General features: G+C 60.8%; 51 protein-coding genes (2 of these 51 running past the window's edge). 15 read left to right on the forward strand and 36 right to left on the reverse strand.

The genetic code is table 11. From position 1 onward, the window contains the following. The 19 genes from K3819_RS28640 to tssA form a co-directional block, all read right to left on the reverse strand. On the reverse strand, positions 1 to 489 hold the 5' end (the start) of the coding sequence (locus K3819_RS28640) for a serine/threonine-protein kinase (RefSeq protein WP_039765160.1). The gene continues 513 nt to the left of window position 1, outside the view; only the first 489 of its 1,002 coding nucleotides appear in the window; it begins with the start codon at positions 487 to 489; its stop codon lies beyond the left edge, outside the window. Further along, positions 486 to 1,214 carry a PP2C family serine/threonine-protein phosphatase gene (locus K3819_RS28645; protein WP_039765158.1) on the reverse strand — a complete coding sequence of 243 codons (729 nt, stop codon included), beginning with the start codon at positions 1,212 to 1,214 and terminating at the stop codon, positions 486 to 488. The genes K3819_RS28640 and K3819_RS28645 overlap by 4 nt, the downstream gene beginning before the upstream one ends. After that, positions 1,214 to 4,753 (reverse strand): type VI secretion system membrane subunit TssM, encoded by a 3,540-nt coding sequence (tssM, locus tag K3819_RS28650; RefSeq protein ID WP_085647081.1) that lies wholly within the window; start codon positions 4,751 to 4,753, stop codon positions 1,214 to 1,216. The genes K3819_RS28645 and tssM overlap by 1 nt, the downstream gene beginning before the upstream one ends. Positions 4,754 to 4,766: 13 nt before the next feature. Next, positions 4,767 to 5,642 carry a type IVB secretion system protein IcmH/DotU gene (icmH, locus tag K3819_RS28655; RefSeq protein WP_064600459.1) on the reverse strand — a complete coding sequence of 292 codons (876 nt, stop codon included), beginning with the start codon at positions 5,640 to 5,642 and terminating at the stop codon, positions 4,767 to 4,769. Positions 5,643 to 5,647: 5 nt separating this feature from the next. Beyond that, positions 5,648 to 6,979 (reverse strand): type VI secretion system baseplate subunit TssK, encoded by a 1,332-nt coding sequence (tssK, locus tag K3819_RS28660; RefSeq protein ID WP_039765155.1) that lies wholly within the window; start codon positions 6,977 to 6,979, stop codon positions 5,648 to 5,650. 2 nt (positions 6,980 to 6,981) lie between these two features. Further along, positions 6,982 to 7,482 (reverse strand): type VI secretion system lipoprotein TssJ, encoded by a 501-nt coding sequence (gene tssJ / locus K3819_RS28665; protein WP_221398346.1) that lies wholly within the window; start codon positions 7,480 to 7,482, stop codon positions 6,982 to 6,984. Between the two features lie 5 nt (positions 7,483 to 7,487). Then, entirely contained in the window at positions 7,488 to 8,681 is a 1,194-nt protein-coding gene (gene tagH, locus K3819_RS28670) for a type VI secretion system-associated FHA domain protein TagH (protein WP_221398347.1), read from the reverse strand. 18 nt (positions 8,682 to 8,699) lie between these two features. Continuing rightward, positions 8,700 to 8,840: a hypothetical protein gene (locus tag K3819_RS28675; RefSeq protein WP_003229566.1), complete on the reverse strand. Its 141-nt coding sequence runs from the start codon at positions 8,838 to 8,840 to the stop codon at positions 8,700 to 8,702. Positions 8,841 to 8,933: 93 nt separating this feature from the next. Next, positions 8,934 to 10,460, reverse strand: coding sequence for a sigma-54-dependent Fis family transcriptional regulator (locus K3819_RS28680; RefSeq protein ID WP_085747929.1), 1,527 nt, complete (start codon positions 10,458 to 10,460; stop codon positions 8,934 to 8,936). Positions 10,461 to 10,470: 10 nt separating this feature from the next. Further along, the gene (tssH, locus tag K3819_RS28685) at positions 10,471 to 13,128 is read right to left on the reverse strand and encodes a type VI secretion system ATPase TssH (protein WP_221398348.1); all 2,658 of its coding nucleotides are present in this window, start codon (positions 13,126 to 13,128) and stop codon (positions 10,471 to 10,473) included. An 11-nt stretch (positions 13,129 to 13,139) separates the two neighbouring features. Then, a complete protein-coding gene (gene tssG, locus K3819_RS28690; protein ID WP_085612408.1) occupies positions 13,140 to 14,147 on the reverse strand; it encodes a type VI secretion system baseplate subunit TssG in 1,008 nt (335 codons plus the stop codon). After that, the gene (tssF, locus tag K3819_RS28695; protein ID WP_011336593.1) at positions 14,111 to 15,898 is read right to left on the reverse strand and encodes a type VI secretion system baseplate subunit TssF; all 1,788 of its coding nucleotides are present in this window, start codon (positions 15,896 to 15,898) and stop codon (positions 14,111 to 14,113) included. Before tssF ends, tssG begins: the two co-directional genes overlap by 37 nt. Before the next feature lie 62 nt (positions 15,899 to 15,960). Beyond that, on the reverse strand, positions 15,961 to 16,374 hold the full coding sequence (locus tag K3819_RS28700; RefSeq protein ID WP_221398349.1) for a hypothetical protein: 414 nt from the start codon (positions 16,372 to 16,374) through the stop codon (positions 15,961 to 15,963). Then, on the reverse strand, positions 16,374 to 17,312 hold the full coding sequence (locus tag K3819_RS28705; protein ID WP_085612410.1) for a DUF6402 family protein: 939 nt from the start codon (positions 17,310 to 17,312) through the stop codon (positions 16,374 to 16,376). Before K3819_RS28705 ends, K3819_RS28700 begins: the two co-directional genes overlap by 1 nt. A 59-nt stretch (positions 17,313 to 17,371) precedes the next feature. Beyond that, a complete protein-coding gene (locus tag K3819_RS28710; protein WP_085612411.1) occupies positions 17,372 to 17,896 on the reverse strand; it encodes a PAAR domain-containing protein in 525 nt (174 codons plus the stop codon). An 11-nt stretch (positions 17,897 to 17,907) separates the two neighbouring features. Next, positions 17,908 to 18,315, reverse strand: a complete 408-nt coding sequence (gene tssE / locus K3819_RS28715; RefSeq protein ID WP_039765135.1) for a type VI secretion system baseplate subunit TssE — start codon at positions 18,313 to 18,315, stop codon at positions 17,908 to 17,910. A 9-nt stretch (positions 18,316 to 18,324) separates the two neighbouring features. Beyond that, positions 18,325 to 19,800 carry a type VI secretion system contractile sheath large subunit gene (gene tssC / locus K3819_RS28720; protein ID WP_011336600.1) on the reverse strand — a complete coding sequence of 492 codons (1,476 nt, stop codon included), beginning with the start codon at positions 19,798 to 19,800 and terminating at the stop codon, positions 18,325 to 18,327. A 28-nt stretch (positions 19,801 to 19,828) separates the two neighbouring features. After that, on the reverse strand, positions 19,829 to 20,332 hold the full coding sequence (tssB, locus tag K3819_RS28725; protein ID WP_003229587.1) for a type VI secretion system contractile sheath small subunit: 504 nt from the start codon (positions 20,330 to 20,332) through the stop codon (positions 19,829 to 19,831). Between the two features lie 32 nt (positions 20,333 to 20,364). After that, positions 20,365 to 21,927 (reverse strand): type VI secretion system protein TssA, encoded by a 1,563-nt coding sequence (gene tssA / locus K3819_RS28730; protein ID WP_039765132.1) that lies wholly within the window; start codon positions 21,925 to 21,927, stop codon positions 20,365 to 20,367. A 715-nt stretch (positions 21,928 to 22,642) separates the two neighbouring features. On the opposite strand from tssA, the gene tssI reads away from it, so the two are divergent. The 3 genes from tssI to K3819_RS28745 all read left to right on the forward strand — a co-directional run bounded on the left by tssI (position 22,643) and on the right by K3819_RS28745 (position 27,172). After that, positions 22,643 to 25,984, forward strand: coding sequence for a type VI secretion system tip protein TssI/VgrG (gene tssI, locus K3819_RS28735; RefSeq protein ID WP_221398350.1), 3,342 nt, complete (start codon positions 22,643 to 22,645; stop codon positions 25,982 to 25,984). Between the two features lie 10 nt (positions 25,985 to 25,994). Further along, positions 25,995 to 26,666 (forward strand): DUF2931 family protein, encoded by a 672-nt coding sequence (locus K3819_RS28740; RefSeq protein ID WP_371857696.1) that lies wholly within the window; start codon positions 25,995 to 25,997, stop codon positions 26,664 to 26,666. A gap of 257 nt (positions 26,667 to 26,923) precedes the next feature. Beyond that, positions 26,924 to 27,172, forward strand: a complete 249-nt coding sequence (locus K3819_RS28745; protein ID WP_178076481.1) for a hypothetical protein — start codon at positions 26,924 to 26,926, stop codon at positions 27,170 to 27,172. Positions 27,173 to 27,271: 99 nt separating this feature from the next. Here K3819_RS28745 and K3819_RS28750 read toward each other — a convergent pair whose 3' ends face one another. The 3 genes from K3819_RS28750 to K3819_RS28760 form a co-directional block, all read right to left on the reverse strand. Next, entirely contained in the window at positions 27,272 to 27,547 is a 276-nt protein-coding gene (locus K3819_RS28750; protein ID WP_003213368.1) for an HU family DNA-binding protein, read from the reverse strand. 190 nt (positions 27,548 to 27,737) lie between these two features. Then, complete coding sequence (locus tag K3819_RS28755; RefSeq protein WP_085612416.1) at positions 27,738 to 28,886, reverse strand: NAD(P)/FAD-dependent oxidoreductase; 1,149 nt, start codon at positions 28,884 to 28,886, stop codon at positions 27,738 to 27,740. Between the two features lie 21 nt (positions 28,887 to 28,907). Then, the gene (locus K3819_RS28760) at positions 28,908 to 29,075 is read right to left on the reverse strand and encodes a rubredoxin (RefSeq protein WP_007954349.1); all 168 of its coding nucleotides are present in this window, start codon (positions 29,073 to 29,075) and stop codon (positions 28,908 to 28,910) included. A 199-nt stretch (positions 29,076 to 29,274) separates the two neighbouring features. Here K3819_RS28760 and K3819_RS28765 point away from each other — a divergent pair, with 199 nt between their 5' ends. Together K3819_RS28765 and ubiA are read left to right on the forward strand one after the other, a co-directional pair. Continuing rightward, a complete protein-coding gene (locus K3819_RS28765; protein WP_221398351.1) occupies positions 29,275 to 29,826 on the forward strand; it encodes a chorismate lyase in 552 nt (183 codons plus the stop codon). Further along, complete coding sequence (gene ubiA, locus K3819_RS28770) at positions 29,826 to 30,716, forward strand: 4-hydroxybenzoate octaprenyltransferase (RefSeq protein ID WP_221398352.1); 891 nt, start codon at positions 29,826 to 29,828, stop codon at positions 30,714 to 30,716. Before K3819_RS28765 ends, ubiA begins: the two co-directional genes overlap by 1 nt. A gap of 113 nt (positions 30,717 to 30,829) precedes the next feature. On the opposite strand, the gene K3819_RS28775 is transcribed toward ubiA, so the two are convergent. Next, a complete protein-coding gene (locus K3819_RS28775) occupies positions 30,830 to 31,213 on the reverse strand; it encodes a hypothetical protein (protein ID WP_007954346.1) in 384 nt (127 codons plus the stop codon). 151 nt (positions 31,214 to 31,364) lie between these two features. On the opposite strand from K3819_RS28775, the gene phoB reads away from it, so the two are divergent. The 3 genes from phoB to K3819_RS28790 all read left to right on the forward strand — a co-directional run bounded on the left by phoB (position 31,365) and on the right by K3819_RS28790 (position 34,867). After that, positions 31,365 to 32,054 carry a phosphate regulon transcriptional regulator PhoB gene (gene phoB, locus K3819_RS28780; RefSeq protein WP_003229608.1) on the forward strand — a complete coding sequence of 230 codons (690 nt, stop codon included), beginning with the start codon at positions 31,365 to 31,367 and terminating at the stop codon, positions 32,052 to 32,054. 74 nt (positions 32,055 to 32,128) lie between these two features. After that, positions 32,129 to 33,415, forward strand: a complete 1,287-nt coding sequence (gene phoR / locus K3819_RS28785) for a phosphate regulon sensor histidine kinase PhoR (RefSeq protein ID WP_236187695.1) — start codon at positions 32,129 to 32,131, stop codon at positions 33,413 to 33,415. A gap of 111 nt (positions 33,416 to 33,526) precedes the next feature. After that, positions 33,527 to 34,867 carry a hemolysin family protein gene (locus K3819_RS28790; protein WP_007954342.1) on the forward strand — a complete coding sequence of 447 codons (1,341 nt, stop codon included), beginning with the start codon at positions 33,527 to 33,529 and terminating at the stop codon, positions 34,865 to 34,867. A gap of 6 nt (positions 34,868 to 34,873) precedes the next feature. On the opposite strand, the gene K3819_RS28795 is transcribed toward K3819_RS28790, so the two are convergent. The 8 genes from K3819_RS28795 to K3819_RS28830 all read right to left on the reverse strand — a co-directional run bounded on the left by K3819_RS28795 (position 34,874) and on the right by K3819_RS28830 (position 45,515). Beyond that, the gene (locus K3819_RS28795) at positions 34,874 to 35,770 is read right to left on the reverse strand and encodes a M23 family metallopeptidase (RefSeq protein ID WP_064600495.1); all 897 of its coding nucleotides are present in this window, start codon (positions 35,768 to 35,770) and stop codon (positions 34,874 to 34,876) included. A gap of 184 nt (positions 35,771 to 35,954) precedes the next feature. Next, positions 35,955 to 36,911, reverse strand: coding sequence for a response regulator (locus K3819_RS28800; RefSeq protein ID WP_011336612.1), 957 nt, complete (start codon positions 36,909 to 36,911; stop codon positions 35,955 to 35,957). Positions 36,912 to 37,088: 177 nt separating this feature from the next. Further along, a complete protein-coding gene (gene phoU / locus K3819_RS28805) occupies positions 37,089 to 37,850 on the reverse strand; it encodes a phosphate signaling complex protein PhoU (RefSeq protein ID WP_007954334.1) in 762 nt (253 codons plus the stop codon). Positions 37,851 to 37,921: 71 nt separating this feature from the next. Beyond that, positions 37,922 to 38,755 (reverse strand): phosphate ABC transporter ATP-binding protein PstB, encoded by an 834-nt coding sequence (gene pstB / locus K3819_RS28810; RefSeq protein WP_007954333.1) that lies wholly within the window; start codon positions 38,753 to 38,755, stop codon positions 37,922 to 37,924. A gap of 160 nt (positions 38,756 to 38,915) precedes the next feature. Continuing rightward, positions 38,916 to 40,586: a phosphate ABC transporter permease PstA gene (pstA, locus tag K3819_RS28815; RefSeq protein ID WP_064600499.1), complete on the reverse strand. Its 1,671-nt coding sequence runs from the start codon at positions 40,584 to 40,586 to the stop codon at positions 38,916 to 38,918. 16 nt (positions 40,587 to 40,602) lie between these two features. Further along, entirely contained in the window at positions 40,603 to 42,636 is a 2,034-nt protein-coding gene (locus K3819_RS28820) for an ABC transporter permease subunit (RefSeq protein ID WP_170844920.1), read from the reverse strand. A 424-nt stretch (positions 42,637 to 43,060) separates the two neighbouring features. Next, positions 43,061 to 44,062, reverse strand: a complete 1,002-nt coding sequence (locus tag K3819_RS28825; RefSeq protein ID WP_064600501.1) for a phosphate ABC transporter substrate-binding protein PstS — start codon at positions 44,060 to 44,062, stop codon at positions 43,061 to 43,063. A gap of 154 nt (positions 44,063 to 44,216) precedes the next feature. Continuing rightward, the gene (locus tag K3819_RS28830; protein WP_085612419.1) at positions 44,217 to 45,515 is read right to left on the reverse strand and encodes an MFS transporter; all 1,299 of its coding nucleotides are present in this window, start codon (positions 45,513 to 45,515) and stop codon (positions 44,217 to 44,219) included. A 377-nt stretch (positions 45,516 to 45,892) separates the two neighbouring features. On the opposite strand from K3819_RS28830, the gene K3819_RS28835 reads away from it, so the two are divergent. Both K3819_RS28835 and K3819_RS28840 read left to right on the forward strand, forming a co-directional pair. Next, positions 45,893 to 46,297 (forward strand): acyl-CoA thioesterase, encoded by a 405-nt coding sequence (locus tag K3819_RS28835; protein WP_003229628.1) that lies wholly within the window; start codon positions 45,893 to 45,895, stop codon positions 46,295 to 46,297. Positions 46,298 to 46,354: 57 nt separating this feature from the next. Continuing rightward, on the forward strand, positions 46,355 to 47,254 hold the full coding sequence (locus K3819_RS28840) for a D-hexose-6-phosphate mutarotase (RefSeq protein ID WP_221398354.1): 900 nt from the start codon (positions 46,355 to 46,357) through the stop codon (positions 47,252 to 47,254). A gap of 125 nt (positions 47,255 to 47,379) precedes the next feature. Here K3819_RS28840 and K3819_RS28845 read toward each other — a convergent pair whose 3' ends face one another. The 4 genes from K3819_RS28845 to purE all read right to left on the reverse strand — a co-directional run bounded on the left by K3819_RS28845 (position 47,380) and on the right by purE (position 49,963). Further along, positions 47,380 to 47,916: a DUF3299 domain-containing protein gene (locus K3819_RS28845; RefSeq protein WP_064379774.1), complete on the reverse strand. Its 537-nt coding sequence runs from the start codon at positions 47,914 to 47,916 to the stop codon at positions 47,380 to 47,382. Between the two features lie 103 nt (positions 47,917 to 48,019). Continuing rightward, a complete protein-coding gene (locus tag K3819_RS28850; protein ID WP_003229635.1) occupies positions 48,020 to 48,265 on the reverse strand; it encodes a GlsB/YeaQ/YmgE family stress response membrane protein in 246 nt (81 codons plus the stop codon). Between the two features lie 113 nt (positions 48,266 to 48,378). Beyond that, complete coding sequence (locus K3819_RS28855; protein ID WP_011336621.1) at positions 48,379 to 49,461, reverse strand: 5-(carboxyamino)imidazole ribonucleotide synthase; 1,083 nt, start codon at positions 49,459 to 49,461, stop codon at positions 48,379 to 48,381. A 10-nt stretch (positions 49,462 to 49,471) separates the two neighbouring features. Further along, positions 49,472 to 49,963: a 5-(carboxyamino)imidazole ribonucleotide mutase gene (gene purE, locus K3819_RS28860; protein WP_007954291.1), complete on the reverse strand. Its 492-nt coding sequence runs from the start codon at positions 49,961 to 49,963 to the stop codon at positions 49,472 to 49,474. Between the two features lie 557 nt (positions 49,964 to 50,520). Here purE and K3819_RS28865 point away from each other — a divergent pair. Then, a complete protein-coding gene (locus tag K3819_RS28865; RefSeq protein WP_221398355.1) occupies positions 50,521 to 51,135 on the forward strand; it encodes a hypothetical protein in 615 nt (204 codons plus the stop codon). Between the two features lie 98 nt (positions 51,136 to 51,233). Here K3819_RS28865 and K3819_RS28870 read toward each other — a convergent pair whose 3' ends face one another. After that, positions 51,234 to 52,145, reverse strand: coding sequence for a LysR substrate-binding domain-containing protein (locus K3819_RS28870; RefSeq protein WP_085612422.1), 912 nt, complete (start codon positions 52,143 to 52,145; stop codon positions 51,234 to 51,236). Positions 52,146 to 52,325: 180 nt separating this feature from the next. Between K3819_RS28870 and aspA the strand changes: the two genes are divergently transcribed. The 4 genes from aspA to K3819_RS28890 form a co-directional block, all read left to right on the forward strand. Continuing rightward, on the forward strand, positions 52,326 to 53,750 hold the full coding sequence (gene aspA, locus K3819_RS28875; protein ID WP_039765095.1) for an aspartate ammonia-lyase: 1,425 nt from the start codon (positions 52,326 to 52,328) through the stop codon (positions 53,748 to 53,750). Positions 53,751 to 54,282: 532 nt separating this feature from the next. Beyond that, positions 54,283 to 55,728 (forward strand): sodium:alanine symporter family protein, encoded by a 1,446-nt coding sequence (locus K3819_RS28880; protein ID WP_163973737.1) that lies wholly within the window; start codon positions 54,283 to 54,285, stop codon positions 55,726 to 55,728. 170 nt (positions 55,729 to 55,898) lie between these two features. Continuing rightward, on the forward strand, positions 55,899 to 56,903 hold the full coding sequence (locus tag K3819_RS28885; RefSeq protein ID WP_221398356.1) for an asparaginase: 1,005 nt from the start codon (positions 55,899 to 55,901) through the stop codon (positions 56,901 to 56,903). Between the two features lie 87 nt (positions 56,904 to 56,990). Then, positions 56,991 to 57,135: the 5' portion of an AraC family transcriptional regulator gene (locus K3819_RS28890; protein WP_085612425.1), read on the forward strand. Its footprint extends 854 nt past the window's final position; the window shows 145 of its 999 coding nt (coding positions 1–145); its start codon is at positions 56,991 to 56,993; the stop codon falls past the right edge of the window.

Here is a 57,135-nt window from a genome sequence, read left to right on the forward strand (position 1 = left end):
CAGTTCTTTCCACGGCAGGCCCAGCGGCCGCTCGCAGAGCAGTTTGTCCAGGGTCAGGCCACGCATGAGTTCCATGGTGATGAAGGCCCGCTGGCAATCGGTGTCCACTTCGAACGTGTGCGGTCGCAGCACATTGTCGTGGCGCAGGCGTCGGGTCAGGGCGAACTCGCTGTAGAGCAAGGCACTGGCATCCGGCGACTCGGCAAATTCTTCGCTGAGGATTTTCAGCGCAATGTAAGGATCGGGATCGCCGAACTGCTCGTGCAGGAGATCCCGGGCCCGGTAAACCGCACCCATGCCACCGGCCCCGAGCAGACGCTCGAGGTGGTAGCGGCCTGCCAGAACATCCGGCAGTGCGCCGACGCTGGCCTTGGTTGGCGCCAGCGCGGGTTCGGCGTTGTGCTGCTTTGCAAAAGCGAAATAGGTCAGGTTGTTGGCCTGCTCTTCGCTCATCAGCAAGTCATCGACTGAGGATTCGATTTCAGTCATTGGCGGATCACCACGGCCGTCAGGTTGTCGCGGGCGGCGCCCCGCAGGGCACCGTCGAACAGACGTTCCAGCGCCACATGTGGCGCCGCCAGGCTGAGGGCGTTGCCGAGGGCATCGCTGCTCAGGCCTTGATACAAACCATCGCTGCACAGCAGGAATACATCGCCCGGATACACCTCAAGCTCCAGCACATCCAGCGTCAGTTGTTCCGCCGCGCCGACCGCCCGGGTCAGGGCCTGGGCCGCCGGGTGCGCCGCTGCCTGTTCGACGCTCATCTGTTGCTCGTCGATCAATTGCTGTTGCAGCGAGTGATCCTTCGACAGCTGATACAACCGCTGCCCGCGCCACATATAACAACGACTGTCGCCGGCCCAGATGCAGGCCGCGCGATTGCCTTCCACCAGCAGCGCCACGACGGTGCTGCCCATGATGCTGTCGTGGCGCCCGGCGGTGACGGTCAACTCTTGCCCCAGGCGCCGGTTCAGCCAGTGCAGGCACTGGCGGATGGCTTTGAGGCGTTCGTCGAAGTCTTCGTGCTGCGGCAGTTCAGCCAGGCTGGCGACGATCAACTGGCTGGCGATGTCGCCACCCTGATGACCGCCCATGCCGTCCGCGACCACCCACAGCCCATGCTGCGGGGTGTCGAGGAAGGCATCTTCGTTGCGCGACCGCACCTTGCCCGGGTCGGTTCGCGCCGCGCTGCGCCAGGGACTGGCCACCAGCATCAGAGCTGCACCGGCATACGGAAGGTACGCAGCACGCCCATGTCGAACGGGTTCGGCGTGCGCTGGCTGGTCAGCAGGTAGTTGGCGCGCAGGCCACCCACGTCGGCTTTGAGCACCAGCACGTCGCGACCGGTCAGGTACTCGGTCTGCATCAGGTCGAACAGACGGAACAGCGACCACGGGCCGGAGTTCTTCTCGATACCGATCGGGCGCCCGGCCATCTTGTCCATGACCAGGCTGGTGCGACCGTCTTCAGCATCGGTCGGCCACTTGAAGCTCATGGGCAGGATCGGACCGTGGCGGTACTCCATGGTCTTGTCGCCGAACTTGAACTCGGAACGGCTGACCGCCGGATCGAGGGTGTACGGCTCCAGCTTGAACTGCACGGTCGGCTCGGCCGGGTTGATCGAGAAGAAGCTCTGGCGAATGTTCAGGGCCGCCGCCATCTGATCGAGGAAGACCTTCGACACCGGCAGGCTGCGACCGTCGACGCTGCGCATCCGGTAGTTGCCCGGATCACCGCTGACGAACGGACGCATGTAGCTGTCGAAGAAGCGGTCGATGGTGCCTTGAGCCCGGAAAAACTCGCGGAAATCGCTGATCGCCACATCGCTGGTGCTTGAGGCGCTGAACGGGTAACGCTTGTTGATGGTCTTGCCATACACGCTGTACAGCTCGTTCTGATAACGGCCGTTCAGGTACTGGTAGGCATCGTTGAGCACCAGGCGCCACGAGTCTTCGGCCAGCACGTTGAACCACACGCTCAGCGGACGCGGCAGACGACCCGACGCATTGCGCAGGTTCGTCAGCGCATCACGCTGGCCGCTCATGCGGGTCTTGGCCAGCTCGAACGCGGCCTGCTCCGGCGTGCTGGAACGGGCGAGGCCCGCCAGTTGCAGTTGCAGGTCGTTGAGTGCGGTGAAGGCCGGGGTCAGGTCAGCGGCCGGGCCGTTGTTGTCGTCGAGCAACTTGTGCAGCGGCTCGAAGCGACGTTGCAGGGACTTCTTGGCGGTGTCCGGCAGGTTCTTCGCCACGTTCAGGGCCGAGGCCTTGTCCGCTGCCGCCGCGGCGAGTTTGCCCACCTTGCCCAATTTGCCTTTCTGTCCGGCCAGCGCATCAGCCGCGTCACCCGCCTCGTCCACCGGATCGGCAGCGGCCGGGAAACGGGTGTTCTCGCGCACTTCGGTCAGCAGCGCCAGCACCGGCGAGTTGGCCGAGGTCAGGCCCGCCAGTTGCTCGGCGCCTTCACCGGCATCGCTGATCGGCGGCAGCGCCACCTGGCCAACGGCTTCGCTCCAGTAGTTGGCGTAGTCGCGGAAGTACAGTTGCTCCAGTTCGACCATCAGGCGACGCAGATCCATGTCGCTGATGCCCGCGCCTTCGCCCAGCACCCAGTTGTCACGCAGGATGTCGGTCACCAGCGACGCGCCTTGCACCGAAAAATACTGCTGATAACCGGTCTGGGTGTAGAAGCCCGGAATCACGTATTCAGTGCCGATGAACAGCGAGCCCTGCGGCCCGAGGTGCTGGCTGAAACGGTAATCCGGCAGGTTGCGCGCCTGCTCGCGGAGCATGCGGTAAACCACGGTCGCCAGCGACTCGCTGCGCAGGATCTGACGCGCCTGGGCCACCAGTTGCTCGTTGAGCGGATAGATAAACGGCTGCTGCAACAGACGCTCGAGGTGCGTGTTCAGACCGTTCTGCACCGCGGTGTTGCCGGTGTAACGCTGCGACCAGTCCGCCGCGATCCAGTCCTTGAGCCATGCCGCGTCACGACGATCCTTCATGTTCAGCATCAGGTACGCGCGCAGGCTGTTGATCAGCTTTTCGCGGTCCTTCATGTTGGCGCGGATCTGGCCTTCAAGCATCGTTGCAACGCGCGGCAGCAGTTGCTTTTCGAGCTCGTGCTCGTAAGCCTCCTTGACCACCGGATTGACGTCCTGGCCCTGATACAGACCCATCCGTTCGTGGTACGCCGCGTCGCCTTTTTTCGGGAACACCTGGGTGGCAGCGTAGCTGGTGTCGAGGGTTTTCAGTGCGCCCATGGCGTCATCGCGCGGCGACAGTGCCGTGCGTTGCTGCGTCCAGTTCTGCGCCAGATTGCGCAGGTTTTCCAGACGCTCGTAGTTGGCCGAGAAACCACCGGCCCAGAGCATGCCGAACAGCACCAGCGCACCCAGTGCGCCGACGTACAACGCACGCTGGCCCCAGTGGATGCGGCTGCGCTCGCGCTTGTCCAGACCGGCCAGATCGGCCTCGGGGAAAATCACCCGGCTGAGCAAGTGATGGATGAAACGCGAACGACCGCTGCGCAGCGTCGGCAGCACGCCGGCGCTCATGCCCAGACTCGCGCCGATGCCGGCGGTGGTCGAATCCATTTCCTGAGTCAGGTGCGGTGCGCTGGTCAGGTAGAAACCACGCAGTTGCGTCGCACGCTGGTAGCGGTTGCCGGTGAACGCCATGTCGACCAGCAGGCACAGACGCTCGCCGATCTGGCCCATCTGGTGCGGGAAGTCGAGGATGCGGCCACGGCGCTGGGTGTCGCGCTCGGAGTGCATGCGCATGATCACCTGGCTGTTGAGGCGACGCAGCAGCTCTTCGAACTCGTTGCGCAGCACCGTCACGTCGGTGCCGACCTGATCCTTGCGGAAACTGGTACCCAGCACCTGATCGCTTTCTTCGCGAGTCAGTTGGTCGAAGAACTCGTCGAAGCCCAGCAGCTTGTCGGCCTTGCTCAGCACCAGATACACCGGCACATCGACGTGCAGCTTCTGATAGACGTCTTGCAGACGCGCACGCACCTGGCGGGCCAGGGTTTCGATGTCCTGTTCGCTGCCACCGGTCAGGGTTTCCACCGGAATGGTCACCAGCACGCCGTTCAGCGGACGACCGCGACGACGCTTGCGCAGCAACTCCAGCAAGGTGGTCCAGGCGCTGCCGTCGACTTCCGCATCCGGCTGGGTCAGGTAGCGGCCGGCGGTGTCGATCAGCACACCGTGGTCGGCGAAGTACCAGTCGCAATGACGGGTTCCGTGGGTGTCACGGGTCAACTTGCGGTCGATCTTGTTGATCGGGAATTCCAGCCCGGAGAAGTCCAGCAGGCTGGTCTTGCCGCTGGCCTGCGGGCCGATCAGCAAGTACCACGGCAAGTCATTGCGCCAGCGTTCGCTGCGGCCGCGATACAGGCTCGAAGTCTTGAGGGTTTTCAGGGCGTCCTTGAAACGCTCCTTCAACTCTTTCTGCTCTTCGTCGATCAACTCTTCGCGGCGGATACGGTCCTGGCCGTCTTCGGTTTCTTCGACGGCTTTCTTGCGGATACCGGCGCGCCAGCTGACGAAGACCATGGTCAGGCCCCAGATCAGGAACAGCACGCTGATGGTCAGCAGACGCGAAGTCGCGCTTTCCCAGAACTTGTAGTCATCCACTGCCAACAACGGGCCGACGAACCACACCAGCAGCGCCACGAACAGCACCAGCAGCAAGGTCCAGACCCAGGTCTGGCGCAGGAAGGCGCCGACTTTCTTGAAAAACTTTTTCATCACACGTCCCTGTTTACGGCTGCGACTGCGGCGAGGCCGCGGCCGGATCAAGCGGCTGATATGGTTGCAGAACGGTGTCGCGCTGCTCGCCCAAGACCCAGGCGAAGCCCGAATACATCATCACCAGACAGACGAAGGTGAACAGCACCACCATCCACGCCGGCACGATGCGCACCAGGTTGCGGCGCTGATCGTTGAGGCCTTCCCACTGCGGCGACAATTCGCGCGGCACGTCGCCACGCAACTGACGGATCTGCCGGTACAGGGCGTCGCGGATGCCTTCGAGTTCCAGCATGCCGCGCGCCTGCACGCGGTACTTGCCCTCGAAACCGAGGGATAGGCACAGGTACATCAGTTCCAGCATCGGCAGGTGCTTGACCGGGTTTTTCGACAGCCGATCGAGCAGCTGGAAGAACTTCTCGCCACCGAAGGTTTCGTTGTGGAAGCTGCTGAGCAGGCTCATCTGCGACCACTCGCTTTCGTTGCCCCACGGCGTGGTCACGACGGCTTCGTCGACCACGGTGCAGAGCACGTAACGGGCGGCCATCACCTGGCTGCTTTCGGCGCCGTTGTGCAGGGCGCGCACTTCGAACAGCTTGAGCCCGGCGGTCAGGCGCTCGTTGAGCGCGTAGAGGTCTTCGCGGGTTTCACTGTGCTTGAGGCGCACCACTTCCGACAGCAGTTCGGACGACGCCGCCACCAGCGAATTGAGGCTGATGTTGAAGGCTTCCGCCGGGCGCAGGCGCGCGGCGTAGATCATCCGTTCTTCCAGTTGTTCGAAGCGCGGTGGCGCAGCGAAGTCGGTCAGCGGACTCGCCGCCGGGCCATGGCCCTGACGGTCGAGCAGGACGGTTTTGTCGTCCTGGTTGTGTTCCATGTCCTTGATCATGTCGGTCAGTTCCTGATGGCCCAGAATTTCAGTTCAAGCTCGGCAAATTCGCCGGACACGTGGAACGCGAAGCCGCCGGAGCGCTCGAGTTGTGCCAGGTCTTCGGAACTGAGTTCGAGGATGAAATAGGTTTTGTTCGAGTGGAACGCGATCTGCCGTGGGGCAACCGGCAACGGTTTGACCTTGATCCCCGGCAGGTGCAGGTTGACCAGTTGGCGGATGCGCTCCACCGGGCCGACCTTGAGGTGCGCAGGCAAGCGGTTGCGCAATTCTTCGGAGTCGCAGTTGGCACTGGCTGCCAGCACGAACGACGCCGAGCCCAGCAGTTTGTGGTCGTGCAGCGGCGACACGATGATCCCGTACTGACGCGCTTGCAGGATCAGTTCGATGGCGTGCTGTTCCAGCACCATCGACAGCACCTGACGGATCGACTCCATCAGTTTGCGGAAGCTCGCACCCTGGTCGGCGTGGGAGTAGCGGCTGTCCAGACGCGGGCGTTTGCTGTCGCTGGAGAACGTCGCCAGATCGCCGAGCATGGTCAGCAGCGTGCGGTACAACTCTTCCGGGTGAACCTGTTCCAGGCCCAGGTAGTGGCGCAGCAGCAGTTCGGTGCGGTTGATCAGTTGCAGCATCATGAAGTCGCCGATTTCCGCGCCACCGACCTTGCCGTTCGAACGAATACGCTCGGCAATGGTGTCGCCCCGGTGACCGAGCATGCTGATCACTTCTTTCAGGCACGACAGCAGGTAGCTGGAGGCGTGGGCCTGAATGTAGGTCGGCACGAAATCCGGGTCGAGGCTGATCACGCCGTCCGGCGTGGTGTCGAGCACGTCGCAGATCTTCAGCTTCACGTAGGCCTGGTCGCTCTGCTGCTCGCCGAGCAACAGCTTGAAGTCCGGGCGACCGCAACTGACCTGGCTGGCTGAATCATCACCGGCATTGGAGTCGGCCACTTCGGCGTCATACGCGGTGTAACGCGCCAGCACGTCGGACTGCTCCGGGCGACGGGCCTCGATGTGGTTGCCGGTGACCAGTGGCAGCGCCAGGTAGATCGGCGTGTTGCCGGTGTTCGGCGGCACGTCCAGCGCCAGCGGTTCGGTGTTGCCGCCGAGTTCGAACAGGCTGCCGTCCGGCAGAATTCCCGAGGCTTCACTGATTACCAGTTTGCCCATGTTGAGGAACTGCAGGTCGATCTCAAGGTTCAGGAAACCCCAGGTGTAGCCGCCCAGCAACCGGGTGCGGGTCTTCATCTGGTGATCGTAGTAGCGGTCGTTGTGCTGGAAGTGCTGCGGACGCAGCAGCATGCCTTCCTGCCAGATGACTTTATGAGTATTCATGATCAGTCATCCGCCTTGGCGAGCACTTCGTTGGTCTTGCGGATACCGGCCTGATCCAGGGTCAGATCGGCTTCGGTGACTTCCAGCGGTGTGATCGGGAACGTGTGGCGCCATTTGGTTTCCGGCAGGTCGCGGTACGCGGCGAGGATACCGATGAAGCGGCTGCCCTCCTCCACGCTGAGTTTCAGTTCCACGGTTTCACCCGGGCGCAGTTCGAGTTCTTCGCTGGCCACCAGATCCGGGTTGAGGGATTCCTTGGCGCGCTCGTAGAGGCTGAAGAAATCGGCGTTCTCGAAGGTCACCGGGTGCTTGAGTTCGAACAGGCGCACCACGATCGGCGACGGACGACCGTTGAGGTCAGGGTTCAGTTGATCGCTGCCGGTCAGCTTCAGGTTGATCTTGGTCACTTTCGAATACGGCGACAGCGACGAACAACCGGCGAGCAGCACCAACAGGGTGAGCGCGGTCAGCGTCTTGAAAAAAACGGTCGAGCGGCGAGACATGCGCATCATCCTTGGTGGTCGGTGTGGAGGGTGGAGATCAGGCGGATCTGTTCTTCGTAGGCCTGGGCGAAGTCGCGAGCCAGCAGGCGCTCGCTCCAGTCGTCGTCCTGACGCAGCGCATGGTGGTAACGGTTGAACGCTCTCCAGCGCCCGCCAGCGGTGGCGAGCAACGGCTTGTTGTCGCGCTCGAAACGCAGGGTCAGTTGCTCCGGCGAGAAGTGCTCCAGGGTGCCGCGCACCGCCGCGCGGCTGGCGGTCAGCAGCGCCACCTGATGCGCCTGCAAGTCGCGGAACGCACGGGAGATCGCCTGCTCGGCCGGCAAGTGGCCCGGCTTGTGCGGCTGCAACAGGATGTCCAGCGCTTCGCTCGGGTCGACGGCGAATTTCAGCGGATTCTTGTTGGTGCCTTGTACGGTGGTCTGGGCCAGACGCAGTTCGTTCTTCAGCTCGGAACGGGTGCGCAGGCTCTGTTGCAGACCGCCGACGCTCTGGCGCAGCAGACGTGCAGCGTTAAGCGCAAGAGCTTCACGCTCGTCGTGGCTGAGGTTCTTCACGTTCACACCAAGGGCCGCGCCGAATTTATCCCAGAAGGTTTCGCTCTGACGCTCGACCGCTTTCGGCGCCGGTGCGGGCTCAGGCGTGGGCTCGACGATCAGCTCCGGCACCATCAGGCTTTCCATGTCGATACGCGCATAGTCGGCGCGCTGACGGGAGTCTTCAGGGTCGGTCACCGGTGCGAGCATTTCCTCGAATTCCGAGTACACGCGCTCTTGCTGCTCCAGCGACTTCAGCGGGTCGAGGTCGAGGAACGCGTCGTCCGGAATGATGGTGCCGGCGGCGCGTGGCAGGCCGACTTCACCGTCGAACGTCGCCGGGTCGCGCACCAGTCGTGCGCGAATCTCGAAGTCGCCCAGCACGTAGGTGCTGCCGTGCTCGATGCGCACCGGTTCGCCCTTGTGCAGGCGTGCGCCGCTGTCGCCGTCCTGCACACCGTTGCTGCTGGTGTCGGTCAGGAAAAACGTGCCCTCACGATAGCTGACAATCGCGTGGTGATTGGACAAGTGACGCTTGCGGTCAGGGATGATCCAGTCGCAGTCCTCGCCCCGCCCGATCACGCCACCGGCCTGTTTGAAGGTCCGCTGGCACAGCTCGGTGGGCACGAACTGCTTGGTGTTCAGCATTTCGAAAACCAATTCCATGTTTGATGCTCCTTGCGGTCACTTGCCGCGATTGACCGCCTGCGGATCACCCAACGGGCGGTAATCGTTATCGTTGAATTTGTAATTGCCGCTGCAACCGCCGAGGCCGCATAGAACGACGAGGGTCAGCAGGACAGCGTGCCAGTGACGAACAGACATCAGAGGGTCTCCAGGTGTAGACAAAGCACAAAGCGCCGACCCTTGCGGGCGGCGCTGAAATAGGTGTTCGAGGTGAATCCGACGGACTTTCGCCTACCCATCGAAATCACCCAGATTGATGTTCAAGCGGCCGAGCCGGTACAGCAGCGTGCGGCGCGGCAAGCCCAGTTCGCGGGCGGCGAGCGTCTGGTTGCCGTCGTTCTTGCGAAGGCAATCGAGCAACAGATTGCGTTCGACCGCTTCCAGTCGTTCGCGCAGATTGAGGCCGCAGTGGTCTTCCGGCACCGGCGCCGATTCCAGGCGCAGCGAGAAATGCTCGGCCAGCAACTCGCCGCCCTCGCACAACAGCACCGCCCGCTCGACCAGGCCTTTGAGTTCACGCACGTTGCCGGGAAAGGTGTAGCCGGACAGGTGTTCAAGCGCCGCGTCCGACCAGCGCACCGGGTCACGTTGCAGGAAAGTGCAGGCCTTGTCGGCAAAGTGTTTGGCCAGGTCGAGGATGTCGCCTTCACGCTGACGCAGGGCCGGCAGCTCGATCGGGAATTGCGCGAGGCGGTAGTACAGGTCCTCGCGGAATTTGCCTTCGCTGACCAGCACCGACAGATCGCGGTGCGTTGCAGCGATGATGCGCACGTCGATCTTGTGGGTGTCGTTGGAACCCAGCGGACGGATCTCGCCTTCCTGCAACACGCGCAGCAACTTGGCTTGCAGCGACAGCGGCATGTCGCCGATTTCATCGAGCAACAGAGTGCCGCCGTTGGCCGCGTCGAACAGCCCGGCGCGGTCGCGATCGGCACCGGTGAAAGCACCTTTGCGGTAGCCGAACAACTCGCTTTCCAACAGGTTTTCCGGGAACGCTGCGCAGTTCTGCACGATGAACGCTTGCGACCGACGCGGGCCGCAATCGTGGATCGCCCGCGCGACCACTTCCTTGCCGGTGCCGGTCTCGCCACGCAACAGCACGGTGTACGGGCTGTGCAGGACTTTGCTGATCAGCGAGTAGGTCTGGCGCATTGCCGCGCTCTTGCCGATCAGGCCGTAGCCGCTGGCACTCGGCAGGCTGCGCACGACCGGCGCGGCCGCATCCACTGGCTGGCGCAGGCGTTGCAGCAAGTGCAACTGACCAAGCACGAACGAGCCGAGCTGGCCGAGAGAATCGGCAAACCCTTGCAGGTTGATGTGGCGACGGCTGGCGCACAGCAACAGGCCTTCGACGGCCTTCTGCTGATTGACCAGAGGCACGCACAACAGCGACTGCCACGGCGTGGACGACGCCGGCAGAAAACTGGTTTCGTGCAGGCTGCCGCCCAGGTCGTCGAAGCTCACCACGCGGTTCTGGCACAGGGCGAACTGCAACAGTTGCTCGCCGTTGTAGTCCGCCGGCAGGCTCGCCGCACTGCGCGGTTGCAGCACGCCGTCGAGGCATTCGGCGTTCATCCCCAGCGACGTGTGCGTGGCATCCAGCAAGTACAGCTGCGTCAGTTCGCAACCGCTCAGCCCGGCCAGACCGCGCACGAAGTCACCCAGCAGCGCAGCACCGTCCGCCGCGCGCGACAGGCTGGCGAACTGCGCCAGCAAGGCTTCGGCATAGAGCAGTGGCTGCGGCACTTGAGTGAACATCACACTCACCTCAGGCGAACTCGCAGGTCACGCTGGCTTCACCGTCGAGCGTCGCATGCACGCGCTTGAGGCTTTCACCGGTGGCCATGGCGTCGAGCAAACGGTCGGCCACCAGCGGCAGCACGTGCTGGTCGAGCAAGTGGTCGATCAGGCGTGCACCGCTTTCGCTTTGGGTGCAGCGCTCGGACAGGTGATCGACGAGGTTCTGGCACCAGGTGAAGTCCAGCTGGCGACGGTTCAGACGCTCGCCCAGACGACCGAGCTTGATCTCGATCAGCTCGCGCAGCACCGGGCCGCCGACCGGGTAGTACGGCACCACTTTCATCCGCGCCAGCAGCGCCGGTTTGAAGTGTTTGCTGAGCACCGGGCGAATGGTTTCTTCCAGCACTTCGGCGGTCGGACGCGCGCCGTCTTCGCAGAGGTCGCTGATCTTGTCGCTGCCCAGGTTCGAGGTCATCAGGATCAACGTATTACGGAAGTCGATCTCGCGACCTTCGCCGTCGTTGGCCACACCTTTGTCGAAGATTTGGTAGAACAGATTGAGCACGTCCGGGTCGGCTTTCTCGACTTCATCGAGCAGCACCACCGAGTACGGCTTTTGGCGCACGGCTTCGGTGAGCATGCCGCCCTCGCCGTAACCAACGTAGCCTGGCGGTGCACCGATCAGGCGGGAAACGGTGTGCTTCTCCTGGAACTCGGACATGTTGATGGTGGTGATGAAACGGTCGCCGCCGTACAGCAGGTCGGCGAGCGCCAGGGCGGTTTCGGTCTTGCCGACGCCGCTCGGGCCGACCAGCAGGAACACGCCGACCGGTGCATCAGGCTTGTTCAGGCCGGCAGCGGTGGCGCGCATCGAGCGATCCAGTGCGTGCACGGCTTGTTCCTGACCACGGATGCGGGTGCGCAGGTCGGTGGCGAAGCTTGCGACTTTGGCGTTGTGTTCGCGGGCCAGTTGCGCCAGCGGCACGCCGGTCCAGGCGCTGATCACTTCGGCCACCAGACGCGGGCAGACTTCGAAGCTGACCAGACGCTCCTTGACCTGTGCGGCGGTCAGGGCGCTGTGGGTTTCGTTGAGTTGCGCTTCCAGCGCTTCTACGCTCTGGCCTTCTTCAACCTCAGCAGCAACGCTTTCGATCACGGTGCCTTCGGCGTCTTCTTCAACGGTGACCACCGGCTCGACCGCAGCGGCTTCACGGGCCTTGGCCAGTTGCTGGCGCAGTTCCAGCAGACGCTCGGCCAGTTGTTTCTGCTCGGTCCACTGGGTTTCCAGTGCGACCCTTTCCGCTTCGGCTTCGTCCAGACGCGCTTCCAGTGCCTCCAGCGCTTCGTGGTCGATCAGCAGACCGGCTTCGGCATCGCGACGCAGGGCCTGACGCTGACGACCGCCTTCAGCCAGTTCGCCACGCAGGCGCTCCAGGCTTTCCGGGGCGGCGGCGAGACTGATGCGAACACGGGCGCACGCGGTGTCGAGCACATCGACAGCCTTGTCCGGCAGTTGCCGACCGGCCAGGTAACGGGCGGACAGTTCCGCCGCGGAAACCACTGCGTCATCGCGCAGGTAGATGCCGTGGCTCTTTTCGTAGACCTGAGCCAGGCCACGCAGGATGGTGACGGCTTCGCTCACGGTCGGTTCGTGCAGTTGAACCGGTTGGAAGCGACGGGCCAGCGCCGGGTCTTTCTCGAAGTATTTCTTGTACTCGGCCCATGTGGTCGCGGCGATGGTGCGCAGTTCGCCACGAGCCAGTGCCGGCTTCAGCAGGTTGGCCGCGTCGGAACCGCCGGCATTGCCGCCCGCACCGATCAGAGTGTGGGCCTCGTCGATGAACAGGATGATCGGCTTCGGCGAGGCTTTGACCTCGTCGATCACGCCTTTCAGACGACGCTCGAATTCACCTTTGACGCTGGCGCCAGCCTGCAACAGGCCCATGTCCAGCGACAGCAGCTCGACGCCCTTGAGCACCTGCGGCACTTCACCGGCAGCGATGCGCGAGGCCAGGCCTTCGACGATGGCGGTCTTTCCGACACCGGCTTCACCGACCACGATCGGGTTGTTCTTGCGGCGACGGGCGAGGATGTCGACCATCTGGCGGATCGCGCCATCACGGCACAGCACCGGGTCGAGTTTGCCGTCGCGGGCCTGTTGGGTCAGGTTGTGGGTGAAGCGCTCCAGCAGCGATTCGCCCTGGGCGGCCGGTTTACCGTTGGCTGCTGCCTGAGGCTGTTGCGACAGGGCAAACTCCTTCAGGCGATCGATGTTCAGTTTGGCGAGCAACGGCTGGTAGCGGCTGCCGGCGTAGCGCATCGGGTTGCGCAACAGCGCGAGGATCAGCGCCGCGTCTTCGACCGAGGTCTGGCCCAGCTCAAGGTTGGCCACCAGCAGCGCGTCTTGCAGCCACTGCACCAGTTCCGGGGCGAACACCGGGTTGCGCGAAGCGCTGTGCTCGACCCGCGATTGCAGGGCTGCGCTCAGTTCGCCGGCATCAACGTCGGCATCCTGCAGCGCACGGGAGAGCAGACCGTTCGGGCGCTCCAGCAGGCCGAGCAGCAAGTCTTCGACCAGAATCTTGCTGCCGCCACGGGCCACGCAGCGCTCGGCCGAACGCTCCAGATCGCGACGGGTTTCGGCGTCCAGCGCCTGGATGAGTTGTTGCAGGTCTACGTTGATCATGGCTCACGTCCTTAATGAATTTTGCTGCCCAGGGTCACCACGCCGTCTGCTTTTTCGCAGCCCAGCCAACTGGTCCACCCCAGGCGACAGTCGTTCTTCTCGCCAATGCGCAGTTCGCGGATTTCTTCCGGGCGCAGCACCAGGCGAATGTCGTAATCGAGCGGGTCACGCAGGGTGAACCGCACCAGCGCGCAGAGCGGCTGGTAACCGAAACCGATGGGCAGGAATTCGTGGAAGCGTTCCCAGTCGAGTTCGGTGATGTGAATGCGGAATTTGCCGCTGCGATCGCGCACGCGTTCGCCCAGCACCAGGTCTTCACCGAGCAGGCTGTTGGCGAAGCCGAGGCGGTTGCGCTGCTCTTCGAGGATCTCCACGCGGCGCTCGATGCACTGCTCGATGACCAGGTCTTCGTGCTTGAAGTAGTAACGCAGCACCGCTTCGATCAGCGCCGCCGAGTGCGCCCGCAGACTGAGCAGGCCGAGGTACGGCAGCAGGCGTTTCCAGTTCAGTTCCTTGGCCTTGCGGATCTCGTCGCCGCCGAGGCCGATCAGGGCGAACAGCTGTGACGAGAACGGGTCGACCGCGCCGCTCTGGAAGCTCGCGCGGTAACGGTATTTGCGCCAGATCGGCAGCATCAGCCGTTGCAGGCGATGGTGGAACAGGTCGAGGAAGTTGCGCGTCGGGTTGCCGTCTTCGCTGTCGCCCAAGGCCTGCTCGCCATAGAACGCCGGCAACGGTGAACCGGAACCGACCAGACCGATCAGGTTGAACCGCAGGCGCGCGCGCATCTGCCCGTGCTCTTCGAAAAACTCCACGCGATCGACGTCGCTGCGCGGAAATCCGAGGCTCGGGTTGGCCTGGAATTCCAGCTGGTCGTACAAATCGTCTTCGCTCAGGTACGGGTGCGCATCGCGCAGCCGGTCGATCACCAGCAGCACGGCCTGAAACAGCGAGTACTCGCGTATTACCTTCGTCAGCCCGCTTAAAGCAGGGGCTGCAGGCCCATACGTGGTGTCCATTGGTACACCTCTCCCTGTGTGCTTTTTACCCGCAGCTCATGGAATGAATTGAGACTGGCGTAAAGCGCGAAAAACTCGTTGAGAACCGAGGCGAAGACGAACAGATCGCCTTCGCCGATATACCCTTCCGGGTCGATGGTCAGTTCGGTGCGCAGACCGCGTACCGGCAGACCACGGTGCAAGCGGTCCACGTGGTGATGCTTGATGTGCTTGAGGCCGCCGAGCAGGCGTTTGCTGACCTTCTCCGCGTGCTGGTCGTAGTAGCGCGGCAGGTCGTAGGTTTCGAGAATCACCTTCAGTGCATTGACGTCGGCCAGCGACAGATAGTTAAGCGACATGTTGCTGATCAGCTTCCACAGGAAGTCACGGTTCAGCGGCGGCGCGAAACTGGAAGTGGCCGGGGTGATGTTGCGGAAACTCAGGAACTCCGGGGTCTCTTCGCAGGCCATGCAGATCTGCCCGAGCTTGAGTTTGCGCGGCAGGTTCTGGTTGGTGCAGACCAGCTCGATCGACAGGGTTTCATGGGCTTCGGTGTGGCGGATGCCGAAGCTCAGGTAGGTGTCGAGGCCGTCGTGCAACAGCGACGAACGCTGGCGGATGCTGTAATGCGGACGGCTGTTGGGCACGTCGAAACTCGGGTCGTGCTCGAAGGATTCGAACGGCACGTACTCCTGATAACCGAGGCCGCCGGGTTTCCAGCCGGTTACGGTTTCCACCGAGAACACGCCGCAGTTTTCCAGATCGTATTCAGCCGGCAGCAGCAGGTATTCGTCCTGTTTGCCGTCGAGGCGGATCGGCAGTGCGTCGTGCTTGAACAGATTGACGATCGGCGTGCAGAACAGCTTCACGTTATCCAGGGTCGGACGCATGCGCATGATGCCGCTCTTGCGGATGTCGAAGCGCAATTCCAGGCCGCGCATCTGCTTGAGGGTGTCTTCCGGCAGCGCCTTGAGGATGTCCAGACCGTGGACATCGACAAACAGGAACTTGTCCTGGAAGGCGAAATATTCCTGCAGATAGCGATAGCCCCGGAAGGTGTTCAGCGGATACGGGATCAGCGCTTCTTCTTCGGCGAAGCCCACTGGTTTGACCCGGTCACCCGGAATCTTGAACGCCATCGGCTTGCCGCTCACGCCATCGATCGGCTTGCCGGCTCCGTCAAGCGGGATCAGTTCGATACCGTCGAGGTTGCGCAGCAGGCTCAGGTAGAGCATCTGGCTGATATAGCGCTCGCCGGCAAAGTGCAGGCGCAGTTTGCTCAGCTCCAGCTCGCCGAGGTGGCCGTCGGCACTCATCTCCAGGCGCAGGCTTAGCAGCGAACCGTCACCCTTCACCGAGTAGTTGAGCGCGGCCAGATCCAGGGCCATGACTTCGGTCGGGTAGCAGGTGCGGAAGCGGCAGCGCACGTCTTCGATCGGCACGCTCTCGATCGGCGTGTCACGCTCGACCTTCAGCGCCGGCCCGGAACGCTTGAGCGGGTCGAACTGCAGAATGCTGAACGCCGGCAGCGGACGCATGTAGTTCGGCCACAGCAATTGCATCAGCGAATGGCTGAGCTCCGGCAGCTCGTCATCGAGTTTCTGGCGCAGCCGCCCGGTCAGAAACGCAAAGCCTTCCAGCAACCGCTCCACATCCGGATCCCGCCCGGCCTGCCCCAGGAACGGCGCCAGCGCCGGGCTACGCTCGGCGAAACGGCGGCCCAGTTGGCGCAGTGCGGTGAGTTCGCTTTGGTAGTAGTGGTTAAAGGACACGGGTTACCTGCCTGGTAGTGGAACTCATGAAAAAAAACAGTGCTTTATAACGAACGCTGAGTTCAATCATTCCCAATGACTTCATAAGGGGTATTGCTGATAAAACGGTTGAGCCAATGCGTTTTCCATTCCGGCATGCGAATGCCGAAGTGCTGATCACGCTTGTAGAAATCAATCCAGACAATGCCCACAACCCCTGCGTCTTCGTGAGAGCGCATGTCCACTGAGCTACGGTCATACAAAGGAGAGCGAAATACTGCATTCGAATCTCTTTTGTCGGTAATTCGCAAGTAAGCCAGGTCATCAAAAGGTACGAGAGGGCCTCTGACGGAAACATTTTCAATAAGATAGTTCCCTGACTCACTAAGTACAGAACTGCTGGCTTCGCGCTCCAGCATACTTTTCAAGGAAATAATAAAAACACTGATCGCAACAATCAGGAAAAAGAGTACCCATGCATGCCTTCTGATTCGCATCAACTTCTCACCAGCTCAATGGAAACAGGAGCGATACTTTCGTAAAAAATATCGGAAAAAAGCTTGAAGTCCCCACCTTTACCGTGAAGCTTTCTGTATTCCACAAAATGTTTGTTTTGAATAAAGAAAAATCGCTTGTTAGCCATTTCCACAAACCGCTTTTCTGACGTTTCACTCATCCCAAAAATGGATGACTGCATAATCCCGGCGGTTTCTTGATCAATCGCTATATTCTGCGCGTTGGCCTCGACAACTCCGGCGACACCATCGAAATTCCAGTACCCGAGCGGCTGACTGATGAAGTCGTCACCGTCATTAAAGTCATAGTTGTCTTCGACGTAATAGCCCAAGCGGTCTGCAACAAACACGATTTTTTTGTCAAAGACGTTTACAACGCCTTCGGCGATAACGCGCATGTTGAAATTCGCCAATGCCCCACGCAACTCGTCCAGCTCACCGCCACCCATCTGACTGAACGTAACGGCGCGTGAGTTGAAGTAGCCAAACTTCTCGGCTGCACGCCCCTTGCCATTGAACTTTACTGGATAACAACCAGGCCCGGACTTGCCAAACGCCCGCAAGATATTTGTCTTGATTTCAGGCATGGCTTTTTCGTTATTCCATGCCCCTTTCAACTCTTGTCGAGTATCACTGGGCTTCTTGAACTTAAGCACCCAGTCCATCTTGACTATATCTTCCTCAATATATTGTTCAGGCATTGGCCGGGTGTGTTCTTTCTCCTCTTTCTCCATCCCGCCACTGGCATTTTTCCAGGGTTCACCTTTAAACCAATGGCGCATTAGTGCTGCAGCCACTGGCCACTTCATCTTGTCCATCGCAGCTGGGATATCGCTCACTTTGAAATGGCGCACGACGGTAGACTTTCCAGTTTTATTGCTCGCCGGAGTCAAACTAGATGCCACTACTGTGTCTGCCATTTCAGAATCCTCAACTCACACCAGAATCAAAAGTTCATTTCCAGAAACCAGCCTGGCGTTCAGCCAATCATTACTTCTGTTTGCTGCTCAATCACCAACTCCAGGGCTTCAGCTTGATCTGAAGAAATTTTCTGGGTCTTGCCATCGGCACCGGTAACACCGTTGATGATTTTTCCTGAAGCGGTTTTCAGCGTGTATGCAACGCCAGCCAGTGGTTTCCCGCTGTCCTGACAATTGATTACGAAGTGCTCGTTGAACGGCCACTGAATCTCCACCGGCAACGGCGGCACAAACGGCGCCGGCGAATGCGAATTGCCGATAATCACCGTCCCGGATCCAGCCGTGACTTTATTGCCATGAGATCCAACCGAACCGACCGTGGCGGCCGGTTTGCCGTTGATCAGAACCGTGGTCGCCAGATCGCCGACCAACGCACCACCACACGCGGAGGCATCGCCTTCGCGGGCGGCCGCGAGGCCGTCGAAGAACACGTCGCCGGAACCGGCGGCGATCGGGTTGGTGCCGTGGCCGGGGAGCGGGCAAGCGGTGGGGTCGGATACGCGTGCTGCAGGTTTGCCAGACATCGGGGTTCTCCTTAGTTGACCTTCACTTGACCGCTGCCATCCAGGCGCGCGGAGAAACTGACCTGACGCTTGAAACCCTCGACTTCCAGCAGGCCTTCGATGCTGAAGGCCAGGCGGAGCTGATCGTGGTCACGCGGCAGGGAAATGACACGCACGTTGCTCAGGCGCGGCTCGTAGGCTTCGATGAAGCTTTCGATGGCCAGGCGGGCCTGACTCAGGGAGTCGTGCAGGCTCAGGCGCATGTCATTGAGATCGGGCAACCCGTAGTCGGACAGCGTTTGCACGCTGCCGGCCCGGGTGCTGAGCATTTTGGCCAGATGGGCAGCCACCGACGCCATGGCCGAAGCCTCGAGGCTCCTGCCCTTGCGTAGTTCCGCGTCGCCGTTGAGGCGTTCGAAAAGGCTGCCGTATCCGTCCATGAGTCGCTCTTACTCTTTGTCCAGCTTGCCAACCAGCGACAGGGTGAAATCGGCACCCATGTACTTGAAGTGCGGACGCACGTTCAGGCTGACGCGGTACCAGCCCGGCTCGCCTTCAACGTCGCTGACGATCACTTGCGCAGCGCGCAGCGGACGACGGCCACGCACTTCGGCACTCGGGTTTTCCTGGTCGGCCACGTACTGGCGGATCCACTTGTTCAGTTCCAGCTCGAGGTCGGTACGCTCTTTCCACGAACCGAGTTGCTCGCGCTGCAGCACTTTCAGGTAGTGAGCCAGGCGGTTGACGATCATCATGTACGGCAGTTGGGTGCCGAGTTTGTAGTTCAGCTCTGCAGCCTTGCCTTCTGCGCTGATGCCGAAGAACTTCGGCTTCTGCACGGAGCTTGCGGAGAAGAACGCCGCGTTGTCGGAGCCTTTACGCATGGTCAGGGAGATGAAGCCTTCCTCGGCCAGTTCGTATTCACGACGGTCGGAAACCAGAACCTCGGTAGGAATCTTGGTTTCGATTTCGCCCATGCTTTCGAAGTGGTGCAGAGGCAGGTCTTCAACGGCGCCGCCGCTCTGTGGGCCGATGATGTTCGGGCACCAGCGGAATTTGGCGAAGCTGTCGGTCAGCTTGGTGCCGAACGCGTAAGCGGTGTTGCCCCACAGGTAGTGCTCGTGGCTGTTGGCAACGTTTTCCTTGTACACGAACGATTTGACCGGGTTTTCTTCCGGGTCGTACGGGTTACGCAGCAGGAAACGCGGCACGGTCAGACCAACGTAGCGGGAGTCTTCCGAGGTACGGAAGCTCTGCCATTTGGCGAATTGCGGGCCTTCGAAGTGATCTTTCAGATCCTTCAGGTCCGGCAGACCGGTGAAGCTTTCCAGGCCGAAGAATTTCGGGCCGGCGGCGGCGATGAACGGTGCGTGGGACATGCAGGCTACGCTGGACACGTACTGCATCAGCTTCACGTCCGGCGAGCTTGGGGACATGTAGTAGTTGGCAATGATCGCGCCAACCGGCTGACCACCGAACTGGCCGTATTCAGCGGTGTAGATGTGCTTGTACAGGCCCGACTGCATGACTTCCGGCGAGTCTTCGAAATCGTCCAGCAGGTCTTCTTTGGAGACGTTGAGGATTTCGATCTTGATGTTTTCGCGGAAGTTGGTGCGGTCGACCAGCAGTTGCAGGCCACGCCACGACGATTCCAGGGCCTGGAAGTCCGGGTGGTGCAGGATTTCGTCCATCTGACGGCTGAGCTTGGCATCGATCTCGGCGATCATGCGGTCAACCATGGCTTTCTTGACCGGCTCACCGTTGTTCTGCGGCTTGAGCAGCTCTTCGATGAACGCGGACACACCGCGCTTGGCGATGTCGTAGGCTTCGTCGTCCGGCGTCAGGCGGGTTTCGGCGATGATGCTGTCGAGGATGCTGTATTCGCCGTTTTCTGCGGCGTTCTGTTGTGCTGCGCTAGTGCTCATTGTGTTGGCTTCCTTGGCTGCTGGAGTCTCAAGCGTCCGGAGCTGCGGCGTTCAGGCCCAGCTCACCGAGTACGCGACCGCGGGATTCATCGTCGGCGAGCACGCCTTCGATGGCTTTACGGAACGCAGGTGCGTTACCCAGCGGGCCTTTGAGGGCCACCAGCGCGTCGCGCAGTTCCATCAGTTTTTTCAGCTCAGGCACTTGCTCGACCAGGCTGGCCGGGTTGAAGTCCTTCATGGAGTTGACGCGCAGTTGCACAGCCAGCTCGTCGGCCTCGCCATCTTCCTGCAGACGGTTCGGCACGCTCAGCGTCAGACCCAGCTCTTGCTTGGCCAGCACTTCGTCGAAGGTCATCTTGTCGATGCTGATCGGCTTGCGATCCTCGATCTTGCGATCGTCCTTGCGGTGGGTGTAGTCACCGATTGCCAGCAGCTTCAGCGGCAGTTCAATCTCTTCCTGAGCACCGCCGGTGGCGGGTTTGAAGGTGACGTTGATGCGTTCCTTGGGGGCTACCGAGCCTTCTTTGGCCATGGCTTTTCTCCTTGCGGTTGTGGCCCTGGGGCCTATTCGAGTACCACTTCGAGGTCGAGGTGGCACAGCCTGCGATAAATCTCTTCCTTGCGTTCACGTACGGCATGGTTCTGCGGTAACAACTCGCAGCAACTGTGCAGCAGGTGCAGCACTTCCAATGCAAGATCGGGCTCCCAGGCGTGCAGACCTGAGTCCTGTAATGTCTGATCGAGGGTTTCGAGCTGGTTCTTGGCCAGCTCGTATTTCTTGGCCAGGAAACACAGCCGCGCGAGGGCGAACTGCCAGAAGAAGCGTTCGCGGCCGCCGTGCGCCGATTGCAGCCCCTGTTTGAGGATCTGAACTGCGGGCTTGAGGCCTTCCTTGCGCAGGATCGGCTGGACTTCTTCGAGGGCCTTTTCCCAGGCCGGCTGGGTTTCGGCGTTCTCGGTCTCAACCTTGCGCGGCGCGCTGGCGCTTTGCAGGTGCGGCATGACGTTGCCGGCGATCCACGCCCGGGTGGACGGATCGGCGAACGGCGCGCCGTCATGGAAACGCAGCTCGATGATGCCGGGCAGGCGTTGAATCAAAAGCGCGAAGTGGATTTCCACTTCGCGCATGGCCAGCTCGGCGTTGAGGTTCTGGAGACATTCCCAGACCATCCTCTGGCCATCGAACCAGAACGGCGCCTTCGCCAGGCTCGCCTCCAGTTCCACCAGCAGGTCGGCGTATTTGCCCTGATCGAAACGGTCCTGATACTGCTTGAGCTTGTCCACCGGCAACCCGCGCAGCACGGTGATCTGCTCGGCGTTGCGCTCGGGCACCGCGTCGATCGTCATCCACAGCAAGGTGCGGTTGAGGCGCAGGGCGCGCAGGTCGGTGGCTTTCTGCTTGAGCCACCAGGCGCACAGCGGGCGGGCGCTTTCCTGCTGGGCGCGCAGGGCCTTGTGGGCTTCTTTCTCGTTGTCGATCGGCGCGCCGGGCGCCAGCAACTGGCTGGCGGCCTGCTTGACCTGCGCCACCGCCGCCCCCACCACACCGGGTGCCGGCTGGTTGTCGGCGGCGCGCTGGATCATGGTTTTCAGGCGGCGGGAGAGCGGCAGCAGCAGCGGCGCATCATCGCCAAGATGCTCGGTGCAGGCGGCGTCGAGACCGGACAGATGCTCGGACAACTGCCGGAACATCGGCAGCTGTTCCTTGATCGCGATATTTTCGGTGATCACCTGCTCAAGACGCGGCACCAGCCAGCCGATGGCGGCGGCCCGGGTGCGGGGTTTGAGCGGGTGAATCTCGGCCCAGTGGTTTTCCGACAAATGGTGCAGAAAACCGAGGCCGGCCAGCAGGCCGGGGAAGGATTCACGCTGGTACAGCGACCAGGTCAGCCAGGCGCCGACACGCAAATCCTTGGATTGGGTACGCAGGAGGTTTTCACTGTTTTCGCGAATTTTCAGCCAGTCGATCTGCCCGCTTTCGTGCATCGACGAGGCTTTGGCCAGCTCGCTTTCCAGGGCCTCGAATTCGCTCGAGAAACGAACGTCTTCGCCCGCAAAATTCTCTTTGGAAACAGAGACTTTAGCGAGTTCGAGGTAATGGGCGGAAAGTTTGCTTGAGTAGGACATCCATGGCCTTTATCAGGATTACGGTCGTGCGCCTATTGGAGTTGCAGCGGCGCGGGACAGTATCGAAGAGCAGTCGGAAGACTCATCCAATTGAGTGTTTGCTCTTTCAAGTGCGCGCATCGTAATCACTATGATGGCCACTAGCAAGCATCCGTTTAAACAACAAGACGAACTGTTCATTGGGCGGTGTAGGAGATCGCCCTATATGTGACAGGGGTTTCCCTGATGTCCTTTTATATTTCACTTTTTCGCGTATCCATTCCGAAAGCATTGGTCCAGAGCGGCCGGCACGCGGCATCGAGAACATCTGCACGCTCGTTCCACAAGTAAGCGGCGAAAGCATGACAAACCCCGAAAAAATTTGAAGTAGGACTCTTCCGAAAATACACCGCCATTTATTAACAAATGACTGGCGACAACAGACACCATTAAAAGTGCCATCAATTTGATGGCATTTATATGTTTAATAGTCCTGGATCCTTGCCTGCATAAGACTATTACGCAGGATTCCAATCATTCGCCGTCACTTTCTCACAGCCATTTCCCACAATTTCTACCTTGTTTTACAACCCGGAAAGCTCCGACTTAAACAAGCGATCCTTCTTACATAAATCTGTTTAACACCTTGTTAGCGTGCCGGCCAATGTTCGCGTGCGCTGACCAGGGAGGGTTTCGACATCACGCCGTCTTCCCCTCTCTGCTTAAGGACAAGCGTATGCCTGGAGCTGTCAGTTCTGCGCACTTTGCGTTGCTGATTCCTGCCGTTCGCAACGATTTCAAGGTGCTGGCCTTCGAAGGCACCGAGACCATCAGTACCCTTTACTCCCTCCACATCGAACTGGTCAGTGAAGACCCCGACTTCGATATGGAAGGCTTGCTCAGTCAGCCTGCCTTCCTGCAGTTCGGCCTCAACGGCGAAGGCATTCACGGGCGCATCGAAGATGTGTTGGCGGGTGAGTCGGAAAAACGCCTGACCCGCTATCGCCTGACACTGGTGCCGAGCCTCCACTATTTGCAGTTCAGTCACGATCAACGGATTTACCAGGAGCAGACTGTCCCGCAGATCATCACGCAAACGCTCAAGCGACATGGCATCCTCGCCGATGCGTTCACCTTTCATGTCCAGCCCCTCGCGGCACGGGAGTACTGCACCCAATACGGCGAAAGTGATTTCGAGTTCATTCAGCGCTTGTGTGCCGAGGAGGGCATCGCCTGGCATCACCAGCACTCCGCGCAAGGCCATTTGCTGGTGTTCACCGATGACGCGGTGTTCCTCCCGACTTTGCGCGCCACACCCTATCGCCGGGATAGCGGGATGGTCCCGGAATATACGGTGGTCAGCAGGTTTTCCTTGCGCGCCGCCGCTCGGACAAGCCGGGTCACGCGACGCGACTATGACCTGAGGCGACCGACGCTTTTACTCGAAAGCCGCTTCAGCGCTGAATTCACGCCGACACTTGAGGACTATCGATACCCGCTGCTGCTGGAGAACGAAAAGCGCGGCAAGCAGCTGGCCCGTCAGTCTCTGGAACGCCATCGCGCCGACTATGAATTGGTCGAGGGTCAAAGCAACCAACCGACCCTGCGCTGTGGCCATCTGCTTGAACTGACCGAACACCCTCGCCAGAAATACAACGGTCTGTGGCTGCTGCTCGGTGTCACCCACACCGGACGGCAGCCGCAAGTTCTGGAGGAGTCGGCCAGCAGCGAAACTCAATCGGCGGACGGTTTTACCCAAGGCTATCGCAACACCTTCCGCGCGATTCCTGCCGAAGTAGTGTTCCGCCCGCCACTGCCCGCACGCCGGTCACCGCTGGTCAGCCAGACCGCTCGAGTAACCGGCCCCAAAGGGGAAGAGATCTACTGCGATGAGTTCGGCCGCGTAAAAGTCGAATTCCACTGGGACCGCGCTGAATTCAACAGTGAGCGCAGCAGTTGCTGGGTGCGGGTGGCGTCGAGCTGGGCCGGTAACGGTTTCGGTGCCGTCATCCTCCCCCGAATCGGGATGGAAGTGGTGGTGACCTTCGAGGAAGGTGATCCCGACAAGCCGCTGATTACCGGCTGCGTGATCAACAAGATAACCCCCGCGCCGTACAAGCTTCCCGAGCACAAGACCCGAACCGTGCTGCGCAGTCGCAGCTCGCCTGACACGGGTGGCTACAACGAACTGACGCTTGAAGATCGCGCCGGTCAGGAACTGGTTTACCTGCGCGCCCAGCGCGACATGGAGCGGCAGGTTCTCCATGACAGCCGGCTGGCGGTCGGGCGCGATCGATGGGAAAGCATCCAGGGCAGTAGCCAGACGACGGCCGGGAAAATCATCACCGTCGAGGCGGGCCAGCAGGTGCAGATCAAGGCCGGCGCCAGCGTAGTGCTGGATGCCGGCGCCAGCATCACGCTGAAGGCGGGCAGTCACCACATCGTGATCGACAGCGGCGGGATCTTCAGCAGTACCGAGATGGTGGCGAGTGGAAAGACGTCCGCCAGCGGAGCCGCTGATCATCCAGAAGCCGCGATGGCGGGTGCCTTGGCCGCAGGACCAGCAACTGCTTCCACTCAAGCAGCGGAGGAAGGAGAACTCGAAGAAGAGGAGGAAGAGGTCGAACTGGAAGACGAGTTACCTGCTGGCATCACCTTGCGGATCGGCGTGTTTTTCGATGGGACGGGGAACAATCTGTTCAACAGCGAACAGGTGAAAGGCTGCTATGCGCGGGATGTGAATCTTGAGGAGGAAGCCGAGGACATTCGACAGTTCTGCCAGATGCATGGTTATGACGGACAGGGCAATGTGCCGGATAACAGTTATGGGAATGATGCGAGCAATGTGGCGAAGTTGTATGGGTTGTATCGCGATGACCAAAACCGGCAACTGACAGAGGGAGAAAAGATTGGATACATCCCGGTCTACCTTGATGGCATCGGTACAAGTGGTAATGAGGACGACTCGGTTTTCTCGCAAATGACCGGCACAGGTGCACAAGGTGTATTGGCGAAGGTTGAACAAAGCCCAACTAGCATCTTTAAAGGAATTCGACTTTTCGAGTTGGCAAACCCGACCCGTAAGGTTGAGTCAGTTGAGTTCGATATCTTCGGCTTCAGCCGCGGCGCCGCTGCCGCGAGACACTTCGCCAATGAAGTGATGAAAGGCGATCAAAACCCGCTGGCGCAGCTATTGCCGGCGGACTCGCCACTCTTCCCTGAAAGCTTTTCTTGGCGGGAAAACACTGATGTCAGCATCAACTTTATAGGCATCTTCGACACAGCTGCCGCCATAGGCAGCATGGCTGACGGCGACTTCAGCGTCCATGACGCCAACAATCCCGGAGTCAACCTGTATCTGGCGCCGGACATTGCGAAGAAAGTCGTGCACCTGGTTGCGCGGGACGAACGCCGCCACAACTTTTCGCTTAACAGCGCCGGAAACGCCGACATTGTGTTGCCGGGCGTCCATTCCGACCTGGGCGGCGGATACTTACCGAATCTTGTCGAACGGGTACTGCTTAGCAAGCCGCGCTGTAGTCGCGACGTGGACTTCAATACCCCTTCGTCTTCGACCAACGCTTATCGATTGGCTGAGCAAGAGCTCGGCAGGCTTCAGGACCAACTGCATTTCTATGGACTGACGCTTCAAGTCAAAACCTGGGCGGTGGAAACGGCCAGCAACGTCAAGGGTGATCGGCGCAAATCAAAAAATGTCTATGCAGCGGTCTACAGCGAACGAGTCGTGCGCAATGACCTGTCCCTGATTTACCTGCGAATCATGCGGGAGTTGGCGACCAGGCACGGGGTCGAGTTCCAGACAATTGATGAAGAAGATCAGAAATACGTGCTACCAGAAGAACTCAAGAGTATCGCTAAGAAACTGATGACTTATGCGTTGGGCGAAACCCGCAGTATCGATCTGAACCTGAACGAGCAAGCGCTACTCGCGCAACGCTACATTCATCTGTCATCCAACTGGAATGCTGCGAAGGGATTCAACGAAACCGGGCTGAACATCCTGTTTATCAATCGCCCCGCCGACAAGTCCGCTCGTGTGGTGCACCCCAATGCGTGAGAACTCGTACATGCTCAAGATTGTCTTCGCTCTGACATTGGCTGTTTTGCTGGGCGGCTGCGCGTTCGCCGACAGAAAATCACTGCCTTACGACGGCTGGATGCTCAGATTTTTTGCTCCCGATTACATGGAGGTCTGGATCGAAACTGCCGACGTTGTGGACGTCAACAAGCGCGTGTTTCGAGGCGCAGCCTTTGGAATTCCGGCCATTTCCTACCCTCGGCCACTCAGTAAAGGTGTACCCACCAAGTTCCGGGGGAAACCAATTGGGTGGCCGGAACATCCCGTAGGCAAAGGCCGATATGTCACGGGCGCCGCACTGCCACGTCTGGTCTACGTGCGCTGGCAATCCATGGCCGAGCCGCAAACCTACGAAGCCTACATAGAGATTCCGGAGTCGGCGCGCCAAGTTATGCTCAAGAGTGAAAAAGCTTTCTGTGGGGCAGACGGCAAATGGATCACGGATTACCGAAACATGGTGATCATTGGCCTTGTGCCCGGCGGCATCGCCAAGGTCTGGCTGGGCGGCCAGTGTCTTCGGTCAACTGAAATCATGCGAGTCCAGGCCACGATCAACCCCAAAGGCCCCTACGATGGGAGGTCCAACGGAAGACATCGACAGCTCCATGAGGAATCCAAGGCCTACATCGAAAAATACGGTATCCCATATAACAGTTGGTGAAGCCCGCAAGAGCCTTCGTCGTCATGTCATCGATACCTCGACAAGCTAGATGCCATCCAGATTAAGAAGCTTTGTACTATTTAACCGTAGCAAGAAAAGGCACCGCATTCATGACAGATCGACTCCATGATAGATCAGGACTTCTCCGCAAATATTGTTGGGTTGTCGTGGTAACTCTCGCGGTAAATATCTCCGTTCGAGCTGAAGGCTGTGTTGGGTTTGGATGCGCAGTAAACGGCGGTCCCCTCGAATTCTCAATGCTGACTGGGATTGGTTTTCTCTACACAACGGTCAGGCCGATCATTACAACCTCAGAGGCCAGTGACGACGGTCCGTCGAAACACTACACCCAGGCCTTGATAGATGATGCTGCAGCGCATCTGGCAACTGACGGCGTTCATGAAGGTCCCATACTGGAGTCTGAATGGCGCGATTACCTGAAACAGTATGGACCTCAGGCAAGCAAGAAAGAGTTTGCCAGGATGGTATTGGCTACCTATGGCTGATCCGGACGAAATCATCGAGCACAAAAAATGGGCATCCGACCGCAATCGGTATGCCCATTTTTCATGCAGCGCGCCCGGCTGACCGGGCGTTTACCGCCATTATGGATTGACGCTGTCTTTCAACGATTTGCCTGGCTTGAACGCAACGGTGTTGCTGGCCTTGATCTTCACCGGTTCACCGGTCTGCGGGTTTTTGCCGGTGCGGGCACCGCGGTGGCGTTGCAGGAAGGTGCCGAAGCCCACCAACGTGACGCTGTCCTTGCGGTGCAGGGCGCCGGTGATTTCTTCGAGAACGGCGTTGAGAACGCGGTTGGCCTGCTCTTTGGTCAGATCCGCTTTTTCAGCGATTGCAGCGGCGAGTTCTGGTTTACGCATTAGTGAAGCCCCTTTGACGGTTTTTTGTTGTTATGTCCGTGCTGTTCTCGTTGGAACAGCGCCCAAGGCGCCGCAGGCTCTACTCTGCGGCAGACGGGAGTGAGGATGGCACGCGGATAAGGGCGGCGCCAGTCTCCCCGCGACCTTTGTGGGGGCAAAAGCGGGGTGATTCCGACAGAACGACCGGTATTTACGCCAGCAAGGCCGGAAGCTGTTTGTTCAGCGCAAGTTTTTCCATCACCGCCGTGCCGGTCAGGGCATAACCGAGCAATTGCCCTTCGGCGTCGTGGCACAGCACCTTGATGTCAGCGCCCTGCCCTTCGACCGTCCAGACGCCTTCGCGGCCCCGTGGCGGCGGGGAAACCACCAGCGGGCAGACCGGGGTTTTTACGGTGATCGGCATCGGTCCGTAGTTCACCATGGTCGGGTTGCCGGCCAGGGTCTGTGCCAGCGCTCGCGCACAACTCATGAGGGGCATGACGTACAGAAGATTCAGCCCGTCGACCTCGGCGCAGTCGCCTAGGGCGTAAATGTTGGCGTGAGAGGTTTGCAGATGACGGTCGACCACCACGCCGCGATTGGTCTGGATGCCGGCAGCCGCCGCCAGATCGATCCGCGGGCGCAGGCCGATGGCCGAAACCACCACATCGCACGGGACAACCTGACCGTCGGACAGGTGCGCTTCCAGTCCGTCAGCGACTTTTTGCAGGCGGGTCAGCACCGGGCCGAGGTGGAAACGCGCGCCGAGACTTTCCAGCCCGGCCTGCACCGCAGCCGCCGCAGCGGGATGCAGCAGGGTCGGCATCACCTGCTCGCACGGTGCAACCAGTTGCACCTCGTAGCCACCGAGAATCAGGTCATTGGCGAACTCGCAGCCGATCAGCCCGGCACCGAGCAACAGCACCCGACGCTTGCCGGCGGCCGCCGCGCGAAAGCGCGCGTAGTCTTCGAGATCGTTGATCGGGAACACCAGATCCCCGCCGTCACCTTCGATCGGCACACGCACGGTTTCCGCGCCCCAGGCGAGGATCAGGTCGCGATAGCTCACCGCTTCCTCGCCGATCCACAGCCGCTTGTGGCCCGGATCGATGCCGCTGATGCGGGTATGGGTGCGGATCTCGGCCTTCAACTGCTCGGCCATCGCGCCCGGCTCGGCCATGCTCAAGCCGTCGGCGTCCTTGTGCTTGCCGAAGCCGGTTGAAAGCATCGGCTTGGAGTAGGAGCGACCGTCATCGGCGGTAATCAGCAGCAACGGGGTTTCGCCATCGAGTTTGCGAAACTCGCGGGCCAGATTGTAACCCGCAAGCCCGGTGCCAATGATGACGACAGGTGCGCTCATGCCCTACTCCTCAGTGTTTTCTCAGTTGATTTCGATCATTTCGAAGTCCATCTTGCCGACGCCGCAGTCCGGGCACAGCCAGTCTTCCGGCACGTCCTGCCACAGGGTGCCCGGCGCAATGCCGTCATCCGGCCAGCCGTCGGCTTCGTTGTAGATCAGGCCGCAGACCACACATTGCCACTTTTTCATTCAGGTACTTCCTCAGGGTTCAGGCTTTAGCCGGCGCGGACGGTCGATGGTGCAGCGTTGCCGTCCGGCTCAGGGCGTTTTGTACTGATCGGGCCGGGCAGATGCAAGCCTGTTCGGCGCAGCGGCGACCCGGATCAATCAAACTCTCGGTTCAGCATGGTAAGCTCGCCGCCTCATTTGCTGCCAATAATGACTCATTGTGCAACACACAAACGCTCCGCTGTGGCGCCCGCAAAGCGAACTGACCCCCCTCCCCGACACATCCACGCTCGACTGGCTGTTCGATGAAGGCTCCCTGACCCGCCGGCTGACGCGCCTGTCCGATGACGGCTTCAGCGTGACGCCGCTGTTCGAAGGCTGGCAGACCCTGCGCGACGACGAATGCGCCGCGCTGGACCTGGCCGAAGGCAGCGAGGGCTGGGTGCGCGAGGTGTATCTGCGCGGGCATGGCGAGGCCTGGGTGTTCGCCCGCAGCGTGGCGTCGCGCAGTGCCTTGCAGGGCGACGGCTTGCACATGGATGAACTGGGCAGCCGCTCGCTGGGCGAACTGCTGTTTTGCGATCACGCCTTCCAGCGTCGCGCCATCGAAGTCTGCCATTACCCGAAACACTGGTTGCCGGAAGGCTCCCGGGCTGCCGGCCTGTGGGGACGGCGCTCGCGGTTCGACCGTGGCGCCTTGAGCGTACTGGTGGCGGAGATTTTCCTGCCTGCGCTGTGGGAAGCTGTCCGCGCCCGTCCGGAGAACTGCTGATGTACCAAAGCCTGCTCAAATCCCTGAATCGCTTGAACCCGCGCGCCTGGGACTTCATCCAGCTGACGCGGATGGACAAGCCGATCGGCATTTACCTGCTGCTGTGGCCGACGCTCTGGGCCCTGTGGATTGCCGGTAAAGGCTCGCCATCGCTGGCCAACATCGTGATTTTCGTCCTCGGCGTGATCCTGACCCGCGCCGGGGGTTGCGTGATCAATGACTGGGCCGACCGCAAGGTCGACGGCCACGTCAAACGCACTGCGCAGCGACCTATTGCTGCCGGCAGGATCAGTTCGAAAGAGGCGCTGGTGTTCTTCGCGCTGCTGATGGGCGTGAGTTTCCTGCTGGTGCTGTGCACCAACGCCGCGACCATCTGGCTGTCGCTGGGCGGTCTGGCGCTGGCGTTCACTTATCCGTTCATGAAGCGTTACACCTATTACCCGCAAGTGGTGCTGGGCGCGGCGTTCTCCTGGGGCATGCCGATGGCGTTCACCGCCGAAACCGGTGAGCTGCCGGCAACCGCCTGGCTGCTGTGGATCGCCAATCTGCTGTGGACGGTGGGCTACGACACTTATTACGCGATGACCGACCGCGACGATGACCTGAAGATCGGCGTGAAATCCACGGCGATCCTGTTCGGCGATGCAGACCGGGCGATCATCCTGACCTTGCAGGCGCTGTCGCTGGGCTGTCTGGTGCTGGCGGGGTCGAAATTCGAGCTGGGAATCTGGTTCCACCTCGGCCTGCTGGTAGCCGCCGGGTGCTACGCCTGGGAATTCTGGTACACCCGCGACCGGGACCGGATGCGTTGCTTCAAGGCGTTCCTGCACAACCACTGGGCCGGGCTGACGATTTTCATCGGGATCGTGCTGGATTACGCGTTGCGCTGAAACACAAAACCTGTGGGAGCGAGCTTGCTCGCGAAAGCGTTGGGTCAGTTGCCACATAGGCTGACTGAAAAGACGCCTTCGCGAGCAAGCCCGCTCCCACAGGGGATTTGCGTTTATTTGTGCTCGTGAACCACGTGCCACACGTCCTTCATCTTGTCGCCGGTCATATCGCCCGGCTTGGCATCTTTCACGAAGGTGTACAGCGGCTTGCCGTCGTAGGCGTACTGCATCATGCCGTCATCGCGTTTGATGACTGTCCATTTACCTTCAGCCTTGGCATCTGCCGGCGCCATCAACGGCGGCCAGTTCTTGGCGCAGTCGCCGTTGCACATCGACTTGCCGCCACTGTCCTTGTCGAACGTGTAAAGCGTCATGCCCTTGTGGTCGACCATCATGCCGTCTTTCATCATGGCCGGCTCGGCCGCCATCGCCAGTCCAGGCAAGGTCAGGGCGGCAGCCATCAGCAAAGCCTTAAAGGAAGCAGTCATTTGAGTCATGGAAACCTTCTCTTGTGGTTGTCAGGATTCGGACTTAAAGCTTAGTTCAGGATTCGCACAATCGCCGCCGGACTAAAATACTGTCACACGACTGCAATAATTCCGTTATCTAATGCGGCGCAAGACAGTTAAATGACAAGAGGATTAAGGCATGGTTGGCAGGAGCATTCTGATCGTCGACGACGAAGCGCCCATTCGCGAAATGATCGCCGTTGCGTTGGAAATGGCCGGCTATGACTGCCTCGAGGCAGAGAACTCGCAGCAGGCCCACGCCATCATCGTCGACCGCAAGCCGGACCTGATCCTGCTCGACTGGATGCTGCCCGGCACCTCCGGCATCGAGCTGGCCCGCCGCCTCAAGCGTGACGAGCTGACCGGGGACATCCCGATCATCATGCTCACCGCCAAGGGCGAAGAGGACAACAAGATCCAGGGTCTGGAAGTCGGCGCCGACGACTACATCACCAAACCGTTTTCCCCACGCGAACTGGTCGCACGCCTCAAGGCTGTGCTGCGTCGCGCCGGCCCGACCGATGGCGAAGCGCCGATCGAAGTCGGCGGCCTGCTGCTCGACCCGATCAGCCATCGCGTGACCATCGACGGCCGCCCGGCCGAGATGGGCCCGACCGAATACCGTCTGCTGCAATTCTTCATGACCCACCAGGAGCGCGCCTACACCCGTGGCCAGTTGCTGGATCAGGTCTGGGGCGGCAACGTCTATGTTGAAGAGCGCACCGTCGACGTGCACATCCGGCGCCTGCGCAAGGCCCTCGGCGATGCCTACGAAAATCTGGTACAAACCGTGCGCGGCACCGGCTACCGGTTCTCCACCAAGGCCTGAGCCGAGCGCCCTCACCGTAGACAAGGACCGCATTTTCCGTGAACCAAAACTGGCATGGCACCCTGATTCGCCACATGCTGTTGCTGGTCACCGGCTGTCTGGTGATCGGCCTGATCACCGGCTACTACGGCTGGAGCCTGGCGGCGGGCCTGGGCCTGTACCTGGCCTGGACGCTCAAGCAACTGCTGCGCCTGCACGAATGGCTGCGCCTGCACCAACCCGATGAAGCACCGCCCGACGGCTACGGCCTGTGGGGCGAGGTGTTCGACAGCATCTACCACCTGCAACGCCGCGACCAACGAGTGCGCGGACGCCTGCAAGCGGTGATCGACCGCGTTCAGGAGTCCACCGCCGCGCTGAAAGACGCGGTGATCATGCTCGACAGCGACGGCAACCTGGAATGGTGGAACCGCGCCGCCGAAACCCTGCTCGGCTTGAAAACCCCGCAGGACAGCGGCCAACCGGTGACCAATCTGGTTCGCCATCCGCGCTTCAAGGAATACTTCGAGCAGGAAAGCTACGCCGAACCGCTGGAAATCCCTTCGCCCACCAACGATCGCGTACGCATCCAGCTGTACCTCACGCGGTACGGCAACAACGAACACCTGATGCTGGTCCGCGACGTCACCCGCATCCATCAGCTTGAACAGATGCGCAAGGACTTCATCGCCAACGTCTCCCACGAGCTGCGCACCCCGCTGACGGTGATCTGCGGCTACCTGGAAACCCTGCTCGACAACGTCGAGGAAGTGAACCCGCGCTGGAGCCGCGCCCTGCAGCAGATGCAGCAACAGGGCGGGCGCATGCAGACCCTGCTCAACGATTTACTGCTGCTGGCCAAACTGGAAGCCACCGACTACCCGTCGGACAACCAGCCGGTGCACATCGACACCCTGTTGCAATCGATCAAGAGTGATGCGCAGCAGTTGTCCGGCTCGAAGAATCAGCGCATCACCCTGGAAGCCGACACCCGCATCCTGCTCAAGGGCAGCGAGGCGGAACTGCGCAGTGCGTTTTCCAACCTGGTGTTCAACGCCGTCAAATACACCCCGGCCGAGGGCAATATCCGCATCCGCTGGTGGGGCGACGATCAGGGCGCGCACCTGAGCGTGCAGGATTCCGGGATCGGCATCGACAGCAAACACCTGCCGCGCCTGACCGAACGCTTCTACCGCGTCGACTCCAGCCGCAACTCCAACACCGGCGGCACGGGCCTGGGACTGGCCATCGTCAAACACGTGCTGCTGCGCCATCGCGCCCGGATGGAAATCAGCAGCGTGCCCGGTCATGGCAGCACCTTCACCTGCCATTTCGCCCCGGCCCAGGTCGCTCAGGCACGGGTCATCAGCGCCGCTGAGTAATGCCGGACTAGGCAATCGCCAGGTCAGCCGCTACATTGGCTGACTTGCGCCTGCCTTTCAGGTGCGGATTTTTCTTTCTTTCGAATCACACGGAACCCGCAAAACTCCATCATGGACCCTTCCCCTGGCTTGTCCCTCGCAACAATATTCGCCGATTTCGGCATGATTCTTTTCGCTCTGATCCTGGTTTTGCTCAACGGCTTCTTCGTTGCGGCGGAGTTCGCCATGGTCAAACTGCGCTCGACCCGGGTCGAAGCCATCGCTGAGCAGCACGGCTGGCGCGGGCACATCCTGCGCACGGTGCACAGCCAGCTCGATGCTTACCTCTCGGCGTGCCAGCTCGGTATCACCCTCGCCTCCCTGGGCCTGGGCTGGGTCGGTGAGCCGGCGTTCGCGCACATTCTCGAGCCGCTGCTGAGCGCGGTCGGCGTGCAGTCGGCCGAAGTCGTCAAAGGCATCTCGTTCTTCACTGCGTTCTTCATCATTTCGTACCTGCACATCGTGGTCGGCGAGCTCGCACCCAAATCCTGGGCGATCCGCAAGCCCGAATTGCTGTCGCTGTGGACGGCGGTGCCGCTGTACCTGTTCTACTGGGCCATGTACCCGGCGATCTACCTGCTCAACGCCAGCGCCAACACCATCCTGCGCATTGCGGGGCAAGGTGAGCCCGGCCCGCATCACGAGCACCATTACAGCCGCGAAGAACTGAAACTGATCCTGCACTCCAGCCGTGGCCAGGACCCGAGCGACCAGGGCATGCGCGTGCTGGCCTCGGCGGTGGAAATGGGCGAGCTGGAAGTGGTCGACTGGGCCAACTCCCGGGAAGACCTGATTACCCTCGAGTTCAACGCCCCGCTGAAAGAAATCCTGGCGATGTTCCGCCGCCACAAGTTCAGCCGTTATCCGGTGTACGACAGCGAGCGCAAGGAGTTCGTCGGCCTGCTGCACATCAAGGATCTGCTGCTGGAGCTGGCGGCGCTGGATCACATTCCCGAGTCGTTCAACCTCGCCGAACTGACGCGCCCGCTGGAACGCGTGTCGCGGCACATGCCGCTGTCGCAGCTGCTGGAACAGTTCCGCAAGGGCGGCTCGCACTTCGCTGTGGTCGAAGAGGCCGACGGCAACATCATCGGCTACCTGACCATGGAAGACGTGCTGGAAGTGCTGGTCGGCGACATCCAGGACGAACACCGCAAGGCCGAGCGCGGCATCCTCGCCTACCAGCCGGGCAAGTTGCTGGTGCGGGGCGATACGCCGCTGTTCAAGGTCGAGCGCCTGCTGGGGATCGACCTGGATCACATCGAAGCCGAAACCCTCGCCGGGCTGATCTACGAAACCCTGAAACGGGTGCCGGAAGAGGAAGAAGTGCTGGAAGTCGAAGGCCTGCGGATCATCATCAAGAAGATGAAAGGTCCGAAGATCATTCTGGCCAAGGTGCTGATGCTCGACTGACGGGGTTTACTGCTTGCCCAGCGCAAAGTTGGGCAACGCCCCCAGCGGCTGGTTGAACTGATACGGAATCGACACCAGCCCCATCCCGGTATTGCGCTGCACCACGAAGTGCAGGTGCGGGCCGCTGCTGTTGCCGGTGTTGCCGGACAGCGCCAGCGGACTGCCCACCGCCACTCGCTGCCCCTCGCGCACACTCACCGACCCTTGTTTGAGATGCAGGTACACGCCCATCGTGCCGTCGTCGTGCAGGATCCGCACGAAGTTGCCGGACGGATCGGTGCCGCGCCCGTTCTGGGAATTCTCGGTCTTCACCACCACCCCGGCGCGCGCCGCGATGATCGGCGTGCCGACCGGCATGGCGATGTCCATCGCATATTTGTTCTTCGGCCCGAAGTGGCTGTAATCGCCATTGGCGCCCTGGCTGAGGCGGAACGGCCCGCCACGCCATGGAAACGGATAGCGATAGCCCTGAGCCGCGCCAGCCGGGTCGCCGAGGGAATACTGGAACATCGGCGTGTACACCAGCGGTTTGCCACCGGATACCGGCGTCAGCAACGCCAGCCGCGTATTGCTGCGCGCCGGCAGCACCCGGCGAATCGTTTGCGCCGGTGCGCCGCGCACGTTGCTCATCCCGGTAAACGCCAGGGCAACCTCGACCGGCGCATACAGGTCGTTGCGCACGAACACCACGTCCGCGCCCTTCTGTTTCTTGATGTCGAGATAGACCTGGCGCTCGAGGCGCTCGACCATCCGATCCTGAAACACGAACACCTGGGAGCCTTTGCTCGGACGGTCGCTGTACGAAACCACTCCGTTGGCATCGGTGGACTTGTAAATCGTCATGGCCACCGTCGAGGTGGAGGCCATGAACAGACCACAGAAAAACAGCAGGCGCAGGGGCATGGGCAAAAGTTCTGTCGAGTAAGGCCTGGGAATGAGCCTAGCAGCTGAAGCAGACCAGGCTAGTCGACAGATGTTTCAAAATGGCGTGAATGATCGTCCCCACGCTTTGCGTGAGGGGACGCGGAGCGTCCCTTGAGGCATTCCCACGCGGAGCGTGGGAACGATCAATGTCTGGCGACGAAGATTATGCGCCCGGAACGAAGTGCTTCTGCGCCGTGCCGCGGGCGATCAGGCGGGAGATGTAGTCGAGCTTCTGCGCGTCCTGGTCGACGAAGCGGAAGGTCAGTTGCAGCCAGTCGCTGTCGGGTTTCGGCTCGTGGGCGACGACGGCGTGCAGATAGCCGTTGAGACGGGCGATTTCGGCGTTGTCGCCCTGCTCCAGATCGAGCACGGCGCTGTCGAGGATCTGCGGCAGGGTGTCGGTGCGTTTCACCACCAGCAGCGCTTCCTTGATGCTCAGGGCCTTGATCACGCATTGCTGAGTGCCGCTAGGGAGGCGCAGTTGGCCCTGACCGCGACCGCCGGCCGGAGCGCTTGAGGCTGCAGGAGCCTTCACCGGCGGGCTGTTGAGCAGGCCACGCTGTGGCGCGGCGGCAGGTGCCGGGGCTGCAGCGGCAGGCTTGGCAAACGGGTTGGCCGCAGCAGCAGCCGGAGCGGAACCGACCACGGCAGCCTTGCCGCCGGTCAACGCGCTCAGGGAGTCGTTGCCGAACGCCGAGTTCATCTTGGTTGGAGCGCTGTTCATCAGAGTGTCGAGCTTGCCGACCTTGTTCAGAGCCTGCTTGACCTTGGTCAGCAGTTGCTCGTTGGTGAACGGCTTGCTGACGTAACCGGTAACACCGGCTTGGATCGCCTGCACGACGTTTTCCTTGTCGCCCCGGCTGGTGACCATGATGAACGGCATGGTCTTGAGGTTGTCCTGCTCACGGCACCAGGTCAGCAGTTCGAGACCGGACATTTCCGGCATTTCCCAGTCGCACAGCACCAGGTCGAAGGCTTCCTTGGCCAGCATGGCCTGGGCCTTCTTGCCGTTGATGGCGTCCTCGGTGCGGATCCCCGGGAAGTAATTACGCAGGCACTTTTTCACCAGGTCACGAATGAACGATGCATCGTCCACGACCAACACACTGATCTTGCTCATCCAACACCCCTATTAAAATCCCGGCAAGCATAACGCTGGCTGATGGCACATTGCCAAAACTCTTCAGTCACGCCGGGACTTTTCGTTCGCGGGTGCTGCTTTTTATTTCGGTTCTGCCTATGAAAAGCAGAAACAAAAACGCCCGGCCAAAGGGCCGGGCGCTTTTCTCAGGCAATCTTACTTATCGTCAGCATCGCCCGGAACATTAGCGGTTTCGCCACTTGTCCCTTCAACTTCTTCCTTCATGCGCTTGAGGCCCATGTGCCGCACATCGGTGCCGCGCACCAGATAAATCACCAGCTCGGAGATGTTACGGGCGTGGTCGCCGATCCGTTCCAGCGAACGCAGGACCCAGATAATGCTCAAGACACGCGAGATAGAGCGCGGGTCTTCCATCATGTAGGTCGCCAGCTCACGCAGGGCGGTCTTGTATTCGCGGTCGATGATCTTGTCGTATTGCGCCACCGACAGCGCCAGGTCGGCGTCGAAGCGGGCAAAGGCGTCCAGCGCATCGCGGACCATGTTGCGCACCTGGTCGCCGATGTGGCGAACCTCGACGTAACCGCGCGGCGCTTCGCCTTCTTCGCATAGCTGGATCGCACGCCGGGCGATCTTGGTCGCTTCGTCGCCGATGCGCTCAAGGTCGATCACCGATTTGGAGATGCTGATGATCAGACGCAGGTCGGACGCCGCCGGCTGACGACGGGCCAAAATGCGCAGGCATTCTTCGTCGATATTGCGTTCCATCTGGTTGATCTGGTCGTCGATCTCGCGCACTTGCTGGGCCAGGCCCGAGTCGGCCTCGATCAGCGCGGTGACCGCGTCGTTGACCTGTTTCTCGACCAGCCCGCCCATGGCCAGCAGGTGGCTGCGCACTTCTTCCAGTTCGGCGTTGAACTGCGCGGAAATGTGATGGGTAAGGCCTTCTTTACTAATCATGTTGGCGTCCTTGGAGCGTCCGGTAAGGTGCGGCGGGCCGCAGCGTCAATTCTGTGAATAACCCGCAACTGTCAGCCGTAACGACCGGTGATGTAGTCTTCGGTCTGCTTCTTGGCCGGATTGGTGAACAGGGTATCGGTGTCGCCGAATTCCACCAGTTTGCCCATGTACATGAACGCCGTGTAGTCGGACACCCGCGCCGCCTGCTGCATGTTGTGGGTCACGATGACGATGGTGAACTTGGATTTGAGCTCGTAGATCAACTCTTCGACTTTCAGGGTCGAGATCGGGTCGAGTGCCGAGCACGGTTCGTCGAGCAGCAGCACTTCCGGTTCCACGGCGATGGTACGGGCGATCACCAGACGCTGTTGCTGTCCACCGGACAGGCCGAGGGCCGAGTCATGCAGACGGTCTTTCACTTCGTCCCACAGGGCCGCGCCTTTCAACGCCCACTCGACGGCTTCGTCGAGGATGCGCTTCTTGTTGATGCCCTGGATGCGCAGGCCGTAGACCACGTTTTCGTAGATGGTCTTCGGGAACGGGTTAGGCTTCTGGAACACCATGCCGACCCGGCGACGCAGCTCGGCCACGTCTTCGCCCTTGCGGTAGATGTTGTTGCCGTACAGGTTGATCGCGCCTTCGACGCGGCAGCCGTCCACCAGGTCGTTCATGCGGTTGAAGGTACGCAGCAGCGTGGACTTGCCGCAGCCGGACGGGCCGATGAAGGCGGTCACGCGCTGTTTCGGGATGTTCATGCTGACGTCGAACAGCGCCTGTTTCTCGCCGTAGTAGAGGCTCAGGCCCGGCACTTCGATGGCCACGGTTTCCTGCTCGAGGTTCAGGCTCTGCTTGTCGCGGCCCAGGGCAGACATGTTGATGCCGTGGGTATGTGTTTCGTGCTGCATGGGAGATCCCCTGTGCTAACAAATTCGGTTCGGTTTGCCGCTTGGTGCGGCTGTACGCAATCTAGTGTGGGAGCGGGCTTGCTCGCGAAGAGGTCGGCACATTCAACATCAATGCTGCCTGACCCACCGCTTTCGCGAGCAAGCCCGCTCCCACAGGAAATCAGCTATCCAATGCTTTGTACTTCTCGCGCAGGTGGTTACGGATGTACACCGCCGACAGGTTCAGGGTGGCGATCACCAGCACCAGCAGCAGCGCCGTGGCATACACCAGCGGCCGCGCGGCCTCGACGTTCGGGCTCTGGAAGCCAACGTCATAGATGTGGAAGCCCAGGTGCATGATCTTCTGATCCAGGTGCAGGTACGGGTAGTTGCCGTCCACCGGCAGCGACGGCGCCAGTTTCACCACACCTACCAGCATCAGCGGCGCCACTTCACCGGCGGCGCGAGCCACGGCGAGGATCATGCCGGTCATCATCGCCGGACTGGCCATCGGCAGAACGATCTTCCACAGGGTTTCAGCCTTGGTCGCGCCGAGGGCCAGCGAGCCTTCGCGCACGGTGCGCGGGATACGCGCCAGACCTTCCTCGGTGGCCACGATCACCACCGGCACCGCCAGCAGCGCCAGGGTCAACGAAGCCCAGAGCAGACCCGGTGTACCGAAGGTCGGTGCCGGCAGCGCTTCAGGGAAGAACAGACGGTCGAGCGAGCCACCGAGCACGTAGACGAAGAAGCCCAGACCGAACACGCCGTAAACAATCGCCGGAACACCCGCCAGGTTGTTCACCGCGATCCGGATCACCCGGGTCAGGGTGTTCTGCTTGGCGTATTCACGCAGGTACACCGCCGCCAGCACGCCGAACGGGGTCACGATCATCGCCATGATCAGGGTCATCATCACGGTGCCGAAGATCGCCGGGAAAATCCCGCCTTCGGTGTTCGCTTCACGCGGGTCGTCGGACAGGAATTCCCAGACCTTGCTGAAGTAGAAACCGATCTTGGTGAACGTCCCCATCGCGTTCGGCTGGTAGGCGTGAACCACTTTGCCCAGGCCGATTTCGATTTCCTTGCCGTTCGCATCACGAGCGGTCAAAGCGTCACGGTTGAACTGCGCGTGCAGGTCGGCCAGACGGGCTTCGATGTCCTGATAGCGGGCGTTCAGCTCGGCGCGCTCGGATTCCATGTCCGCTTGCGCGGTGGCGTCGAGCTTGCCTTCCAGCTCCAGCTTGCGACCGTGCAGACGGATGCGCTCGAGGCCGGCGTTGATTGCGCCGATGTCGGTTTTTTCCAGCGACTTGAGCTGCGCGGCGAGGCCGTTCACGCGGTTGATCCGCGCCTGCAGCTCAGGCCAGGCCGCTTCGCCTTCGGCGATCACCTTGCCGTCCTGTTTGACGTTGACCAGGTAGCCGTAGAAGTTGCCCCACTCACGACGCTCCAGCGCCATCAGCTCCGGCGGATTCTTCTGGTCGGTCAGCCACTCGCCGACGATCCAGGTGAAGTCGTTGCCGTTCAGGTCACGGTTGCCGACCTTGATCAGCTCGCGGGTCATGAATTCCGGACCTTCGTCCGGCACCGGCAGGCCGGCGCTCTTCAGACGGGCGCGCGGCACTTCTTCTTTCTGCACCACTTCGCCCACGACCAGATGCTGGCCTTGGCCCGGTACGTCATAGCTGGCGTGGATCAGATCCGCCGGCCAGAAGTGACCCAGACCGCGCACGGCGATCACCGCCAGCAGGCCAATGGTCATGATGACCGCGATGGACACCGCGCCGCCGCTGATCCAGACGCCGGGGGCGCCGCTCTTGAACCATCCTTTCAGGGAGTTCTGTTTCACAGACTTCTACCTTTGCTTAAAGCGACGAGTATTTCTTGCGCAGACGCTGACGAATCAGTTCCGCGAGGGTGTTCATGACGAAGGTGAACAACAGCAGCACCAGCGCCGAGAGGAACAGCACGCGGTAGTGGCTGCCGCCGACTTCCGACTCCGGCATTTCCACCGCGACGTTGGCGGCCAGGGTGCGCAGTCCTTCGAACAGGTTCATTTCCATGACCGGGGTGTTGCCGGTGGCCATCAGCACGATCATGGTTTCACCGACCGCACGGCCCATGCCGATCATCAGCGCCGAGAAGATGCCCGGGCTGGCGGTCAGGATCACCACGCGAGTCATGGTCTGCCACGGCGTGGCGCCGAGGGCCAGCGAGCCCAGGGTCAGGCCGCGCGGCACGCTGAACACGGCGTCTTCGGCGATCGAGTAGATGTTCGGGATCACCGCAAAGCCCATGGCCAGACCGACCACCAGTGCGTTGCGCTGGTCGTAGGTGATGCCCAGGTCGTGGGAGATCCACATGCGCATGTCACCACCGAAGAACCAGTTCTCCATGAACGGGCTCATGTACAGCGACAGCCAGCCCACGAACAGGATCACCGGGATCAGCAGCGCACTTTCCCAGCCGTCCGGGACTTTCAGGCGGATCGATTCAGGCAGGCGGCTGAAGGTGAAACCGGCGATCAGGATGCCGATCGGCAGCAGCATCAGCAGGCTGAAGATGCCAGGCAGATGCCCTTCTACATAAGGCGCGAGGAACAGACCGGCGAAGAAGCCGAGGATCACCGTCGGCATCGCTTCCATCAGCTCGATCACCGGCTTGACCTTGCGGCGCATGCCCGGGGCCATGAAGTACGCGGTGTAGATCGCAGCGGCGACGGCCAGCGGCGCGGCCAGCAGCATCGCGTAGAACGCGGCTTTCAGGGTGCCGAAAGTCAGTGGCGACAGGCTCAGCTTCGGTTCGAAATCGGTGTTGGCCGCAGTCGATTGCCAGACATATTTAGGCTCGTCGTAGTTCTCGTACCAGACCTTGCTCCACAGTGCGCTCCACGAGACTTCCGGGTGCGGGTTGTCGAGCAGCAGCGGTTGCAGCTTGCCGCCGGCTTCGACGATCACGCGGTTGGCCCGTGGCGACAGGCCGAACAGGCCCTGGCCTTCGACGACTTGATCGACCAGCAAGGTGCGGTGCGCGGTGCTGTGGAACACGCCGAGCTTGCCGCTGGCATCCAGGGCCAGGAAGCCTTTGCGACGTTCTTCGGCGGAAATTTCAACGATCGGCGTGGTGCCCATCTGGAAGGTGCGGATCTGCTTCAGGCGCAGCTCGCCATCGGTGTCGCGGGCCATGAACCACTGGGCCAGGCCACCCTTGGAGTCACCGACGATCAGCGAGATACCACCGACCAGTTGCGTAGTCGCAGTGACTTCAGCGTCAGCGTTTTCCAGCAGCTTGTAGCGACCGTTTAGGCTCTTGTCGCGCAGGCTGAACACGTCGGCCTGAGCACGCCCGTTGACCACGTACAGCCATTGCTGGCGCGGGTCGACGAAGATGTTTTTTACGGGCTCGGTCATCTGCGGCAGATCGATACGCTTCTGCTCGTTGGTGACTTCGCCGGTCATCATGTTTTCTTCGCTGGTCAGCGACAGCACATTCAGTTGCGAACCGGTGGAGCCGACCAGCATCAGGGTCGAATCGGTGGCGTTGAGGCTGACGTGCTCCAGCGCACCGCCGCTTTCGTTCAGCGCGATCGGTGTCTCGCCGTACGGGTACTCGATGGCCGGGGTGATGGTCTTCTTGCCATCCGGGTAGCTGACTTTATAGGTGTGACGGAACACCAGCGCCTGGCCGTTGGACAGGCCCACGGCCACCAGCGGATGGCCCGGCTGGTCTTCGCCGATGGAGGTCACACTGGCGCCTGCCGGCAGGGGCAGATCGACGCGCTTCAGTTCAGCGCCACTGTCGATGTCGAAGAACAGCGCCTGGCCCTTGTCGGAAACGCGCATGGCCACCTGATTCTGCTCTTCGAGCGAAATCATCAGCGGCTTGCCGGCGTCCTGCATCCAGGCCGGGGTGATTGCATCTTTCGCGGTCAGGTCGGCACCCTTGAACAGCGGCGCGACCACGTAGGCGAGGAAAAAGAAGATCAGGGTGATGGCTGCCAGTACCGCCAGACCGCCGACGAGGACGTACCAGCGGGTGAAGCGATCCTTGAGCGCGCGAATGCGGCGCTTGCGTTGCAACTCAGGCGTATTGAAGTCAATGCGCTTGGGAGGGTTCGTAGTCATTTTGGAATTGGCCAGATCATTCATGCGCACACCCTAGCGATCCTGTATGACAGAAAGATGACAATGCAGTGACGCACCAAATCCGCCGCCAGCAGGGCACTGGCAGTGGATAGAAGAATTCGGGGAGTGTGGGGGCCGGGCCGCTTGCGGGCCGGGCCCCACACGTGAGTCAGGCGGGGTTCACCCCTGACTCAGTTTGTTACTTTTTTGCGACTTCAGCGCCGCCTTCCTGCAGACCCAGGTCAGCCAGTGCTTTTGCAGCAACCTTGGCTGGCAGCGGGATGTAGCCGTCTTTCACGACCACTTCCTGACCCTGTTTCGACAGAACCAGTTTCACGAACTCGGCTTCCAGCGGGGCCAGAGGCTTGTTCGGGGCTTTGTTGACGTATACGTACAGGAAACGCGACAGCGGGTACTTGCCGTTCAGGGCGTTTTCTTCGGTGTCTTCGATGAAGTCCGAGCTGCCTTTCTTGGCCAGGGCCACGGTTTTCACGCTGGCGGTCTTGTAGCCGATGCCCGAGTAACCGATGCCGTTCAGCGAGGAGCTGATCGACTGCACGACCGAAGCCGAGCCTGGTTGTTCGTTGACGTTAGGCTTGTAATCGCCTTTGCACAGGGCTTCTTCCTTGAAGTAGCCGTAGGTGCCGGATACCGAGTTACGGCCAAACAGCTGAACCGGCTTGTTGGCCAGGTCGCCGGTCACGCCCAGGTCGCCCCAGGTTTTCACGTCGGCTTTGGCGCCGCACAGGCGGGTGGACGAGAAGATCGCGTCAACCTGTTCCATGGTCAGGTGCTGGATCGGGTTGTCCTTGTGCACGAAGACAGCCAGGGCGTCCACGGCAACCGGGATAGCGGTTGGCTTGTAGCCGTATTTCTGTTCGAAGGCCGCCAGTTCGGTGTCCTTCATCTTGCGGCTCATCGGGCCCAGGTTGGAGGTGCCTTCAGTCAGCGCAGGTGGTGCGGTGGCGGAGCCAGCAGCCTGAATCTGGATGTTTACGTTCGGGTATTCTTTTTTGTAGTTCTCGGCCCAGAGGGTCATGAGGTTGGCCAGGGTATCGGAACCGACGCTGGACAGGTTGCCCGACACACCAGTGGTCTTGGTGTAGCTCGGGATAGCAGGGTCAACAGCGGCAACCGCGTTGGCAGTCGCAACGCCAGCAGCGACAAAAGTCATTGCCGCCATCAAACGCTTCAGTTTCATGCCTTACTCCTAGCAGATAGGGTGTGTTAAGTCGGGGCCAAGTATCAGCAGGCCGTGTGAACACTCTATGGCTGAAATATGACAATTGGATGAAAGGCCAGCATCCCTGTCGGAAGGCTGGCCTTTCAGTTGTAACCGCAAGTGTGAAGGTGGCTTAGCGACCTTTGCTCCAGAGCCACGCGCCGACCAGGATCCCCATCCCGCACAGCACCGCCACATAGTAGGCAGGCCCCATCGCGCTTTCTTTCAGCAGCAGGCTGACGACCATCGGGGTCAGGCCGCCGAAGATCGCGTAAGCGACGTTATAAGAGAAGGACAGACCGCTGAAGCGCACCACCGGCGGGAAAGCCTTCACCATCACATAAGGCACCGCGCCGATGGTGCCGACCAGAAAACCGGTCAACGCGTACAGCGGGAACAGCCAGTTCGGGTGATCGGCGAGGCTGTGGTAGAAGGTCCAGGAGCTGGCCAGCAGAGCCGCGCAGCCGAACACAAACACGCGACCGGCACCAAAGCGATCCGCCAGCGCGCCGGAAATGATGCAGCCAAAGCTCAGGAACACGATCGCCAGGCTGTTGGATTGCAGCGCGGTGGTCGGCGAGAAGTGATAGACCGTCTGCAGCACGGTCGGGGTCATCAGGATCACCACGACGATGCCGGCGGACAGCAACCAGGTCAGCAGCATCGACACTGCAATGGCCCCGCGATGGTCGCGCAGTACGGCGCGCAGCGGCACTTCTTCGGCCAGCGCCTTGCGTTGTTGCAGTTCGGCGAACACTGGGGTTTCGTGCAGCCAGCGACGCAGATAAACCGAGAACAGGCCGAACACGCCACCCAGCAGGAACGGAATGCGCCAGGCGTAATCCGAAACTTCCGTTGGCGTATAAATGCTGTTGATTGCAGTGGCGACCAGCGAGCCGAGCAGGATACCCGCTGTCAGGCCGCTGGTCAGGGTGCCGCAGGCGTAGCCGATGTGCTTGCCGGGTACGTGTTCGGAAACGAAGACCCACGCCCCCGGCACCTCACCGCCAATCGCCGCGCCCTGGATGACGCGCATCAACAGCAGCAGGATCGGCGCCCACAGGCCGATCTGCGCGTAGGTCGGCAGCAGGCCCATGATCAGGGTCGGCACCGCCATCATGAAAATGCTCAGGGTGAACATCTTCTTGCGCCCCAGCAGGTCGCCGAAGTGCGCCATCACAATCCCGCCCAGCGGCCGCGCGAGGTAACCGGCGGCGAAGATGCCGAAGGTCTGCATCAGGCGCAGCCACTCGGGCATATCGGCCGGGAAGAACAATTTGCCGACCACGGTGGCAAAGAACACGAAGATGATGAAATCGTAAAACTCCAGCGCGCCCCCCAGGGCCGATAGCGACAGAGTCTTGTAGTCATTGCGGGTCAACGGTCGTGCGGGTTGGTCGGGCTGCGCGAGGCTCGAGGGCGCTGTGGTCATGGCAAGGTCTTCTCTTATAGTCGGATCTGCCGCCACAACAACGCTGGCTGTGGCTCGGGCAGGTTCGGCACCATAGCAAATTGTTCGAAAAAGCACATAGAGGCGCGTATTTGCCGGTCGAAATCAGAACCGGACGGTCGTCGCGGAGTCTACCGACCGATATACTCGCAACCTTGCTCCGGTTTGTAGGGGGTTGCTGTGCGAAAACGTCGTTGGCCCGGCCTTTGCTCGGGATTAGCCGGTTTCGCAGAGTTTCTCCTTAGGCGCCTGATGGAAAACGTGACGAACGTAGTATGTTCGGTGCTGAATCGTTTTTCCCGAAGACGGCTACCACCAGCAGCACCAACGAAGAGTCACGGGTCAGAGGCACCCCCGGCATGATAGAGCTCGAACAAGAAGATCCGATCCCGCAAGGCGACCTGGCCTTGCAAATCACCGCACTTCCCCGCGAAACCAACGGCTTCGGCGATATTTTCGGCGGTTGGCTGGTCGCACAGATGGACCTGGCCGGCACGGCCATGGCCAGCCGTGTTGCCGGTGGCCGTGTCGCGACCGTCGCCATCGACCGCATGGCGTTTCTGGTGCCGGTGGCTGTCGGCGCGCAATTGTCCTTTTATACCCAGACCCTGGAAATCGGCCGCAGCTCGATCCAGATGATGGTCGAGGTGTGGAGCGACGACCCGCTGTCCAGCGAGTGGCGCAAGGTGACCGAAGCGGTGTTCGTGTTCGTTGCCATCGATGGCAGCGGTCGCACCCGCTCGGTTCCGCCACGCGCACGTTAAACCTCGCGACCGTTTCACGGTCGATAGTCGTCCAAGTTGCTGATCGAGAGTTGTCCCATGAACACGCCCAACGTTGAAGCCGTGAAACTGGATGAACTGAACTGCTGGCGCATCCGCCACGGTCAGGCCGAAGTGCTGGTGGCCCAGCAAGGCGCGCACATCCTCAGTTATCAGGTGGACGGCCAGCCGCCGATCATCTGGCTGAACGACAAGGCCGTGTTCAAGACCGGCCAGAGCATCCGCGCCGGTGTGCCGGTGTGCTGGCCGTGGTTCGGCAAGTTCGAACGCAACCCGCAGAGCGTGCAGGCCATGTACACAGGTGCGCAACCCGCCCCCGCGCACGGGCTGGTGCGGGCAATGGATTGGGAGCTGGGCGGCATCGAATCAGAGGCTGACGGCGTCAAGGTCGAATTCAGGCTGCCCCACCCCGAAGGCGGACTGCCGGGCTGGCCGCATCAGGTCGACCTGACCCTGACCCTGCATTTGTCCGAGCAATTGCAGTTCAGCCTGACCAGCCACAACCGTGGCAACGACACCGTCAGCCTCAGTCAGGCGTTGCACACGTATTTTTCCGTCAGCGATGTGCGCAACGTGCACGTCGCCGGCGTCGATGGCTTGAATTACATCGAGACCCTGGACGACTGGAAGACCTGCACCCAGCAAGGCGACCTGCACTTTGCCGGCGAAACCGACCGCATTTACCTCGACGCCCCGCCGCAATTGAGCATCGTCGACCCGGCCTGGGAGCGGCGCATTGTGCTGACGGCTACCGGCTCGCGCACGGCGGTAATCTGGAACCCGTGGATCGACCGCGCGGCAGCACTGGCCGACATGGACAACGACGGCTGGCAACGCATGCTGTGCATCGAGACGGCGAACGTGATGGACGACATCGTGACCCTCGCGCCGGATTCCAGCCACACCATGGGTGTAAGCGTCGGTTCAAAATCGCTTTAAACCCTAGCGCAAAATAACTGTGGGAGCGGGCTTGCTCGCGAAGGCGTTGTGTCAGACAAATCGATGTAACTGGCACTCCGCTTTCGCGAGCAAGCCCGCTCCCACATTGGGTTCTGCGCCAAGTCTTAGAGATCGGACTCTTGCACCACCCGCACCTTGTCCGCTTCCAGCGCATACGCCGCATCGGCCAGGTCGTTGCTGACCTTTTCGATCTTCAGCGTGCCGGTCACCCATAACGGCGTGTAGATATCGTCCAGCTTCAAACCCTTCGGATAGCGCACCAGCACCAGTTGATTCGGTGGCGGTGGCGGCACATGGATGCAGGCGCCCGGGTACGGCACCAGGAAGAACAGCGTGCTGCGCCCCTTGGCGTCGGATTCCAGCGGCACCGGATAACCGCCGATGCGGATGTGTTTGTCATTCATCGACGCCACGGTCTTGGTCGAATACATCACCGCCGGCAAACCTTTGGCCTGCTTCATCCCGCCTTTCTGGGTGAAGGTGCCGGTGGCTTCCGGGGAGTTGTGGTCGATTTCAGGCATGGCCTCGAGGGCTTTCTGGTCCGACTTGGGCATCAGTTCCAGCCAGTCGGTTTCCGGCAGTTCGCCGGCGTGGGCCAGACCGCTGCCCAGCAAAAGGAGAGTCAACAGAAGACGGCGCATGAAGGTGCTCGGTAAAGGATGCTCGAAAAGGGAGGGGACGCTGAATCGCCGAGCATTTTAGCCCTCCCCGCCGGATTGGCGGAGAGGACTTTGTCGCTTTGAATCAGTTCTTTTTGATCAGGCCGTAGATCACCAGCAATACGATGGCGCCAACCAGCGCACCGATGAAACCTGCGCCCTGACCGGCCTGATAGATGCCCAGGGCCTGGCCGCCGTAGGTGGCTGCCAGCGAACCGCCGATACCGAGCAGGATGGTCATGATCCAGCCCATGCTGTCATCGCCCGGTTTCAGGAACCGCGCCAGCAGGCCGACGATGAGGCCGATAAAGATGGTTCCGATAATTCCCATGGCATTTCCCTCTGAATGGTAGATATGCGATGAAGCCTAGCCAGACTTTCGCATCCTGCCATCAGAGAACGGCGGCCCCTTAATGGTTCCGCCTCTGCCAGATGAAACTGTCGTTACTCGGCGATCAGCGCTTCGACCTTGAGGATCTGCTGCTCGAGGGTCGCCTTGTCCTTGCAGCGCAGGTTGGCGTGACCGACCTTGCGCCCGGCCTTGAAGGCCTTGCCGTAATGATGCAGGTGGCAATCGTCGATGGCGATGACCTTCTCGACCGGCGGCACCACACCGATGAAGTTGAGCATCGCGCTCTCGCCGACCTTGGCGGTCGAACCCAGCGGCAGACCGGCAACGGCCCGCAGGTGGTTTTCGAACTGGCTGCACTCGGCGCCTTCGGTGGTCCAGTGCCCGGAGTTGTGCACGCGCGGGGCGATTTCGTTGGCCTTGAGGCCACCGTCGACTTCAAAGAACTCGAACGCCATCACACCGACATAATCCAGCTGCTTGAGCACGCGGCTGGAATAGTCTTCGGCCAGCGCCTGCAGCGGGTGATCGGAGCTGGCGACCGACAGCTTGAGGATGCCGCTGTCGTGGGTGTTGTGCACCAGCGGATAGAACTTCGTCTCGCCATCACGAGCGCGAACAGCGATCAGCGACACTTCACCAGTGAATGGCACGAAGCCTTCCAGCAGGCAAGGCACGCTGCCCAGTTCGGCGAACGTACCGACCACGTCTTCTGGCTTGCGCAGGACTTTCTGGCCCTTGCCGTCGTAACCCAGGGTGCGGGTTTTCAGCACGGCCGGCAGGCCGATCGACGCAACGGCGGCGTCCAGGTCGGCTTGCGACTGGATGTCGGCGAACGCCGGGGTCGGAATCCCCAGGTCCTTGAACATGCTCTTTTCGAACCAGCGGTCGCGGGCGATGCGCAGGGCTTCGGCGCTCGGATAGACCGGCACGAATTGCGAAAGGAACGCCACGGTTTCCGCCGGAACGCTTTCGAACTCGAAGGTCACCAGATCGACTTCATCGGCCAATTGACGCAGATGATCCTGATCGCCGTAATCGGCCCGCAGGTGTTCGCCCAGCGCAGCGGCGCAAGCGTCCGGCGCAGGGTCGAGGAAAGCGAAGTTCATGCCCAGCGGAGTGCCCGCCAGGGCCAACATGCGACCCAACTGGCCGCCACCGATTACACCGATCTTCATCTCAACAACCTCAGGCAATACGTGGGTCTGGATTGTCCAGGACGCTGTCTGTCTGCTCGGCACGGAAGGTTTTCAGTACCGCGTGGAATTGTGGATGCTTGGCGCCCAGGATGCTCGCCGACAACAGCGCGGCGTTGATCGCGCCGGCCTTGCCGATGGCCAGGGTGGCGACCGGAATACCGGCCGGCATCTGCACGATCGACAGCAGCGAGTCGACGCCCGAAAGCATCGCCGACTGCACCGGCACGCCCAGCACCGGCAGGTGGGTCTTGGCCGCACACATGCCTGGCAGGTGGGCTGCGCCACCGGCACCGGCGATGATCACCTCGATGCCGCGGCCTTCAGCCTCTTCGGCGTACTGGAACAGCAGATCCGGGGTGCGGTGGGCAGAAACCACCTTGACCTCGTACGGGATGCCGAGCTTTTCCAGCATATCGGCGGTGTGGCTAAGGGTGGACCAATCGGACTTGGAGCCCATGATCACGCCAACCAGTGCACTCATCGTCGCGCCTCTTCTCTCTGGGCGCCCGCAGGCGCGTCAAAAACAACAAGCCACGCAGGATGCGTGGCTTGTTGTAGGAAAAATGGCCGGACGAACCGGCCGAAGGCCGCGCAGTATACCGCAAAGAAAGCAATAAACAGCCCCCGTTGCGACCATCTGTCATCTGAGCGTAACCACACATTTTGCTGACTCAAGGTTCAGGAATATTGCTTCGTTTTTCACGCGGGATACATGATCAACAGGTCGAATGGAGAGCGTACTCAAACTTCCGCATAACTTCATGTAATAAAAATCAAAACATTCCAAAGAGCCATAACAAGAATTAAATGATATACAACCAAACACGAACTTAAAAACAAAGAAGCCACCAAACAGCCAACAACAAACAACAAACAACAAACAACAAACAACAAACAACAAACAACAAACAACTTATATTGCACAGAAACAAATCCATATTATAAGCACTTCCAAAGCCGCAATGGCAAGACGGCCGGCACCATCACGCTTGCCCATCACACTATCAAGTCAATTGAAATCATCCAAAGGATTCGAACATGGCCAAACAGCCTTTAACATTGAATGTCTTCATCCATGAGGACTTATCGGACGGCAGCAGACAAGACTTGTACAAGACCCATTTTTCCTGGTTTACCGACGAAATCCAGGCACTCTCCGGCCGCAAGTTATTAGTCAATATGTTCACCCCGTCAGAAGCAGAAACCTTGAGTGGATTTGATTATAAAAGACTACCTGCCGCCCGTTCTTTGGACGCTTGGGCAGAAAAGCTAAGAAACCATTTCGGCCACAAGCTTCTGCAAGACGCGCACACTAGATTCAACAAGTATTTATTACTGACCCGCGACAATATAAACCCTGGCACAATGGGAATTGCACAAAGCAAGGGTTACGCGTGTATATCCTCGATAAGAAGCGACATGGTCCCTGCTCACGAAGCAGGCCACATGTTCGGAGCGACTCATGAAGACAGCGAAATCCTGTACAACGGATGGTGGAGCGAAACAATCATGAGGGATGATGACTTCTCACCACTTCGAAGCAACGCCAACCGTTTCAGTGATAAAAATAGAGAGAACATTCGCAATTACCTGGACAAACCGATTGCACAGCGAGCTGTGCCGCGCCCCGAAGACGACGGGGACGACGATTGAGATTGATGCAAACCTGGCGCATCCCACGAGCTCTCGTATTTTAATCAAGCTCACCCGACTTGGCAGAGGCGAAAAACAAGATTCGCCTCTGCTTTCATTCAGTTGCTGCCACTCGCCGCACCGCCTTCGAGCTTGCGCCACAACAACCGCACATTGGCCTTGCGTACCAGCGCGCAGCGATACAGGCGAATCTCCAGCGGCACGTGCCATTGCGCACCGCCGCAGACAACCAGTTCGCCACGGGCCAGTTCGGCCCGCACGCTCAGTTGCGGAACCCAGGCGATACCAAGGCCTTCCAGCGCCATGCTTTTCAGGCTGTCGGCCATGGCGGTTTCATAAATAGTGGTGAAGCGCAGCTGACGCTGGCGCAGCAAGCCATTCACCGAGCGCCCGAGAAACGCCCCGGCGCTGTACGCCAGCAACGGCACACTGCCCTCGCCTTCCAGATCGAACAGCGGTTTGCCATTGGCATCCGCCGCACACACCGGCAGCATCTCGGTCTGGCCCAGGTGCAGCGACGGGAAAATTTCCGGGTCCATCTGCATGGCCGCGTCCGGGTCATAGAACGCCAGCATCAAGTCGCAGCCACCTTCACGCAGCGCGTGCACCGCGTCGCCAACGTTGGTCGCGACCAGCCGGGTGGCGATGTTCAGGCCTTCATTGCGCAGTTGCGCGATCCAGCGCGGGAAGAAACCGAGTGCCAGCGAGTGCGCCGCTGCGACCTGGATCACTTCGCCCTGCCCGCCTTCCAGATGATGAAGATGACGCAGCACTTCACCGAGCTGTTCGACCACGGTGCGCGCGGTGACCAGGAACAATTGCCCCGCCGCCGTCAGCTCGATCGGCGTGCGCGAGCGGTTGACCAGCGTCAGCCCGAGCGCCGCTTCCAGGCTGCGGATCCGCCGGCTGAAGGCCGGCTGGGTCACGAAGCGCCGTTCGGCCGCCTGCGAGAAGCTGCGGGTGGCGGCCAGAGCACTGAAGTCCTCGAGCCATTTGCTTTCCAGATTCATCACGTCCTCCCGGACACGCACCAAAACAGGTCACACGTCTGCCGCGCACGCGGCGTCACACGGGCATTATGCCGAATGTGCATAGGGCAGTGTTTAACAGCATTGGCCCAAAAATTCCCACAAGCCTAGCATTCGCAGCGTTCCGGCACAGACCGGGTCCCTATCGAGATGATTTCTATCATGTCCTCCGCTGCATCATTCCGCACAGAAAACGACCTGCTTGGCACCCTCGAAGTCCCTGCTCAAGCGTATTACGGCATCCAGACCCTGCGAGCGGTGAACAACTTCCGTCTCTCGGGCGTTCCGATTTCGCACTACCCGAAGCTGGTTGTCGGTCTGGCAATGGTCAAACAGGCCGCTGCTGACGCCAACCGCGAGCTGGGTCACCTGAGCGAAGCCAAGCACGCTGCCATCAGCGAAGCCTGTGCACGTTTGATCCGCGGTGATTTCCACGAAGAGTTCGTGGTCGACATGATTCAAGGTGGCGCCGGTACCTCCACCAACATGAACGCCAACGAAGTGATCGCCAACATCGCGCTGGAAGCGATGGGTCACCAGAAAGGCGAGTACCAGTACCTGCACCCGAACGACGACGTGAACATGGCGCAGTCGACCAACGACGCCTACCCGACCGCGATCCGCCTGGGTCTGCTGCTGGGTCACGACGCGCTGCTGGCCAGCCTCGACAGCCTGATTCAGGCATTCGCGGCCAAGGGTGAAGAATTCAACCACGTCCTGAAGATGGGTCGTACCCAGCTGCAAGACGCCGTGCCGATGACCCTGGGTCAGGAATTCCGTGCTTTCGCCACCACCATGGGCGAAGACCTGGCCCGTCTGAAGACGCTGGCCCCGGAACTGCTGACCGAAGTGAACCTGGGCGGCACCGCGATCGGCACCGGCATCAACGCCGACCCGCGCTACCAGGCCCTGGCCGTACAGCGTCTGGCCCTGATCAGCGGTCAACCGCTGGTTCCAGCCGCCGACCTGATCGAAGCCACCTCCGACATGGGCGCCTTCGTACTGTTCTCCGGCATGCTCAAGCGCACCGCAGTCAAACTGTCGAAGATCTGCAACGACCTGCGCCTGCTGTCCAGCGGCCCGCGCACCGGCATCAACGAAATCAACCTGCCGGCGCGTCAGCCAGGCAGCTCGATCATGCCAGGCAAGGTCAACCCGGTGATCCCGGAAGCCGTGAACCAGGTGGCGTTCCAGGTCATCGGTAACGATCTGGCGCTGACCATGGCAGCCGAAGGCGGCCAACTGCAACTGAACGTGATGGAGCCGCTGATCGCCTTCAAGATCCTCGACTCGATCCGCCTGCTGCAACGCGCCATGGACATGCTGCGCGAGCACTGCATCGTCGGCATCACCGCCAACGAAGCGCGCTGCCGCGAACTGGTCGAACACTCGATCGGTCTGGTCACTGCACTGAACCCGTACATCGGCTACAAAAACGCCACCCGCATCGCCCGTATCGCCCTTGAAAGCGGCCGCGGCGTGCTGGAACTGGTGCGCGAAGAAGGTCTGCTCGACGAAGCCATGCTCGCCGACATCCTGCGCCCGGAAAACATGATTGCTCCGCGTCTGGTTCCGCTCAAAGCCTGAGCCGACGCGTGACTTGTAGCACCGCTCACCAGGTCGAGGGACTAGACACCTCTCACCTTTTGAGGGCTTGGGGATGATTCCCCGAGCCCTTTTTTTTAACTGTTTGCCAGAGAAAAACGTATGTCTGGGAACGGCTTTATGTGGGAGCGGGCTTGCTCGCGAAGGCGTCATATCAGTCGGCATCAATGAACCTGACACAGCGCTTTCGCGAGCAAGCCCGCTCCCACAAAAGAGCAGTCCCCATACAAGCCCGACGCCGGTAACGTCGGGTGTTTCAAAGCTTCGTTTCGTCGCTTGCACCACAACCGTGCAGACGGGCGCCGCACTGATCGGTATAGTGCCGCCCCTCTTCGCGTGAGCGGTCGTCGGTAACGAGGCCATAACCCATGCGAAACCCGAACTAATAACAAACCCGCGATATGGATCCGGGACGAACCCTCGCCTCGCCCGTTGTGCCGCACGCACACCGGTGTAACGCGATGTTTCCGACCATCCAGCATTTGCTTAAACAATAAACAGCGAGGAAAAATCCATGCTCGAAGTCATCAACGACTTCCTCTCAGGGAAAGTACTGATCGTGCTCATTGTCGGGCTCGGTAGCTACTTCACGATTCGCTCGCGTTTCGTTCAATTGCGCCACTTCTTCCACATGTTCGCGGTGTTCCGCGACAGCCTCAAGGGCAGCGCCGGGCAACTCAGCTCGTTTCAGGCCCTGATGCTCAGCCTCGCCGGCCGCGTCGGTGCAGGCAACATCGCCGGTGTCGGCATCGCCGTGACCCTCGGTGGTCCGGGTGCAGTGTTCTGGATGTGGGTGACCGCGCTGGTCGGCATGTCCAGCAGCTTCTTCGAATGTACGCTGGCCCAGGTCTACAAGCGCGCCGATGGCGACGGTTTGTACCGTGGCGGCCCGGCTTACTACATCCAGCACGGCCTGAAGCTCAAAGGCATGGCGGTGGTGTTCTCGATCCTGCTGCTGGTCACCTACGGCTTCGCCTTCATCGGCCTGCAGTCCTACACCGTGACCCACTCGCTGCAAAACGCCTTTGCCTTTGATCCGCAACACACCGGCATCGTCCTGGCAGTGCTGCTGGCCATCACCTTCATCGGCGGCATCAAGCGCATCGCTTCGGTGTCCGACCTGCTGGTGCCGATCAAGACCCTGGCCTACATCGGTGTGACCCTGTACGTGATCGGCACTCAGATCGAACACGTGCCAGCCATGCTGGTCACCATCTTCAAAAGCGCCTTCGGTCTTGACCCGGCTTTCGGCGGCCTGCTCGGCAGCGCGATCGTGATGGGCGTGAAGCGTGGCGTGTTCGCCAACGAAGCGGGCCTGGGCAGTGCGCCGAACGTCGCCGCCGTGGCCGCCGTGAAACACCCGGGTGCTCAGGGCGTGGTTCAGGCGTTCAGCGTGTTCCTCGACACCTTCGTGATCTGCACCTGCACCGCACTGCTGATCCTGCTGTCGGGCTTCTACACCCCGGGCTTCGAAGGTGACGGCATCGTCCTGACCCAGAACTCGCTGGCCGCCGTGGTGGGTGACTGGGGCCGCATGTTCGTCAGCGTCGCGCTGTCGCTGTTCGTCTTCACGTGCATCCTCTACAACTACTACCTGGGCGAAAACAGCCTGCAGTTCCTCACCCGCAACCGCGCTGCGCTGATGACATTCCGCGGCCTGGTGCTGGCGCTGGTGGTCTGGGGTTCGATGCAGGATCTGTCGACCGTGTTCGCCTTCGCCGACATCACCATGACCTGCCTGGCCTTCGTCAACCTGATGGCCCTGGCCTTGCTGTTCAAGGTCGGCATGCGCGTGATGCGCGACTACGATGCGCAGCGCCGCGCAGGCGTCGACCAACCGGTGTTCGACTCCAGCAAGTTCAGCGACCTGGATCTGGACCTGAAAGCCTGGCCTGCCAACCCGTCGGCCGACACCCAGGCCAACACTCAGCCGCAAGGCATCCCGGCAGCGCAACGCTGACGGGAGAATGACGGGCGCATCCCCTGCGCCCGTCAGTTAAAGTGCAATGCATTACCTGTGGGAGCGGGCTTGCTCGCGAAGACGGTGAATCAGTCGAAACATCTTTAGCTGACACACCGCATTCGCGAGCAAGCCCGCTCCCACCTGTCATCTCTTGTGGAGACCTTCAGATGATTGCCAATTCCTACCCTGCCGCCCAGCACGTCATGGTGCTGTACACCGGTGGCACCATCGGCATGCAGGCCAGCGCCAATGGCCTGGCCCCGGCGTCCGGTTTCGAAGCGCGGATGCGCGATTACCTGCACAGCCAGCCGGAGCTGGTGGTGCCGCAGTGGCGCTTTCGTGAAATGTCGCCGCTAATCGACAGCGCCAACATGACCCCGGCGTACTGGCAGCAACTGCGTGAAGCGGTGGTCGACGCCGTCGATGTGCAAGGCTGCGACAGCGTACTGATCCTGCACGGCACCGATACTTTGGCCTACAGCGCCGCAGCCATGAGCTTCCAGCTGCTCGGCCTGCATGCCCGCGTGTGCTTCACCGGCTCGATGCTGCCGGCCGGCGTCACCGACAGCGATGCCTGGGAAAACCTCAGCGGCGCACTGGTCGCCCTCGGCCACGGCCTGGCGCCGGGCGTGCACCTGTATTTCCACGGCGAACTGCTGGCCCCGACCCGTTGCGCGAAAGTGCGCAGCTTCGGCCGTCATCCGTTCAAACGTCTGGAGCGTCAGGGAGGCGGCGTGAAAGCCACGTCCCTGCCGGCAGCGCTGAACTACAACCAGCCGAAGCAACTGGCCAAAGTTGCGGTGCTGCCGCTTTTCCCGGGCATCGGCGCAGAAATCATCGACGGCCTGCTCGACAGCGGCATTCAGGGTCTGGTGCTGGAATGCTACGGCAGCGGTACCGGGCCGAGCGACAATCCAGAGTTCCTCGCCAGCCTCGGCAGGGCGCGGGATAACGGTGTCGTCGTGGTTGCGGTTACGCAGTGCCATGAAGGCGGTGTGGAACTGGATGTGTATGAAGCCGGCAGCCGCTTGCGTGGTGTTGGCGTGTTGTCCGGTGGCGGCATGACCCGCGAAGCAGCGTTCGGCAAGTTGAACGGATTGCTCGGTGCAGGTCTTGAGACAGCTGAAGTTCGGCGACTGGTCGAACTCGACCTGTGCGGCGAGCTCATCTGATGGCAACAGGCTGTGGGAGCCCCTCTGCTCCCACAGCCCGGCATGCAACTTGCTGCCGTTTCCGGCATCCCAAGGCTGGAAGATCCCATGCTCCACTCCCACCTCACCACTCTCAACGCCGTCTCCCTCGTGCTCAACACCTTCAGGGATCAAGGCCTGTCCAGCGAAGCACTGCTCGCCGGCAGCGGTATCAGTGCGGCGGATCTGAGCCGGGCCGACACCCGCATCACCA

Source organism: Pseudomonas sp. 3-2 (genome assembly GCF_019710535.1).
Taxonomy (GTDB): domain Bacteria; phylum Pseudomonadota; class Gammaproteobacteria; order Pseudomonadales; family Pseudomonadaceae; genus Aquipseudomonas; species Aquipseudomonas pharyngis.

Excerpts from the sequence above, each read along its gene's own strand:
- tssA (WP_039765132.1), bottom strand. The coding sequence starts at position 21,927 with ATGTCCTACTCAAGCAAACTTTCCGCCCATTACCTCGAACTCGCTAAA.
- K3819_RS28795 (WP_064600495.1), bottom strand. The coding sequence starts at position 35,770 with ATGCCCCTGCGCCTGCTGTTTTTCTGTGGTCTGTTCATGGCCTCCACC.
- tssB (WP_003229587.1), bottom strand. The coding sequence starts at position 20,332 with ATGGCCAAAGAAGGCTCGGTAGCCCCCAAGGAACGCATCAACGTCACC.
- tssM (WP_085647081.1), bottom strand. The coding sequence starts at position 4,753 with ATGAAAAAGTTTTTCAAGAAAGTCGGCGCCTTCCTGCGCCAGACCTGG.
- K3819_RS28760 (WP_007954349.1), bottom strand. The coding sequence starts at position 29,075 with ATGAAAAAGTGGCAATGTGTGGTCTGCGGCCTGATCTACAACGAAGCC.
- K3819_RS28800 (WP_011336612.1), bottom strand. The coding sequence starts at position 36,911 with ATGAGCAAGATCAGTGTGTTGGTCGTGGACGATGCATCGTTCATTCGT.
- purE (WP_007954291.1), bottom strand. The coding sequence starts at position 49,963 with ATGAGTGCACTGGTTGGCGTGATCATGGGCTCCAAGTCCGATTGGTCC.
- phoU (WP_007954334.1), bottom strand. The coding sequence starts at position 37,850 with ATGATTAGTAAAGAAGGCCTTACCCATCACATTTCCGCGCAGTTCAAC.
- K3819_RS28700 (WP_221398349.1), bottom strand. The coding sequence starts at position 16,374 with ATGCGAATCAGAAGGCATGCATGGGTACTCTTTTTCCTGATTGTTGCG.
- K3819_RS28850 (WP_003229635.1), bottom strand. The coding sequence starts at position 48,265 with ATGGGAATTATCGGAACCATCTTTATCGGCCTCATCGTCGGCCTGCTG.
- K3819_RS28675 (WP_003229566.1), bottom strand. The coding sequence starts at position 8,840 with ATGTCTGTTCGTCACTGGCACGCTGTCCTGCTGACCCTCGTCGTTCTA.
- K3819_RS28680 (WP_085747929.1), bottom strand. The coding sequence starts at position 10,460 with ATGTTCACTCAAGTGCCGCAGCCACTGCTCTATGCCGAAGCCTTGCTG.
- icmH (WP_064600459.1), bottom strand. The coding sequence starts at position 5,642 with ATGATCAAGGACATGGAACACAACCAGGACGACAAAACCGTCCTGCTC.
- tssC (WP_011336600.1), bottom strand. The coding sequence starts at position 19,800 with ATGAGCACTAGCGCAGCACAACAGAACGCCGCAGAAAACGGCGAATAC.
- K3819_RS28750 (WP_003213368.1), bottom strand. The coding sequence starts at position 27,547 with ATGCGTAAACCAGAACTCGCCGCTGCAATCGCTGAAAAAGCGGATCTG.
- ubiA (WP_221398352.1), top strand. The coding sequence starts at position 29,826 with ATGTACCAAAGCCTGCTCAAATCCCTGAATCGCTTGAACCCGCGCGCC.
- aspA (WP_039765095.1), top strand. The coding sequence starts at position 52,326 with ATGTCCTCCGCTGCATCATTCCGCACAGAAAACGACCTGCTTGGCACC.
- tagH (WP_221398347.1), bottom strand. The coding sequence starts at position 8,681 with ATGGAATTGGTTTTCGAAATGCTGAACACCAAGCAGTTCGTGCCCACC.
- K3819_RS28790 (WP_007954342.1), top strand. The coding sequence starts at position 33,527 with ATGGACCCTTCCCCTGGCTTGTCCCTCGCAACAATATTCGCCGATTTC.
- K3819_RS28710 (WP_085612411.1), bottom strand. The coding sequence starts at position 17,896 with ATGTCTGGCAAACCTGCAGCACGCGTATCCGACCCCACCGCTTGCCCG.
- K3819_RS28830 (WP_085612419.1), bottom strand. The coding sequence starts at position 45,515 with ATGACCACAGCGCCCTCGAGCCTCGCGCAGCCCGACCAACCCGCACGA.
- K3819_RS28845 (WP_064379774.1), bottom strand. The coding sequence starts at position 47,916 with ATGCGCCGTCTTCTGTTGACTCTCCTTTTGCTGGGCAGCGGTCTGGCC.
- K3819_RS28645 (WP_039765158.1), bottom strand. The coding sequence starts at position 1,214 with ATGCTGGTGGCCAGTCCCTGGCGCAGCGCGGCGCGAACCGACCCGGGC.
- K3819_RS28835 (WP_003229628.1), top strand. The coding sequence starts at position 45,893 with ATGATAGAGCTCGAACAAGAAGATCCGATCCCGCAAGGCGACCTGGCC.
- K3819_RS28855 (WP_011336621.1), bottom strand. The coding sequence starts at position 49,461 with ATGAAGATCGGTGTAATCGGTGGCGGCCAGTTGGGTCGCATGTTGGCC.
- K3819_RS28870 (WP_085612422.1), bottom strand. The coding sequence starts at position 52,145 with ATGAATCTGGAAAGCAAATGGCTCGAGGACTTCAGTGCTCTGGCCGCC.
- phoR (WP_236187695.1), top strand. The coding sequence starts at position 32,129 with ATGCTGTTGCTGGTCACCGGCTGTCTGGTGATCGGCCTGATCACCGGC.
- K3819_RS28840 (WP_221398354.1), top strand. The coding sequence starts at position 46,355 with ATGAACACGCCCAACGTTGAAGCCGTGAAACTGGATGAACTGAACTGC.
- tssE (WP_039765135.1), bottom strand. The coding sequence starts at position 18,315 with ATGGACGGATACGGCAGCCTTTTCGAACGCCTCAACGGCGACGCGGAA.
- K3819_RS28755 (WP_085612416.1), bottom strand. The coding sequence starts at position 28,886 with ATGAGCGCACCTGTCGTCATCATTGGCACCGGGCTTGCGGGTTACAAT.
- K3819_RS28705 (WP_085612410.1), bottom strand. The coding sequence starts at position 17,312 with ATGGCAGACACAGTAGTGGCATCTAGTTTGACTCCGGCGAGCAATAAA.
- K3819_RS28865 (WP_221398355.1), top strand. The coding sequence starts at position 50,521 with ATGGCCAAACAGCCTTTAACATTGAATGTCTTCATCCATGAGGACTTA.
- K3819_RS28880 (WP_163973737.1), top strand. The coding sequence starts at position 54,283 with ATGCTCGAAGTCATCAACGACTTCCTCTCAGGGAAAGTACTGATCGTG.
- tssK (WP_039765155.1), bottom strand. The coding sequence starts at position 6,979 with ATGAATACTCATAAAGTCATCTGGCAGGAAGGCATGCTGCTGCGTCCG.
- pstB (WP_007954333.1), bottom strand. The coding sequence starts at position 38,755 with ATGCAGCACGAAACACATACCCACGGCATCAACATGTCTGCCCTGGGC.
- tssH (WP_221398348.1), bottom strand. The coding sequence starts at position 13,128 with ATGATCAACGTAGACCTGCAACAACTCATCCAGGCGCTGGACGCCGAA.
- tssJ (WP_221398346.1), bottom strand. The coding sequence starts at position 7,482 with ATGTCTCGCCGCTCGACCGTTTTTTTCAAGACGCTGACCGCGCTCACC.
- tssG (WP_085612408.1), bottom strand. The coding sequence starts at position 14,147 with ATGGACACCACGTATGGGCCTGCAGCCCCTGCTTTAAGCGGGCTGACG.
- phoB (WP_003229608.1), top strand. The coding sequence starts at position 31,365 with ATGGTTGGCAGGAGCATTCTGATCGTCGACGACGAAGCGCCCATTCGC.
- K3819_RS28820 (WP_170844920.1), bottom strand. The coding sequence starts at position 42,636 with ATGCAGGACGCCGGCAAGCCGCTGATGATTTCGCTCGAAGAGCAGAAT.
- tssI (WP_221398350.1), top strand. The coding sequence starts at position 22,643 with ATGCCTGGAGCTGTCAGTTCTGCGCACTTTGCGTTGCTGATTCCTGCC.
- K3819_RS28885 (WP_221398356.1), top strand. The coding sequence starts at position 55,899 with ATGATTGCCAATTCCTACCCTGCCGCCCAGCACGTCATGGTGCTGTAC.
- K3819_RS28745 (WP_178076481.1), top strand. The coding sequence starts at position 26,924 with ATGCTGACTGGGATTGGTTTTCTCTACACAACGGTCAGGCCGATCATT.
- K3819_RS28740 (WP_371857696.1), top strand. The coding sequence starts at position 25,995 with ATGCTCAAGATTGTCTTCGCTCTGACATTGGCTGTTTTGCTGGGCGGC.
- K3819_RS28825 (WP_064600501.1), bottom strand. The coding sequence starts at position 44,062 with ATGAAACTGAAGCGTTTGATGGCGGCAATGACTTTTGTCGCTGCTGGC.
- K3819_RS28775 (WP_007954346.1), bottom strand. The coding sequence starts at position 31,213 with ATGACTCAAATGACTGCTTCCTTTAAGGCTTTGCTGATGGCTGCCGCC.